This window comes from Falsirhodobacter sp. 1013 (assembly GCF_051195255.1).
Lineage (GTDB): Bacteria > Pseudomonadota > Alphaproteobacteria > Rhodobacterales > Rhodobacteraceae > Falsirhodobacter.
The window spans coordinates 1-57671 of the sequence record NZ_JBNJLK010000010.1 but is presented as its reverse complement, the minus strand read 5'-3'; the positions used below and the strand labels follow the sequence as shown (position 1 = coordinate 57671).

The following is a 57671-nucleotide window of genomic DNA, read 5'->3' as shown; positions in this document are numbered from 1 at the left end:
AGATGGTGCGCCAGCTTTCGGCGCAAAAGCATGGCGGGAAGAAGTCGAAGATCCTTTACCGCGAACGGGATTACCACGGCACCACCATCGCGACCCTCGCCGCCTGCGGCCAGCCCGAGCGCGCCGCCCTGTACGGCCCCTTGCCCGAGGGGTTTGTGGAGGTTCCGCATTGCCTCGAATACCGCAAGCAATGGGACGTGGCCGATTACGGCCGCCGCGCCGCCGACGCGATCGAGGAGGTGATCCTGCGCGAAGGCCCCGACACGATCGGCCTTCTGTGCCTTGAGCCCGTGACGGCGGGCGGCGGCGTCATCACCCCGCCCGAAGGCTATTGGGACCGCGTGCAGGAAATCTGCAAGCAATACGACATCCTGCTGCACATCGACGAGGTGGTCTGCGGGCTGGGCCGGACGGGCGAATGGTTCGGCTACCAGAACTACGGCGTGAAGCCCGATTTCGTGACGATGGCGAAGGGCGTGGCCTCGGGCTATGCCGCGATCTCCCTCACGGTCACGACCGAGGCCGTGTTCGACATGTTCAAGGACGACGCGGGCGATCCGCTGTCCTATTTCCGCGACATCTCCACCTTCGGGGGATGCGCGGCGGGGCCGGCGGCGGCCTTGGAAAACATGCGCATCATCGAGGATGAGGATCTGCTGGCCAACACCAAGGCCATGGGCGCGCGGCTGACCGCGAACCTGCGCGCGCTTCAGGAAAAGCACGCCGTCATCGGCGACGTGCGCGGCATCGGCCTGTTCCAGGGGGCGGAACTGGTGAAGGACCGCGCCACGAAAGAGCCGGTGGACGAGAAGCTGACCCAGCGGGTCGTGGCGGAATGCGCGGCCGAAGGCGTGATCATCGGCGTGACGAACCGTTCGCTGCCGGGGCTGAACAACACGCTCTGTCTCAGCCCCGCGCTGATCGTGACTGCGGCCGAGATCGACCAGATCACCGCCGCCATCGACATGGCCCTGACCCGCGTCTTCGGCTGAAAAACCACCCATCACGACAAAAGCCCCCGCAGCACCTGCGGGGGCTTTTGTCGTTTCCGCCCATGGTTTTGGCGCAAATGAATCTATGCGTCCGAAAAGTTTTTTTAATTGGACCCGGGCGCCGTCTGCCGCTTCGATGGGGGCAAGACAGGCCGAAGCCTGCGACCCTTCCAACAGCATGTCCGAGGTATCCATGAACGACACCCATCTTTCCCTGTCGCGTCGCGCGGTCCTTCTGGGCCTTGGGGCGGGGCTGTCCGCGCTGGCGCTGCCGCGTGGCCTGCGGGCGCAAACGGGGGGCACGCTGCGCTTTGGCCTGTCCACCTTCCCGCCCAGCCTGAGCCCGTTCGAGAACACCGGCGGGGCCGCCAACACCGTCAAGCTGACGATGTTCCGCGGCCTGATGGGCTATGACGGGGACGGCAACCTGGTGCCCGAGGTGGCCGAGAGGGTGGAATGGGAAGGCGACAAGGCGGTCCTCTTCAAGCTGCGCGGCAACGCCGTCTTCCACAACGGCGATCCGGTGACCTCGGCCGACGTGATCCATTCCCTGAACGAGATCACGAAGGAAGGCTCTTCGGCGTTCCTGAAGGCCGACCTTTCCGTCATCGAGGAAACGGAGGCGGTGGATGACAAGACCGTCCGCATCACGCTGAAGACGCCGAACGCGGTGTTCCTGCACCTTCTGGCCAGCTATTGCGCGCCCGTGATCTCGGCCCGCAGCACGCCCGAGGTGGTGATCGGCTGCGGCCCCTTCCGCCTGAAAGGTCAGGAAAAGGGGGTCTATGTGGAGGTGGCGCGGGCGGACCGCTTCTACGGCCCCGACCAGCCCGCCGTGGAGGCCATCCGCTTCGTCGCCTATGCCGACGAGAACCTCCGCTATTCGGCGCTGGAGGCGGGCGATGTGGACGTGATCGAATACCTCCCCTGGACCCAGTTCGAAACGGTGGAGGCGTCCGACAGCCTGGAGATTTCCACCAACACCGGCCCCTTCATGTTCCTGCTGTTCAACACCGCCAAGAAAGGACCCCTGCAGGACCCGCGCGTGCGGCGGGCCATCGGCTATGCCATCGAACGGCAGGACGTGGTGGACGCGGCCTTTGCCGGCCGCGGGGCGCCGCTGGTGGGGTTCCCCAACCCGCCGGGCTCCACCATCGCGCTGTCCGATCCCGCCGCCGAATACAGCTATGACATGGAAAAGGCGCAGGCTCTTCTGGCCGAGGCCGGCTATCCCGACGGGTTCGAATGCCGGCTTCTGGCCACCGCGACCTACGGGATGCATCAGGACACGGCGGCCGTGGTGCAGGCCTATCTTGCCATGATCGGCATCAACGTCACGCTGGACCTGCCCGACTGGGGCAGCCGCGTGACCATGGGCACGAACGGCCAATATGACATCGCGGTGCATGGCGCGTCCGGCACCTTCAACGATCCCGACGCCCTGTTCTCCATGCTTTATTCCGGCAACCCGTCCTATCTGCAATCCTACGGGTTCAAGAGCGAGCGGATCGACGGCCTGCTGCTGGAAGGCCGCGCCGAACCGGACATGGAAAAGCGCAAGGCGATCTACCAGCAGCTTTACACCGCCTATTACGAGGAAGCGCCCCAGATCCCGCTGAACTGGCGGACGCAGGCCTACGGGATGTCCGGGAAGGTGTCGGGCTTCCACACCCTGCCGGGCTTCCTCAGCGGGTCCAGCGCCTTCGTGCTGGACGGGGCGAAGCTGGGATAAGGACCCTCCGATGACCGCTTTCCTTTTGCGTCGCGTCGCGGGCGCGGCCGTGATGCTGCTTGTCGTGGGCACGATCATCTTCTCGCTCCTGATGCTCGTGCCCGGGGATCCGGCGGAACTGCTGCTGTCCACGGGGGGCGGCAGCGCGACGCCGGAGGCGATCGCCAACCTGCGCGCCACCATGGGTCTGGATGCGCCGGTGGGTGTCCAATACCTGACCTTCCTGTGGGACAGCCTGCGGCTGGATTTCGGCACATCGATCATCGACGGCTCCTCCATCGCGCAGAACATCGCGCTGCGCCTTCCCCGCACGCTGGAGATCATCGTGGCGGGCACCGTTCTGGCCCTGCTGGTGGCCATTCCGGCCGGCACGTCGGCGGGATTACGGGCGGGCGGGCGGTTCGACATCGCGGCCTCGGCGGTGAACGCGCTGCTGACCTCGGTCCCTGGTTTCGTGGTGGGAACGCTGTTCATCTATCTGTTCGCGCAGGTGCTGGGCTGGCTTCCGGCGGGCGGCTACGTCGCCTTTGCCGAAGATCCGGTGCAGCACCTGCGGATGCTGATCCTTCCGGCGGTGACCGTGGCCCTGCACTTGGCCACCATCGTGTTCCGCATGACGCGGGCCAGCGTGCTGGAAATGCGCGGCCATGACTGGGTGCGCACCGCGACGGCCAAGGGCCTGACCCGCCGGCTGGTGATCCGCCGCCACGTGCTGAAGAACGCCCTTGGCCCCGTCATCACCGTGGTGGGCATGCAGCTTGGCATCCTTCTGGGTTCCACCGTGCTGGTGGAGTTCGTGTACAACTGGCCGGGCCTGTCCGGCATGCTCGTCACGGCGGTGGAGCAGCGCGACTTTCCCACCGTGCGCGCCGTCATCCTGACGGTCGCCGCCATCTTCATCGCGATCAACCTGGCGATCGACCTGCTGTATTCGCTGCTTGACCCGAGGATACGCCTGCAATGACCGCCATTCCCAAAGGCGCCACCCGCGTGCGTCCCCGTTTTCCGCGCCGGATGATCCTGCCGACCGTGCTTCTGGCGGCCCTGATCGTCACGCCCTTCGCCGCACCGCTCATCACCGACGCGAACCCGATCCAGATCTCGGTCCGCGACCGCCTTGCGGCGCCAAGCTGGAAGCATTGGCTGGGACAGGACGAATTCGGCCGCGACCGTCTGGCGCGCGTGCTGCATGGCGGGCAGGTGTCGCTGACCGTGGCCTTCGTAGCCACCACCATCGCCTGCCTTGTGGGCACGCTGTTCGGGCTGATCGGCGCGTATTTCCGCGGCCCGTTCCAGTTCGTGACAACGCGGTTGTCGGACGTGGTGCTGTGTTTCCCGCCCATCCTTCTGGCGCTGCTGGTGGTCACGCTGTTCGGCCCCGGCACAGTGACGCTGGTGGCGGTGCTGTCGATCCTTTATTTCCCCGCCTTCGCCCGCATCTCGTTTTCCGAGGCGCTGCGCGTCTCCGCGCTGGATTTCGTGGAAGCGTCGCGCGCCCTCGGCACGCCTTCGCGCCGCATCGTGTTCGGAACGATCCTGCCCAACATCGCGGGCCCTGTATCCGTTCAGTATTCGCTGACGGCGGCGGCCGCGATCACCATCGAAAGCGGGCTGTCCTTTCTTGGCCTTGGCGTCGTGCCGCCCGCGCCCAGCTGGGGCCAGATGATCCGCGGGGCGCGGCAGTTCATGAACCAGGACCCGCTGGGCATCATCATCCCTTGCGTGGCCCTGACACTGACGATCTATGCCATCAACTTCTTCTGCGACCGTCTGCGCGACACGCTGGACCCGAAGGGGAATGGCGGCGGCAAGGACACGACCTCGGTCCCGACCAGCGACGGGCGGCCCATCGCGACCGCCGATGATGTCGTGGCGGAGGTGCGGGGCCTGCGTCTGGACATCCCGCGCCCCGGCCACTCCGTCCGCGTGATCGAGGATGTGAGCCTGACCCTGCGCGCGAACCAGTGCACGGCCCTGGTGGGGGAGTCGGGATCGGGCAAGTCGCTGTCGTCGCTGGCGCTGATGGGGCTGCTGCCGGGCGCGATCCGGCAGTCGGCCGGCACCCTGACCCTGCGCCGCAAATCCGGGGATATGGTCGATCTGGGCCGGCTGGGCGCGAAGGAGCTGGAGGACGTGCGCGGCAACGACATCGCCATGATCTTTCAGGAACCGATGACCAGCCTGAACCCCGTCCACAAGGTCGGCGCGCAGATGGTGGAGGCGATCTGCGCCCACCGCCCGATGCACGCGGCCGAGGCGAAGGCGCTGGCCCTCCGCCTGCTGGCCCGCGTCGGCATCAACGAACCCGACCGCCGCTTCGACGGCTACCCGCACGAGATGTCGGGCGGGATGCGCCAGCGCGTGATGATCGCGATGGCGCTGACCTGCGAACCGCGCCTGCTGATCGCGGACGAACCCACCACCGCGCTGGACGTGACCATACAGGCCGAGATCATCGAGCTGCTGCAAGGCCTGCGCCAGGACCAGGCCGACGGCCTCAGCCTGCTGTTCATCAGCCACAACCTTGGTGTCGTGGCCGAGATCGCCGACCGCGTGGCGGTGATGTATTCGGGACAGGTGGTGGAGGAGGGGCCGGCGAAGCAGATCCTGGAGGACCCGCACCACCCCTACACCCGCGCGCTTCTGGAAAGCATGCCTTCCTCGCACGAGGAGATGCATTCGGCGCGGGGCGACCGGCTGCACGCGGTGGACGGCACCCCGCCGCTGCCCGACCGCCGCCCCTCGGGCTGCGCGTTCCGCGACCGTTGCCCCATCGCCCTGGAAAGCTGCGCGCTGGACCGCCCGCCCTTGTTCGAAGGCCCCGACCGCCACGTGCGCTGCTTCCGCGCGCCCGAAGCCGAAAGGAAAGCGGCATGAACGCCCTGCTGGAGGTCCGGAACCTCAACAAGCATTATCCCGTGGGCCGGAAGGGCCTGTTCGGCAAGCACAGAATGCAGGTGCTGCGCGACGTGTCCCTGACCGTCCACCCGGGCGAGGTTCTGGGGCTGGTCGGCGAATCCGGATCCGGCAAGAGCACGATCGGCAAGGCGGTGCTGCGGCTGATCGACAGCGACAGCGCGGCGATGGTGTTCCAGGGCCACGACCTGACCACCCTTGCGCCGGAAAAGCTGCGCGCCCTGCGCAAGGACATGCAGATCATCTTCCAGGACCCGTATGCGAGCCTCGACCCGCGCAAGACGATCCGTGCCGCCCTGTCCGAGGCGCTGGACACCCACAAGCTGCACACCGGCGCCGCGCGCGAAGGCCGGCTGGTCGCCCTGATGGACATGGTGGGCCTGAACCCCGCCTTCCTCGACCGCCGGCCGCACGAATTTTCGGGCGGTCAGCGCCAGCGCATCGGCATCGCCCGGGCGCTGGCGGTGGAGCCGAAGTTCATCGTCTGCGACGAGGCCGTATCGGCGCTTGACGTTTCCATCCAGGCGCAGGTGCTGAACCTTCTGGCCGATCTGCGGGCGACGCAGGGCATCTCGCTTCTGTTCATCAGCCACGACCTGTCGGTGGTGCGCTTCATCTCGGACCGGGTGATGGTGCTGTATCTGGGCCGCGTGATGGAGGTGGGTCCGGCCGACGCCGTCCATTTCAACCCGCAGCACCCCTACACCGCCGCGCTGGTCTCGGCCGAACCGAGCCTGAAGCACGCCACCCGCCGCATCCGGCTGGAGGGGGAGATCCCTTCGCCGCTGTCCCCGCCTTCGGGCTGCGTGTTCCGATCGCGCTGCCCCTATGCGCTGCCCGCCTGTGCGGACGGCGTCCCCGACCTGCGGCCCGCCGGCACCGACCGCCTGAAGGCCTGCATCCGCGACGACATTCTGTAAGAGGACAACATGACCGACAAACTGAAGATGGCCGAACTGACGAGCGAGGAAGCCCGTCAGCACCTGAACGGCGACGCCGTGATCCTGCTGCCCATGGGCTCGCTGGAAGATCAGGGCACGCACGCGCCGATGGGCGACTATCTGGGCGCCGAATGCGTGGCGCTGGACATCGCCCGCGCCGCACGGGCCGAAGGCGTGCCGACCTTCGTGGCGCCGCCGATCCCGTTCGGCGGGTCGGATTATTTCGGCTCCTCGCATGGCGGCATCGCGATCAGCCAGCCCACGCTGACGGCGCTGCTGGACGACATCATGGCCAGCCTCGCGCGCCACGGGCTGACGAAGATCCTGATCATCAACGGCCATGGCGGCAACGTCCTCGCCATCAACGAGGTGACGCAGGCCTGGCGCAAGAAGAACGGGATGTTCGTTGCCTCCATGTATCTGTGGCAGATCAGCTACGAACTGCTGAAAGACATCCTGGGGCCGGAGCAGGCGGCGAAATCCTCAGGCCACGGGGGCGATCCGCTCACCTCCATCGGGTTGCACTATTACCCCGAGATCCTGCGCATGGACCTGAAGCAGGCCCCGCCGAAAGGCCGGCGCGTGATGGGGATGGAACTGGCGGGCATGGCCGCCGTCAAGTATGATGGGGCCCGCATCAGCGTCCCGATGGAGGCGATCGAGGCCGCCCCCCACGGCGTCTGGGGCGGCGATCCCGTCCACAGCTCGGCCGAGACCGGCAAGGCCTTGTCGGAACGGCTGGTGAAGATCGGCGCGGGCTTCATCCGCGACCACGTCTCGAAGGGTTTTGCCGGCTGACATGGCGGATTATGGCGGTTTCCTGACGGCGCTTCACGCCGCCGGTTTCGAGGGGGAGCTGAGCCGCGCCCCCTCGGACCGGATGGTTCTGGCGACGGACAACTCCATCTATCAAGTGCCGCCGGACGCGGTGGCCTTTCCGAAAGGGCAGGCCGATCTGGAACGGATCGCGGGCCTTCTGGCCGACTGGCCGGATGTGGTGATCCGTCCGCGCGGGGGCGGGACGGGCACCAACGGGCAATCGCTGGGGGAGGGGCTGGTCGTCGACTGTTCCCGCCACATGACCGCCATCCTCGACATCGACGTGGCGGGGCGGCGGGTGCGCGTGCAGCCCGGCGTCATCAAGGACCGGCTGAACGCGGCGCTGGCCCCGCACGGGCTGTTCTTCGCGCCGGAGCTCTCCACTTCCTCGCGTGCGACGATCGGGGGCATGATCTCCACCGACGCGTGCGGGCAGGGCAGTTGCGCCTATGGCAAGACCTCGGATCACGTGCTGGCCGTGACGGCCGTGCTGGCGGGAGGGGAGGTCGTGAACACCGACCGGCCGCATCCGCTGGCCGATCTGATGGCCAAGCTGGCCCATGACCACGCCGACCTGATCGCCGAGCGCTTTCCGAAGATGAACCGCAGCCTGACCGGCTACGACCTTGGGCATGTTCCCGAACGGGGCCTGCGTTCCGTCATCTGCGGGTCCGAAGGGACGCTGTGCCTGATCGCCGAGGCCACGCTGAACCTGCTGCCGATCCCGAAGATGGCGGCGCTGGTCAACATCTTCTATGACGATTTCCAGTCGGCGCTGCGCGACGCGCGGGTGCTGGCGCGCATGGGCGCCACCTCGGTCGAGACGGTGGACAGCCGGGTGCTGGCGCTGGCGCGGGCGGATGTCGTGTGGCACGACGTGGCGGCCTTCTTCCCCGACACCGGCGCACGCGGCGTCAACCTTGTGGAGTTCACGGCCGACACCGCCGAGGACCTTGCCACCGCCATGAACGCGCTGGCAGAGGAGTTGCGGGATCCCGGCAACGGGCGGCGCGGTCACAGCACCGCGCACGGCCCGGATGTCGAAAAGATCTGGGGGATGCGGAAGAAGTCCGTGGGCCTTCTGGGCCGCGCCGACGGCCCGAAACGCCCGCTGCCCTTCGTGGAGGATTGCGCCGTCCCGCCGGAAAACCTGGAGCCGTTCATCGCGGGCTTCCGCGCGATCCTCGATGCCGAGGGGCTGGATTACGGGATGTTCGGCCATGTCGACGCCGGCGTCCTGCATGTCCGCCCCGCGCTGGACCTGACCGATCCCGCGCAGGAACCGATGATCCGCAAGATCACCGAGGCGGTGGAGGCGCTGGCCCGCCGGCATGGCGGCCTGTTGTGGGGCGAACACGGCAAGGGCGTCCGGTCCGAATTCGTGCCGGCGGTCTTCGGCCCGCTGTATCCGGTGCTGCAACAGATCAAGCAGGCCTTCGATCCGCACAACCAGATGAACCCCGGCAAGATCGCGGGCCCTTCGCTGATGCGGATCGACGGCGTGCCGCTGCGGGGCCAGCACGACCGGCAGATCGACCGCTCCACCCGCGACGCCTATGCCCCCGCGCTGGCCTGCAACGGCAACGGCGCCTGTTTCGCGCAGAACGCGGCCGAGGTGATGTGCCCCTCCTACAAGGTGACGCTGGACCGGCGGCATTCGCCCAAGGGGCGGGCGGGCCTTGTGCGCGAATGGCTGCGGCAGGGCGGGCCGGACGGGCGCGCCGACCCCGTCTTCGAGGCCGAGGTGAAGGACGCGCTGGACGGCTGCCTGTCCTGCCGCGCCTGTTCGCGCGCCTGCCCCGTGCAGGTGGACGTCCCTTCGTTCCGGGCGAAGTTCATGGAGGCGTGGCACCGCCGCCACCGCCGCCCGCTGCGCGACCACGCGCTGGCCCTGCTGGAACCGACGCTGCCGCTCGCCGCCCGCCTGCGCCCCCTGTTCAACGCTAGCCTGCCCGCGATGCGCACGATCGGCCTGCACCACCTGCCGCGCCTGCCCCAGGGCGCGCTGGACCTGCCCGTGGTGGGACACACGTTGCCCGATCCGGAGCGGACCGTGATCATCGTGCCCGACGCCTTCACGCGGTATTTCGAGCCTGCACTGGTGGCGGACCTTGCTTGCGTGATCCGCGCTGTTGGGAAGGAGCCTTGGTTGGCGCCTTACCGCCCCTCGGGCAAACCGTTGCACGTGATGGGGCGCCGGCACGCCTTCCACCGCGCCGCGGAACGGCAGGCGGACGTGCTGGAGCGCTTGCACGCGGCGGGGCTGACGCTGGTCGGGATCGAGCCTGCGGTGACGCTGACCTATGCCGACGAATACCGCGAAGCGGCCCGCGCCATTCCGGTGCTGCTGCCGCAGGACTGGCTGGCCACGGTGATCGACCGGCTTCCGGAACAACCACCGCAAGGCGCCGCGCGCCTGCTGGTCCATTGCACGGAACAAACGATGCGGCCCGATGCGTCCGAACTCTGGGCCCGCATCTTCGCCCGCATCGGCGTCGCGCTGGACCGTCCCCGGACGGGCTGCTGCGGCATGGCCGGCACCTGGGGCCATGAGGTGCGCAACGCCGACACCTCGGCCCGGATCTTCGCGCAAAGCTGGGCAGGGCAAGTGCGGGCGGAGGTTCCGGTTCTGGCCACCGGCTTTTCCTGCCGCTGTCAGGCGCAGGCGCAGGCCGGCGTCACCCTGCGCCACCCGCTGAGCCTTCTGGCCGAACGGCTTCAGGTGTCCACGAAGGTGACATAGCGCGGATGGGCGGCCGCCCATTCCGCCGCCGCCGCCCGCGCCAGCCCGAAGATCTGCTGCGTCTGCTGCTTGCGCGCGCGGTTGACATAAACGCAGCGCGTGTCCAACGGCGCCAAGGGCACGGTCATTGGCACCTCCACCACCATGCCGGTGGCAATCTCCCGCTCCATCGCCGCCAGGGGAATGGCGGACACACCGAAGCCCGCCCGCACCATGTCGCAGATCGTGCCCAGCGAATTGCCGGTGTGGCGGGCGTTGGGACGGCGGCGCGTTTCCTCCACCATGTCGGCCACCGGGCGGAAGAGGGGTGAGGTGTGGGGATAGAGAATCAACGGCAGGCCCCGCATCTCGTCCGGCGTCAGGGGGCGCTGCACCTGGCCCACCACGTCCGGCCGCCCGACCCACCCCACCTTGTAGAGGACCGAGAAGCTGTCGGGGATCTGCGGCAATCCCGCCTCGCCCGTGACGAAGGCCATGTCCAGCGCGCCGCTGCGGACCTGCTGGCGCAGTTCGACATTGGCGGCCGAATGGAAGTCCACCAACCCGATATCAGGATCGGCCATCACCTTCCGGCGCAAGGTCACACCCCAGGTCCGGGTGACCATTCCGACCGTCCCGATCGTATAACGTCTTTTTTGCTTAATCTTCAGGCGCGATGTCAAAGCTTCGGACAGATTGAGAAACGTCTCCGCGTATTCGGCCACCTCGTGCCCTTGGTCCGTCAGGGTGAATTCCGACGCGCTGCGGTCCAGAAGGGGAACGCCCAGGCTTTCCTCCAGCCCCGATATGCGTGCCGAAACAGCGGGTTGAGTCAGCCCGATATGATCCGCCACCTTCTGGTAGCTTTTCAGGCGGGTCAGCCAATAGAAGGCCTCCATCTGTTTCAGGTTCATGCGCCATCCGCCCCCGTGCCATCCTCCCGCATCATAAATTTCTTCTATGGGCGTGACCAGATTTTTTGCTTTGCGCCGCGCGCGCATCGCCGTTTTCATGATCCCGACACGTTTCCAGAGGACCCCGATGACCGTCGCGATCTACCTTCCCGCCGAAAGCAAGACCGAAGACTGGTGCCGCATGATGGGCGATCTGATGCCCGACTGGACCTTCCATTCCATGCGCAACGTCCCCGACCCCGAGGCGGTGACCTATTGCGTTGTGTGGCGCCCGCAGACCGGGGACATGAAGGCCTTCCCGAACCTGAAGGCCATCGTGTCCATCGGCGCCGGGATCGACCACGTCCTGGACGACGAGGAGCTGCCGGACGTGCCGATCATCCGCACCGTCGGGACCGACCTGACGCAGCGCATGAAGGAATACGTGGCGCTGCACGTGCTGCGCCATCACCGCGCCATGCCCGCCCTTCAGGCGTCGCAGGCCCGGGGCGAATGGAAGCCGATCGTGGTGCCCCCCGCGCCGCAGCGGCGCGTGGGCGTCATGGGCCTTGGCAACCTCGGCGCCGAGGCGGCGCGCCTTTTGTCCGTCATCGGCTTCGACGTGGTCGGCTGGTCGCGGTCCCCGAAAGAGATCGAGGGCGTGCGCACCTTTTCGGGCAGCGCGGGCTTCGGTGAATTTCTGGACGGGACCGAGATCCTAGTGAACCTGCTGCCCCTGACCGAGGCCACGCGTGGCATCCTGAACGCCGACACCTTCAACCGGCTGAAACGCGGCGCCGCAGTCATCAACGCCGCCCGCGGGCCCCACATGGTCGACGAGGATCTTCTGGAAGCGCTCGCCTCCGGCCAGATCGCCGCCGCCACGCTGGACGTCTTCCATGTGGAGCCGCTGCCCTCCGACCACCCGTTCTGGTCCCATCCGCAGATCACCGTCACGCCGCATGTCGCCTCGCTGATCGACGCGCCCACGGGCAGCCGGATCATCGCCCGCAACCTGCGCACCTTCGAGGAAACGGGCACCGTCGCCGATCTGGCCGACGCGCGCCGCGGTTATTGAACACAGGGGAAGACACAGATGAAAACGCTTCTTTCGGCCGTGGCCGCGACGGCCCTTCTGACGGGCGCCGCCGCCGCGCAGGACCTGACGGGGGAGATCACCCTTGGCGGCTATACCGGCGTGTTCGAGGATGAATACAAGAAGGCCGTGGTGGACCCCTTCGTGGCCGCCCATCCCGGCGTGACGGTGAACTACACCTCCGACCGCGCCTCCTCGGGGCTGCTGGGGCAGGCGCGGGCGCAAAAGGGCGACCCGCAGATGGATGTCGTCTTCATGGACGTGACCACCGCGCTGATCGGCAACAAGGAAGGTCTGTTCGCGCCGCTGACGGTGGAGGATGTCCCCAACCTTGCCGATCTGGTGCCGCAAGCCACCGTACAGGAGGGATATGGCCCCGCCGCGACCTTCGATCACGCGGTCATCACCTACAACACCGAAGCGGTGACCGAGGCCCCGACCTCGCTGGAAGTGCTGTGGGACCCGAAATACGCGGGCAAGATCGCGGCCACCTCCATGCCCTCGATCCTTGGCACCGGGCTGATGGTCATGACCTCGGCGATGCTGGGCGAGGATTACACGAAGTCCGTCGACCAGTCGGTGGAAAAGCTGGCCGAACTGGCCCCCGCCGTGCAGACCTTCGATCCCAAGCCCGACAGCTACACCCTCGTGATGAACGGGACGGTGGATCTGGCGACGGGCTGGAACGCCCGCGCCCAGTATTACGCCGACGCGTCGAACGGCACGCTGGCGGCGATAACACCGAAGGAGGGCACGATCCTTCAGATCAACACGATCAACCTTGTCGAAGGCTCGAAGAACCCGGAGCTGGCCAAGGCCTTCATCAACTATGCCCTGTCGCCCGAGGCGCAGGCCCGTTTCACCGAGGCGATGTTCTACTCCCCCACCAACAGCAAGGCGCAGCCGAGCGAGGCGGCGCAGGCCCGCACTGTCTTTGGCCAGCTGGACAGCACGCTGCCGCTGGACTGGGCCTGGGTCGCGACGCAGAACGACCGCTGGAACGCCATGTGGAAGCGCCGCATCATCACCGCCGGCAACTGACCGCCATGACCGTCCAATCCCCCATCGCCGCGGACCCCCACATCCGCATCGACGCGCTGACCTTCGACTATGGCGGCGCAAAGCCCGCGGTGGACGATCTGTCCTTCGACATCCGGAAGGGAGAGTTCATCGGCGTCCTCGGCCCCTCCGGCTGCGGCAAATCCACGACGCTGCGGATGTTCGCGGGCCTTCTGGCCCCCACGGGGGGCAGCATCACCATCGGCGGGCGCGACATCTCGCACGCGCCGCCATGGGAACGCAACCTCGGCCTCGTGTTCCAGTCCTATGCGCTGTTTCCGCACATGACGGTGGCCGAAAACGTGGCCTTCGGGCTGAAGCTGCGCAAGATCGGGCGGGAGGAAACGCGCGCCCGCGTGGCGGAGGCGCTGCGCGCGGTCCGGCTGGAGGAATATGGCGACCGCCGCCCCGCCGCCCTGTCCGGCGGACAGCAACAACGCGTGGCCATCGCCCGCGCCATCGTGATCGAGCCCGAGATCCTGCTGCTGGACGAGCCCCTCTCGAACCTCGACGCCCGCCTGCGCGACGAGATGCGGTTCGAACTGCGCGACATCCAGACCCGCACCGGCATCACCACCCTGTTCGTCACCCATGACCAGCAGGAGGCACTGACCATGTGCGACCGGATCGTCGTGATGAATGGCGGGCGGCTGGAACAGATCGGCACCCCGGCGGAAATCTACGACCGCCCCGCCTCGCCCTTCGTGGCGAACTTCATCGGGCGTGCCAACACGCTGAAGGCGCGGGTCGCGGGCGGGACCATCGCGATCGACGGCCAGCCGCTGCCGATGCCCGACGTCCTGCCGGAAGGCGCGGGGGAGGCGCTGGCCGTCATCCGCCCCCATTGCGTGCGCCTGCGGGCCGAGGGGCCGCTGAAGGCCCGCGTCCTGCGCCGCGTCTTCGTCGGCTCCATGATCGAGACGGAGCTGGAACTGGCGGGCGGTCAGCGCATGATCGCCGACATCCGCCCGGGGGATCCCGATGACGCGCTGGCCCATGTAGGCCACACGGTCGCGCTGGACTGGCGCGGGTCGGACATGCGGGTGTTCGTGCCATGAACGCGTTCACCACCCCCGGAACCGGATCGCGGATGACGCCGTGGATCCTGCTGGCCCCTGTCCTCGCGGTGCTGGCGGTGACCTTCATCGCCCCGATCCTCTGGCTGTTCCGCATGTCGCTGAACATCTCGGACTACGGCGCCATCGTGAAGGCGGTCAGCCCGGCCACCTACCTCGCGATCCTGGGGGACAGCTATTACCTTGACCTGCTGGGCCGCACGCTGAAACTGTCGGTCACCTGTTCGGTGCTGGCGCTGCTGCTGGCCTATCCGGTGGCGCTGTATCTGCGCAATGTCAGCCCGCGCTGGCGGACGGTGCTGACCGTGCTGGCGGCTTCGCCCCTTCTGGTGTCGGCAGTGGTGCGGTCGTTCGGCTGGATGGTGATGCTGGGCAATGGCGGGCTGGTGAACACGATCCTGCTGAAGCTGGGCGTGATTTCCGACCCGGTGGCGCTGGTCAACAACTACACCGGCGTCGTCATCGGCCTGACCGAGGCGATCATGCCCTTCATGTTCCTGACCATCACCGCCGGCCTCGGCCGCCTCGACCCCCGCCTGGACGAGGCCGCGATGTCGCTGGGCGCCAAACCGCACGAGGTGTTCCTGAAGGTGACGCTGCCGCTGTCGGTGCCCGCACTGGTGGCGGCGCTGACGATCGGCTTCGTGCTCTCCATCTCCTCCTACATCACGCCGTCGCTGCTGGGGGGCGGGCGCGTCTTCCTTCTGGCGACCGAGGTCTATGATCTGGCGCTGATGACGCTGGACTGGCCCACCGCCGCGGCCTTGGCCTTCCTGATGCTGGGCCTGTTCATCGTGGCGATGGTGGTGACGGGCCTTCTTCTCCGGTTCCTGACGAAGGTGCGCGCATGACCAAGGTTCTCACTATCCTCGCCCGCGCATGGGTGTTCGCCGTCTTCGCGGCCATCTTCCTGCCGCTGCTGCTGATCGTCGTCATCTCGTTCAGCGGCGACGCCTACCTGTCCTTCCCGCCCACGTCGTGGAGCCTGCGCTGGTACGCCGAGGTGCTGTCGAACGCGGGCTTCATGGAAGGGCTGCGCAACAGCGCCATCATCGCGGCGGTGGTCGCGTTCCTCAGCCTCGCGCTTGGGCTTCCGGCGGCCTATGCGCTGGTGCGGCTGGACTTCCCCGGCCGCCGCGCGATCCAGAGCCTGATCCTCGCCCCGCTGGTGCTGCCGTCGATGATGCTGGGCCTTGGCATCCTGATGGTGTTCACCCCGGCGGGGTTGGTCGCGACCTTTCCGGGGCTGGTGCTGGCGCATCTGGTGATGACGCTGCCCTTTTCCGTCCGCATCCTGCAGACCAGCCTGTCGAACCTTGGCACCGATGTGGAACAGGCGGCGATGACGCTGGGAGCGACGCCGGTGCAGACCTTCCTGCAGATCACCCTGCCGCGCCTCGTGCCGGGGATCGTCGCCTCCTCGGCCATCGCGGCGATCATGTCCTTCGATGAAATCGTGCTGTCGCTGTTCCTGGTCGGCCCGCGCCTGACCACGCTGCCCGTCGCCATCTACCGCTATGTGGAGGATCGGACCGACCCGATGGTGGCGGTGCTGGCGGTGCTGCTGATCGTCGTCTCCCTGTCGATGGTGCTGCTGATCGAGCGGACCGTCGGATTTACCAAAGCCTTCGGAAAATAAGGAAAAGGCCATGAGCTACAAGATCAACCCGATGCCGGACCAGATCCCGCAGGCCGATCTGGACCTGCTGGCCCAGTGCGAAACCGCCACCGTCGGCCATTGGCGCCAGTTCGGCTTCCTGCACCGCCAGATCCAGCCGCTGATCCCCGGACGCCGCATCGTGGGCACCGCCGTGACCATCGCCATCCCGGGCGCGGACTCCACCCTGCTGCATCATTTGCTGAGCTTGATCCGCCCCGGCGATTTCGTCTTCGTGGACCGCCTGCACGACGACCGCTACGCCTGCTGGGGCGGCGGCGTGACCGTGGGGGCCAAGGCCGCGGGCGCCGTGGGCGCCGTGGTCGACGGCCCCTGCACGGATCTGGAGGAGATCATCGCCTCCGACTTCCCGATGTGGTGCAAGGGCATCTCTCCCATCACGACGCGCAGCTATGACATCGGCGGCGCGATCAACATCCCCGTGTCCTGCGGCAACACCGTCGTGATGCCCGGCGACGCGGTTCTGGCCGACGAATCCGGCGTTCTGGTCCTCCCGCGGGACGAGGTGGCGTCCGAAGCGCAAAAGGCCATCGACATCCAGATCCGTGGCAAAGCGCGCGAGGCGCAGGTGCGCCAAGGTCAGGCCAAACTGGGCGACCTGTCGGGCGCCACGGCCAAGGTTCTGGCCAAGCTGGCCTGACACCGCTACCACCGTCCGGCCCGCCGGCCGGACCCGCTTCAAGGATAACGTTGATGACCTTGCCCTTCACCTGCGACAAGACCCCCGCCAGCGGATCAGGCGGGATGGTCGTGACGAACCATCCCTTGGGATCGGCCGCGGGGGCGGAGATGCTGGCCGCCGGCGGCAACGCGGTCGACGCGGCCGTCGCGGCATTGCTGACCCTGACCGTGGTGGAGCCCATGATGGTCGGGATTGCCGGGGGCGGACTGTCCCATGTGCGCATGGCGGATGGCACGAACGTGGTGTTCGACGCGCTGTCCCTGGCGGGCGCGGCGATGCACCCTGAGATCTACGCGCCCGTGTCGGACGAACCCGCGCGCTACATGGATGCGGAAGGGCGGCGGAACATGGTCGGGGCCTCCGCCGTCGCGGTGCCGGGCAACCTGAAGGGGTGGTGCGACATGCACGCCCGCTTTGGCAGGTTGCCCTTTGCCGATCTGGTGGAACCCGCAATCCGCGCCGCCGCGCGCGGGTTCACCGTCACGCATTACCTGGCCGGTGCGATCCACGAGTTCCGGGACGACCTGCTGGCCGATCCCGCGATGGCCGCCCTCGTGGCCCCCGGCGGCCACGTGCTGCAACCGGGCGACCGGATGGTCATGGCAGATTACGCCGAAAGCCTGCGCCTGATCCAGCGCGAGGGGGCGGCCGCCCTGCATGGCGGCGCCCTTGGGCAGGCGCTGGTCGAACGGATGGCGACCGGTGGCGCGGATGCCGGCTACCTGACGCTGGACGATCTGCGCAATTATCGGGTGGAGGAGCGGGCGCCCCTGACGGGGACCTATCGCGGATACGAGGTGATCGGCCCGCCGCCGCCCGCATCGTCCGGCGTGCACATCCCGCAGATGCTGAACCTGCTGGAACGGTTCGATGTGAAGGGAATGGGCTTCGGCACCCCCGAAAGCCTGCACCTGATGGCCGAGGTGATCCGCCTTGCCTTCATTGACCGTCGCGCGTTCTCGGGCGACCCCGCCTTTGTCGATGTTCCGGTGGACCGGCTGATGTCGAAGGCCTACGCCGCCGAATGTGCGGCCAGGATCGGGCAGCCCACGGCGCTGACCCCCTTCGGCCGCGAAAGCGCCGACACCACGCATATCACGATCGCGGACAAGGACGGCAACATCGTCACCGCCACCCACACGATCAACGGGCTGTTCGGCGCGCGCTTCGTGGTGCCGGGAACGGGGATCATCCCCAACAACTACATGTCCAACTTCGACCCGCGTCCGGGCAAGGCGCTGTCGGTGGTGCCGGGCAAGCGGGTGCCCACGTCCATGGCGCCGATGATCGTCACGAAGGACGGCCAGCCGGTCTGGGCGCTTGGGATGCCCGGCGGGTTGCGGATCTTCCCCTCGATCCTGCAGGGCATCGTCAACCTGATCGACCATGGGATGACCGTCCAGCAGGCCGTGGAAGCCCCGCGCCTGTGGACTCAAGGTCAGGAAGTGGAGATCGAACGCGCCTTCGCCCCACAAACCGCCGCCCTTGAAGCCTTCGGCCACAAGGTGAAGGTCATGCCCCATATCGGGGGCGGCATGAACGCGATCGCCTTCGGTCCCGTAATGACGGGCGCGGCCTGCTGGCGGGCGGATGGCACGGTCATGGCGGTTGGCGGGGGCCTCGCGAAACCGGGCGTCCGGTTCTGGCCGGACCGCGCGCCCGAAACGCCGCCCACGGCGGAATAACACCCTTACGACCTGAAGTTGCACAGAAACTGCACCAAGGCGCCCAAGGATGCATCCTTCGGGCGCTTTGTCCTGTTCGGACCACAACTCCCGCGCCTTCGGCATGACGCCCCGCTTTACAGCGGGCGACCCCGCATTCCAGCCTGAAGGAAAGGCCGTTCCGACAGGCATGAACCCCCGGGATCTGCGCCAAAAACAAAAACATCTGACAGGAGGAAGAAGCAACATGACATTCCGTGGTCTTGCCCTTGGTGCGACGGTTCTGGCGCTTGGCCTTGGTCCGGCGGCGGCGCGCGATCTGACGGTGGTCGGCTGGGGCGGCGCGGGTCAGGCGGCGCAGGCCGACATCCTGTTCGGGCCCTTCACCGAAAAGACGGGCCATACGCTTCAACAGGAAAGCTGGGGCGGGGGCTACGGGATCATCAAGGCCAAGGTGGACACCGGCGACATCAACTGGGACGTCGTGCAGGTGGAGGCGGACGAGCTGGAGCTGGGCTGCACCGACGGCATCTACGAACCGCTGGACTGGGACGCCATAGGCACCCGCGACCAGTTCGCCGAAGGCGGTGCCTCCGATTGCGGCGCGGGAACGCTGACCTGGGCCTTCGCCCTCAGCTGGGACGGGGACAAACTGGACGGCACGCCCACAAGCTGGGCCGACATGTGGGACACGGAGCGTTTCCCCGGCAAGCGGGGCTTGCGCAAGGGGGCCAAGGGCTCGCTTGAAATCGCGCTGATGGCCGACGGCGTCCCGGCCGCCGAGGTGTACGAGGTGCTGGCCACCCCCGAAGGCGTCGACCGCGCCTTCGCCAAGCTGGACGAGATCAAGTCCGACGTCGTCTGGTGGGAATCGGGCGCGCAGGTGCTGCAGCTTCTGGGCGCGGGGGAGGTCGTGATGACCGCCGCCTATGACGGGCGGCTGAAGATGGCCGCGCGGGATGAAAAGCGCAACTTCCAGCTGACCTTCAACGAGGCGCTTTACGCCACCGACAGCTGGGTCATCCTGAAGGGCACCCCCATGAAGGACGAGGCGATGCAGCTTGTGTCCTTCATGAGCCAGCCGGAAAACCTGTCGAAGATGCCGGCCGTGCTGCCCTACGGCGTCCCGAACACCGCCGCGATGGAGATGCTGACGCCCGAGGCCGCCTCCGAACTGCTGACCGCGCCCGAGAACTTTGGATCGGCCCTCGCCATCGACACCTGGTTCTGGGTCGACAACATCGAGGCACTGTCGGCCCGCTTCAACGCCTGGCTGGCGCAATCCTGAACGGAGGCCGGAATGGCGCCCGCACCCTTCATCCGCTGCGATGGCATCGCCAAGTCGTTCGGGACGACCCGCGTGATCGACGGCCTTGCGCTCGACATCTTCAAGGGGGAATTCGTGAGCCTGCTCGGCCCCTCCGGCTCGGGCAAGACGACGCTTCTGACCATGATCGCCGGGTTCGAACGCCCGACCGAGGGCGGGATCTGGCTGGACGGCTACCGCATCGACGATCTGGCCCCGCACAAGCGTGACATGGGCGTGGTCTTCCAGAACTACGCGCTGTTCCCGCACATGACCGTGGCGCAGAACGTGGGCTTTCCGCTGCGGATGCGGCGGGTGGGGCGGGCCGATGCGCAAGCCCGCGTCACCCGCGCGCTGGAGATGGTGGAGCTGGCCGCGATGGCGGACCGCCGCCCGTCGCAACTGTCCGGCGGGCAGCAGCAGCGGGTGGCGCTGGCCCGCGCGCTGGTCTTCGAACCCCGCGTCGTGCTGATGGACGAACCGCTGGGCGCGCTGGACAAGCGGTTGCGCGAACAGATGCAGCTGGACATCCGCGACCTGCACCGCCGCCTTGGCCTGACCATCGTCTTCGTGACCCATGACCAGTCCGAGGCGCTGACCATGTCCGACCGCATCGCCGTCTTCAACAAGGGCCGGATCGAACAGATCGACACCCCCGCCGCCGTCTATGACCGCCCCGCCACCCGCTTCGTCGCCGAATTCGTGGGCGAGACGAACATGCTCGCGGGCCGCGTGGCCGAGGCGGGACCGGACGGCGCGACCGTGGATCTGGCCGGCGGCCTGCGCATCCGCGTTCGCCAGCCGCTGGAACAGGGGTGCGCCGTGTCGGTCTGCCTGCGCCCCGAGCGCCTGCATCTGGGCCGCGCGGGCGCGAACGTGATGGACTGCCGCGTGACCGATCGCGTCTACATGGGCGATCACCTGCGCGTGGCTCTGGACGGGGCGGCGGGCCCCATCGTCGCGCGCCTGCCGCGCAGCGCCGACAACGTCCGGGAAGGGGAGCCGGTCACCGCCTCCTTCGCGCCGGAGGATTGCTGGGTGCTGGCCGCATGATCCGACGACGCCTGCCGGGCCTGCGCGCTGCGGCCCTTGTCCTGCCGCTGGTCGCCTTTCTGGGCGTGTTCTTCCTGTGGCCGATGATCAGCATCTTCACCACCGCCGTATCGGACCGCGAGGTGTCCAGCGCCTTTCCCGAACTGGGCCGCGTGATCGGCGACTGGGACGGGCAGGCGCCGACGGAGGCCATGCAGCAGGCGCTGGCGGCCGACATCCGCGCGACCCCGCAGGACCGGATGGGCGACGCGGTGCGGCGGCTGAACAGCCAGACCTCCGGATTCCGGTCGCTGTTCGGGCGCACGCAGCAGGCGGTGGCGCGCGGCACGGGGCCGGTCGATCTGGTGGCGCTGGACGACCGCTGGGCCCAGCCGGTGTACTGGGAGACGATCCGGTCGGCCCTGCCGCCCTATACCGGCCGCTTCCTTCTGGCGGCGCTGGACCTTCAGCAGGGACCGGACGGGATAACGGGTTTGCCCGCCGGCCAGTCCGTCCATGTGCAGATCTTCCTGCGGACGTTGGGCATCTCGGCGCTGGTGACGGGGCTGTGTGCGCTGATCGGGCTGCCCTTCGCCATGCTGATGCTGGCGACGTCGGGCTGGGTGCGCAACGTGCTGATGGCCTCGGTCCTCCTGCCCATGTGGACCTCGGTGCTGGTGCGCTGCACGGCCTGGCTCATCATCCTGCAGAATGACGGGATCCTCAGCCGAATCCTGCAGACGCTCGGCGGGATGCGAGAGGCGCTGCCCCTGCTGTTCACCCGCACCGGCGTGGTGATCGCGATGACGCATGTCATGCTGCCCTTCATGATCCTGTCCATCTACAGCGTGCTGATCGCCATGCCGAAGAACCTGATGCCGGCGGCGGCGTCGATGGGGGCACACCCGATCGCGGCCTTCCGCACGGTGCTTTTGCCGCTGGCCATGCCGGGCATCGTGTCGGGCGGGCTGCTGGTCTTCATGACCTCGCTCGGCTTCTACATCCTGCCGGCGCTGCTGGGGGGCGGGAATGACCAGCTCATCAGTTCCTTCGTGGCGGAATACGCGATCCGGCAGGCGAACTGGCCGCTGGCCAGCGCGCTTGGCCTTGTGCTGCTGATCGTGACGGTGGTGATCTTCGCCCTGTACCAGCGTTTGTCCACCCAACTGGCGAGGGCGTAGATGGGCGCGATCAAATTCCTCTGGGGCACACTCTGTGTCCTGTTCCTGATGGGGCCGCTGATCGTCATCCTGCCCATCGCCTTCAACGCGGGCGGTTTCGTCTCCTTCCCGATCGAGGGGTGGTCCCTGCGCTGGTTCGTGGTCCTGTTCGGCGATCCGGGCTGGCGGCTGTCGATCTGGAACAGCCTGATCGTGGGCCTTGCCTCCTCGGCGCTGGCGACGGTGCTGGGAACGCTGGCGGCCCTGGGGCTGCGGGGGCGGGTCGGGGCGCCGGTGGCGCTGGCGCGGATGGTGTTCCTGCTGCCGATGGCGACACCCGCCGTGGTTCTGGGGGTCGGGATGCAGCTGATCTATGCCCGGCTGGGGCTGGGCAGCACCTATGCCGGGCTGATCATCGGCCACGCCGTCCTGTCGATCCCGTTCACCGTGCTGTCGGTCACGGCGGCGCTGGCCAGCGTGGACGGCGGCGTGGAACGTGCCGCCGCCAGCCTTGGCGCGCCGCCGCCCGCCGTCCTGTGGCTGGTGACGCTGCCGATGGCGCTGCCGGGGATCGTGACGGGCTTCGTCTTCGCCTTCGCCAATTCGCTGGACGAGGTGGTGCTGACCATCTTCCTCGCCGGTCCGAACCAGCGGACGCTGGCCCGCCAGATGTTCCTGCAACTGCGCGACAACCTGTCCCCCGCCATCGCCGCCGCGGCCTTCACCTTCATCGTCGCCACGATCTGCATCGGCATCACGGGGCTGTGGCTGCAGCATTGCCGCAAGCGGATGATGGCCTGAGGGATCAGTCCCCGGCCGCGCTCCGAACCTCGGCCAACGCGTCCTCCAGCGGGCGACCTTCGTGATAGCCGGCCAGCGATGCTGGGCGCTCCACGCCGGGTTGCAGGCGGGAACAGGGCTCCGGCGCGCCCAGCACCGTGCGCACGGGGATGCGCTCGGCATAGATGGGCAGGTCGTAATCCTCCTCCTCGTCGACGACGCCCTTGGCGCGGATCTTGGCCGAGGCGCGTTCGATGTCCATCGCGATGACGCCGGTGGCCTTGATCTCCTGCCCCGTGCTGGGACGCAGGCCGGCGGTCCGGTCGGCGAAGAGCAGGTCCACCGCATCCACCAGCGCTTCCGCCCTCTCTGCGGGATCGGTCACAGGGCGGGCGCGGCCGAAGGCCATGACGGACCGGTAATCGGCCGAATGGTTGAAGCCGCAGCGCGCCAGCACAAGGCTGTCCAGATGCGTCACCGTCAGGCAGACGGGGTGCCCTTCGGCCTGGTTGCGCAGCATCCGGCTGGCGCTGCTGCCGTGCCAATACAGCGTGCTGTTCTTGCGCCAGAACAGGGTGGGCGTGCAGAAGGGCTGCCCGTCGATGACATAGGACACGTGGCACAGGGCCGCCGCGTCCAGCAGCCGGTGAACCGTCTCATGGTCGTAGAAGCCGCGGTCATGCCGGCGTTTCATACGGTTGGTCCCGTCGACGGGATAGGTGGCGGCCATGACGGATCTCCTTGAAGGTGTGACTGCCATCGGGATAAAAGCAGAAAGTGGTTGAGGATAGGTCCACATCATGACGAAAAATCCGACCAATGTCTGGCCTGTGGATCTTCCGCTGCAACTGGACCGGGGCGCAGGGTCGCAGGTGTTGCGGATCTATCTGGCGCTGCGCGACAGCATCCTTTCGGGGCGACTTCCGCCGCAATCCCGCCTGCCCGCCAGCCGCGCGCTGGCGGGTCAGCTTGGCGTGCGCCGCAACGCCGTGGTCGCCGCCTATGAACGCCTTCTGGCGGACGAGCTGGTGGAGGCGCGGACGGGGGCGGGCACCTTCGTCGCCCCTTCCGTTCCCGTGGGCGTCGTACGGCCGCCGACGGAACCGACCGTTGAAACAACGGCCGCGCCCACGATCTTCGCCCTGGGCCGGACCCATGCCGAACCGCAGATCCGTGACGACCTGCGCCGCGCGGTGGCCCGCCACCTGCGCCATTTCGACGACGCCCATCTTGCCTATGGCGATCCGCGCGGCAGCCGGGCCTTGCGCGAACAGATCGCGGCGCATCTGGCGGTCAATCGCGGCATCCTGTGCGATCCGGATCACGTGGTGGTGGTCAGCGGCATGCAGCAGGGGCTGCGGCTGGCCCTCGGCACCGTGGTCGCCCCCGGCCACAGCGTGTGGATGGAGGATCCCGGCTATCCCGCCGCCCGCCAGGCGATCGAGGGGGCGGGCGCCCGCGCCGTGCCCGTGCCCGTGCCGGTGGATGGGGGCGGGCTGGACGTGGCGGAAGGTGTGCGCCGCGCGGGTGCGGCGCAGGCGGCCTATGTCACACCCTCGCACCAGTTTCCCACCGGCGTGGTGATGTCCATGGCCCGGCGGGTGGAGCTGCTGGCCTGGGCGGAACGAACGGGCGCGTGGATTCTGGAAGACGATTACGACAGCGAGTTCCGTTACGCCGGACCGCCCCTTACCGCCCTGGCGGGTTTGGACCGGGCGCGCCGCGTGATCTATTTCGGGACCTTTTCCAAGGTGCTGTTTCCGGGGCTGCGGCTGGGATACGTGGTGCTGCCGCCGGATCTGCTGGAACCGACGCTTGCGGCGCGGCAGGCGATGGACCGCTTTCCCCCGACGCTGCTGGAAGGGGCGGTGGCGGACCTGATGGCGCGGGGCGACCTGTCCGCCCATATTCGCCGCGTGCGGACCCGCTATCGCCACGCGCGGGACCTGCTGGCGGCCACGCTGCAGGGCCATGCCGAAGGCCGGCTTCAGGTGACCGTCCCCGAACAAGGGCTTCACCTCGTGGCACGGCTGATCGGCAACCCTCCCCCCGGAACCGCCGCCCGCCTGCAGGACATGGCGCGGATCGGCGGGCGCCTTCTGTCCGAAACGCGGATAAAGCCGCAGGCCGAGGACGGCTTCGTTCTGGGTTTTTCCGGGCACGATCTGGCCGAGGTGAAGGCCGGCGCCCTCCGCCTCTGCGCGGCCTTGGCGGAAGGCGGGGCCGCCGACGTCACCCCCCCTCGATCATGATGGAGGCCATCATGCTGCGGACGCCCGCATGGATCACGTCCCGGTGGTTCCGCTCATGCCACAAGAGGTTGATCTGGTACCCGGCCGAAGGTACGGACTTCGGCACGAAGGTCGCCAGCCCGTAGCGGTCGGCCAGATGCTTCGCCGCCCGCGCGGGCAGCATCAGGATCGCGTTCGTGCCCAGCAGAAGCTGCGCGGCCGTGTGGATGTCCGGAACGGTCAGCGTTTCGCGGGCGGGGGGGCGCAGGGCCTCCAGCCCGTCATGCACGTCGCCAAAGCCCGTCTGTGTGTTGGACCCGATCCGGATGGACAGATAACGCCCAAGATCGGAATAGGAGGGCGATCCCGCGGCCGCCGGATGCTGCAGATGGCACAGGCCCAGCACGGGTGCAGGGGGCAAAGCCCGTCGGAAGAAGCCGGGGGGCGCGTCGGCCATGTTGCCAAGGATCAGGTCGATCTTGCCCGATTCCAGTTGCGGCAGCGCGTTGGACAGGCGCGTCAGCGGCAGGAAGACGGTGCCCGGCGCCACCTCGCGGAAATAGTTCACCAGATGACCCGACAGCAGCAGCGCCTGATGGTCCGGCATCGCCAGAATGAACCGTTCCGGCGCCAGCGGGGTGCGGTCCAGGATGCCGTCGATGTCGCTCAGGGCGGAGGTGACCTTGGGAAACAGCGCCTCCGCCAGCGGGGTGCGGTCGAAGGCGCGGTTGGCCTTCACCAGCAGCTCATCGTCATAGATGCTGCGCAGCCGGGTCAGCGCGCGGCTCGCCGCCGGCTGGCTGAGCCGCACGTCCTGACCCGCATGGGTGATGTTGCGCCGCCGCAGCAAGGCCGCCAGCACCACCAGCAGGTTCAGGTCGAACTCTCCCAGATCCTGCGCTTCGCCGATGTCGTCGATCCGCAGATCGGACAGGTTGTCGAGTCTTCGGTGTTCAACCATGGGAGGGTGCGCTTTCGCTGGCCGCCGACAACGTGTCGCTGGCAAAGGCGCCCAACCGGTCCAGCAGCGACAGGTGGGACAAGGGCAGGTCCCGTTCCATCCAGGTGATGCGGAAGCCATGGGGGGGCAGGTCGACCGGCGGCGGAAGCGCCTGAAGATCCACCGTGCGCCGCAGCCAGATGCCAAGGCTGCGCGGCACGGTCAGCGCCACGCGTCCCTGCGCCGCCAGAAGGGAGGCGGCCATCACGTCCGGCACGTCCACCAGCCGCGCCGGAGCCCGCTGCAGCGCTTCGGTGACCTGCGGAAAGGGATCGCCATCGATGCGGGCATGGGCCATGTCGGCATCCATCTCCTCGGCCGGGGCCACAAGGGTCACGAACGCCTCGCTGTGGACCAGACGGCTGGCCATGCCCTCCCGCTCGGCCAGGGCCGGGCCAAGGATGAATTCGGCCGCGCGCGTTTCCAGCTGGTCCAGCGCGTCCTGCGGCAGCGCGTGCGTGCCTATTCGCAGCGGCGTGTTGCCCTGCGGCCGCTGGTGCATCAGCCCCGGCATCAGGAGGGGGGAGAAGTATTCGCTGACCGACAGGGCGACGCGGGATTCCGCCTGCCGCAGGTGGCAGGCTTCCCGCACCTGCGCCATGGCGGCGGGCAGCCGCCGCGCCAGATGGGCGCCCCGCGTGGTCAGTTGCAGGCCGGCCGATCCGCGCACCAGCAGGTCGTCGTCCAGAAGGTCGCGCAGCCGCGCCAGCGCGCGGCTCATCGCGGGCTGGGTCTGGCCGATCTTGCGGGCCGCCAGCGTCACGTTCTGGTGAAGCAGCAGGGCTTCCAGCGCGATCAGCAGGTTCAGGTCGACCCCCGCAAGGCGGATCTCCACGCCCGGGCCTTCGGCATCCTGACCCTCGGACCTGGGCGACAGGTAGGATTGAGGGACATAATTCATTCTGGAACCTCGTCTTCGATCGTTGCTGCCATCCGGCCTCCTCACGGACGGCAACACCACGCATACCGGATTTTTGCGTAGCTTATCAGACAGTTTAGGGCTGCGCCCCCGGAAGTGTGGTTTTGCCCGTCCCATGGCCGGCACCGGGACAAGATGCCCTGTTCGCCGGCGAAGTCGAATTGCCCCGATGCCCCGGCGGTGGATCGGGGGAAGGCGGGGCGGCCATGCCATTTTGTCATGCGCCCATGTCGCCGCGCCCAGATTACAGGCTGCCGGGCCCCGTGCCAATCATGATCCAGCGCAGGAGGCCACCGCCCCCTGGGAAGAAACGAAAGGGGCGTTCGCATGTCATGGGACAACCGGGTCGCCTGGACCGAGGGCCTTTTCCTTTGCCCCGAGCATCTGCAGCAGGCGGATCGGCACAACGAGAAGTTCGCCCGCCAGATCATGGCCTCGCGCCACGGATACGGCTGGGGCTTCACGCAGCTGACCCTGAACACCGAGATGCTGGCACAGGGCCGCATCGGCATCATCGGGGCCGCGGGCATCCTCGATGACGGCACGCCCTTTTCCATCCCCGACGACGCCGACGCGCCACCCCCCTATGCGCCGCCGCGCCATCTGCGCGACGAACGGATCCACCTGTGCCTGCCCCTGCGCCAACCGGGGATGAGCGAGGTGGAGCATCACCCCGCCCCCGACCTTCCGGCCCGCTTTGCCATTGCCGAAAAGGCGCTGGTCGACACGGTCAGCGGCGAAAAGGACCCCGCGCGGATCGAGGTGATGCGCCTGCGCTTCCGCATCCTGCCCGAAAGCGCGGACCGCGCGGGCTTCACCTCGATCCCCGTGGCGCGGGTGGTGGAGGTGCGGAACGACGGCCAGATCCTGCTGGACGCGGACCATGTGCCGCCCGTGCTGGATTGCGCGGCCGCCCGCCCCCTGGCCGACCACATCGCCGAGGTGGCGGGCCTTCTGCACCACCGGGGGGAGGCGCTGTCGGGCCGGCTGACCGAATCCGGATCGCGCGGCGTGGCCGAGATGAGCGATTTCCTCCTCCTCCAGCTGATCAACCGGACCGAGCCGCTGTTCCGCCATCTGGGCCAGACCCCGCGCCTGCATCCCGAGGCGGCCTTCGCGACGCTTCTGCAACTGGCCGGCGAACTTGGCACCTTTTCCCGCGCCAACAAGCGCTTTGCCGAGATGCCGGCCTATGACCACGACGATCTGGCCGGCTGCTTCCGCCCGCTGATCGTGCTGATCCGCGCCGCGCTGAACGCGGTGCTGGCGCCCACGGCCCTGCGCATCCCGCTGCGCCAGTTCAAGTATGGCGTCCACATGGCCGAGGTGGCGGATCGGGGCCTGTTCACCGCCGCCAGCTTCGTGCTGGTGGTGCGGGCCGCCACGCCGCCCGAACGCCTGCGCCGCGACTTCCCCGCGCAGGTGAAGGTCGGCCCCGCCGAACGCATCCGCGAGTTGGTGAACGTGGCCCTTCCAGGCGTGGGGCTGGAGCCGCTGGCCCTGACCCCGCGCGAGATTCCCTTCGCGCCGCAGACGGTCTGCTTCCAGCTGGACCAGAACAGCGCCTACTGGAAGGACATGCGCGGTTCGGGCGGGCTGGCGCTGCATGTTCCGGGCGATTTCCCTGATCTTGACATGGCCCTGTGGGCGATCCCCCGGGCGGAAGGAGGCGCGTGATGGGACTGCTGCTGGCCATCGAGGGGGAAGGCCCCCTGCCGCCGAACCTGCGCCCCGACGGAACGATCGTGGTGGAGGATCGCCTGACGCTGGGCAGCGCGCCCGACAACGGCCTTGTGCTGGACAGCGCCGCCCCGGTGCATTGCCTGATCTTCGACGATCGCGGCACCTATCAGGTTCTGGACCACAGCCAGGGCGGCACGGTGATGAACGACGCCGCCGAACCCCTGCAGGGCGGGGGGCCGGTGCCGCTGGACATCGGGGACAGCCTTCTTCTGGGCGGCTGGCGCCTGACCGTGCTGGGCCATTCCCGCCCGGCCGAGGAGGCGCCCCCCGAGGAGCCGGAGCCGCATTTCTTGGAACGGGTGCTGATGGTCGAGGAGGACGCCGACTATGCCATCCGGCGCGGCGACACGACCCCGCCCTGGGATGACGGCGACGGCGATCTGTTCCCCGTCGAACAGGGCGCGTCCCAGTTCGACCACCGCGACCCGATCCACGACGCCTACACCCCCGCACGCGCCGGGACCGAGGCGATCCCCGATGACTGGGACCTCTTTGCCGATATCGGCCTTCCCGCGCCAGTTCCGCAAGCCGCCCCGCAGCCCTCACCGCAACGCGACCCGCTTCCCCCAAGGCCCGCGCCCGCCGCCGAGGCGGGGCTGGCCGCCGCCTTCTGCCGGGGGGCGGGGCTGGACCTGGCCGACCTGCCCCCGGGGCAGGAGGCGCCGACGCTGGAACTCGCCGGCGAACTTCTGGCGACAGCGCTGGCCGGTCTGCACCTGCTGTTGCAGAACGGGACCGAGGGGCGCCGTGCGGGAACCGAACTGACGAACCCCCTCAGCCTGCCCGGCACCTCGCGCGACATGTTGCGGCTGTTGCTGCGCGGCCCGCTTCCGAACCTTCTGCCCGGCGACATGGCGATCACCCGCGCCTGTTCCGACATCGCCGCGCAGGTGGAGGATCTGCGCGACCGCCTGCGCCGCGTGTCCGGCATCGCGACCGAGATGCTGGCCCCGCAGGCGATCGCCGAGGCCGTGGAACCCGCCTCCGTGACCCAGAAGCTGCGCCGGATGCGGGGCGGGCCGGACCCCTTCCGCCGCGCCTTCGAACAACGCCACCGCGAAGCCTCGCTCAGCATCCGGATGCTGGCGGGCGACGACGAACACCCGCCCGAGGTTCCGGCACATGGCTGACATCGCGATCGACCTTCCGCGCGCGCGCGGGCCCGTCCCCATGGCCAACCTGCCGAACGCGCCCCGGCCCGCGCCGCTCCTCCCTTCGGGCGTGGTGTGGGCCGCCTCGTCCTCGGGCCGCCGCTCCCCCCTCGTGATCGCGGCGGGGCCGGTGCTGGAGCTTTGCGCCGAGATGAAGGCCGGCCGGCAGGTGCGGCAGGCCGAACAGGTCCACCGCGAGGCCTTCCGCGCCATCCGCCAGTTCGAAACCCGCGCGGCCACGCTGGGCCTTGCGCCAAAGGCGATGAAGGCCAGCAAATACGTGCTGTGCGCCACTCTGGACGACATCGCGATGAACTCCACCTGGGGCAGCCGTTCGGTCTGGACCTCGCGCTCCCTTGTCGGGGCGCATTTCAGCGAAACCTGGGGCGGCGACCGCGTCTTCGACCTGCTGGACCAGATGCGCTCCGACGCGCGCGGCAACGTGGAGCTGCTGGAGCTGATCTATTGCTGCCTCAGCCTCGGGTTCGAAGGGCGCTACCGCATCTCGGCCCGCGGGGCGGGAGAGATGCAGATCCTGCGCGAGGATCTGTACCGCCTGATCCGCAGCGTGCGCGGCCCGGTTGAAACGGATCTGGCCGTGCGGTGGAAGGGCGTGGACGTGCCGTCGGATGCCGGACGGCTGCGCGTGCCGCTGCTGGCGACGGCGCTGGCGGCGGCGGGCCTGCTTCTGGCGCTGCTCGCGCTCTTGTGGCTGCTGTTCAACCCGTCCTTGCAGAAGGTGTGGGATCTGGCCGGTGCCATCCCCCCCGCCGGCCCCGTGACGCTGAAGCGCGACCCCGTGACCGCGCTGGTCCTGCTGCCCGCCGACCGTTTGCGCGGTTTCCTGGAGCCGGAGATCCGCGAAGGTCTCGTGACCGTCAGCGAGGATGACAACAGCATCAAGGTCACCATCCGGGGCGACGGCATGTTCGATTCCGCCGCCGCCGAACCCCGCCCGGCGTTCCTGCCCCTTCTTCAACGCATCGGGCGGGCGCTGGACGCGGAAACCGGTGCCGTCACGATCGAAGGGCATACGGATTCCCAAGCCATCCGTTCCCCGGAATTCCCGTCGAACGACGCCCTGTCGCTGGCGCGGGCCGAAGCGGTGCGCGCCGTGATCGGCGGGCAGATGGGCGATCCAAACCGGCTTGGGGTCGAAGGGCGCGGGGCCGCCGCCCCCATGGCCACCAACGACACCCCCGAGGGACGCGCCCTGAACCGCCGCACCGAAGTCATCCTGTTCAAGGAGGCACGCTGAGATGAAGCTGAAAACCCTTCTGGGCCGCCGCAAGACGTGGATCGTGCTGGTGCCCGTCCTGTCGGTGGGTCTGCTTCTGGCCATGATCTTCGGCGATCCGTTCGGCAACACCGCGCTGGACCGCTACAAGGGCGTGGTGATGGGGGTGCTGGTGCTGCCGGTGATCGGCATCCTTTACAGCTATGTCCAAATGATGATCGACGAACAGGTGCGCCGCCGCGTGCAGAACCTCGTGGGCGAGGGGGCGGAGGATGCGCCCCGAACCCCCGGCGCCAGCCCGGCCGAGGTGGAGGAGGAGGTCGCCACCATCGGCACCAACCTGAAGGAGGCGCTGGCCACCCTGCGCAAGCGCCGCTTCGCCCCGCGCGGGCGGCGGCTGTACCAGTTGCCGTGGTATGCTGTGATCGGCCCGCCGGGCTCGGGCAAGACGACGGCGATCCTGAATTCCGGTCTGCGCTTTCCCCTGGCCGCCCGCCACGGCAGCGCCCCCTTGCGCGGCATCGGCGGCACGCGCCACTGCGACTGGTGGTTCACCGACAAGGCGGTGCTGATCGACACGGCGGGCCGCTATGCCCTTCAGGACGATCCGGGCGGGCCGGAACGCGGCGCGTGGCTGGGCTTCCTGCGGCTGCTGCGCAAGCACCGGCGGCGGGAACCGATCAACGGCATCCTCGTGGTGATCGGGGTGGACCTGCTGACGGGGGCGGCCGGCGTGCGCCGCGACCACGCCACCCGGATCCGCGAACGCATCGCCGAACTTTACGACGAACTGGGCACCCGCATTCCCGTCTATGTCGTGATCTCCAAGCTGGATCTGGTGGATGGTTTCGTGGAGTTCTTCGCGCCTTTGGGCCGTGAAGGGCGGGACGCCGTCTGGGGCGTGACCTTCGATCTGCCAAAGCCGGGGGAGGATGGACGCCTGTCCAACCCCTGCGACGCCTTCGCGACCGAGTTCGACGCGCTGGTGGACCGGGTGGACGGCCAGCTGGTGGACCGGCTGCACCAGGAAACGGACGGCCGCAGCCGGGGGACGATCTTCGGCTTCCCGCAGCGCGTCGCCAGCCTGCGCGACGTGCTGACCGACTTCATGAACGAGGCGTTCGTGCCCGACAGCTACGCCGATCCGGCCCTGCTGCGCGGCGTCTACCTTGTCAGCGGCACGCAGGCCGCGCTGGCACCCGTGGGCGCGGAGGCCGCGACGCAAAGCTTCTTCCTTCACCGCCTGTTCGGAGAGGTGGTGTTCCACGAGGCGGGGCTGGTCGGGATCGATCCGGCCCGCCTGCGCCGCCGCCGCAAGGGGCTGGCTTTCGGCCACGCCGTGGTGGCGGTGGTGGCCTTGGGCCTCGGCTCGGCCATCCTGTGGGGGTATCTGCGCAACACCGCCACCGCGACGGAACTGTCGCGCACCTTCCAGGCCGTGTCCGCCAAGGCGACGGCCCTGGCCCCGGCCGAGGTGTCGGAACCGGCCCTTCCCGACATCGTGCCGCTTCTGGACCAGCTGGACGCCGCCCGGGCGCAGGCCATGGCCGACCGCTGGGGCCAGCCCGTCTATGACCGCGCCGACCGTTTGGCGGGCGCGGCGACGGGCGCCTACGACCACGCCCTTCAGCGCCTTCTTCTTCCCCGTCTCGTGCTCGCGGCGGAACAGGCGCTGGCGCGGGATTCAGACGATGCCCCCGCGCTCTATCACGACCTGAAGGTTTACCTGATGCTGGGCGGCCGCGGCCCCCTGCAGCCCGAGGTCATCACGGAATGGAGCCATCAGGAAGCGCTGGCCACCCTGCCGGGGGATGAGAACGCCCCCCTGCGCGACGCCTTGGCCCGCCATGTGGCGACGCTGGTCGTCACGCCCTTTGCGCCCTTCGCGCTGGACGACGCGCAGGTGGAAGGGGCGCGCGCGGCACTGACCGAACGCTCGGCGGCGGCGCGGGTGCTTCAGGACATCCTGCAATCCGCCGAAGCGCAGGATCTGCCCCCGTGGCGCCTGATCGACAATGCGGGACCGGACGCCGGGCTTGTGTTCAGCGACCGGCGCGGAGAGATCGAGGGCACCCGCGTACCCGGCATCTTCACCGCCGCCGGCTTCCACACCGTCTTCCTGCCCCGCCTGGACCCCGTGGCGCAGGCCGAGGCGCGCGATCTTTGGGTGCTGGAGGATCAGCCAGACACCCCCGCGCCGCAGATGGCCGCGCGTCTGGCCGCCGACGCGACGGGCCTTTACCTGCGCGAAGCGTCATTGGCCTGGGACGAGACGCTGGCCGCCATCACCCTGCGCCCGCTTCGGACGCTGGGCGACGCGTTGCGGGTGATGAACGCGCTGTCGGCCTCCACCTCGCCCATGCGGCTCCTCCTGGCGTCGGTCGTGGCGCAGACGGCCTTCGACCGCGCCCCGCCGCTGGCCGAGGGGCAGGAGGATCCGGTCGCGGGCCATCCCATGGCACTGGACGCGCGCGACCGCGCCGCCGACTTCGCGCGCGAACATTTCCACGACATCCGCGCCCTGATCGAGGTGCCGGGCAACAGCCAGCAGAACGCGGTGCCGCCGGTGGATCAGGTGATCGCGGATCTTCAGCTTCTGTATCGCCAGTTGCGTGATGTCAGCGCCAGCAACCTGAACGGCCCGCTGGACGACACCGCCGAGGCGATGCTGGTGCTGCGCCAGGTCACCGTCAGCGCCGAACGCCTACCCGAACCGGTGCAAAGCTGGATTTCGGACATCAGCACCACCTCGGTCAACCAGTCGGCGCAATCGGCGCACGAGATGCTGAACCGCCGCTGGCAGGAAGGGCCGGCCGCCCTGTGCCGTCAGGTGACCGAAGGCCGCTACCCCTTCGCCGGCGGCGCGCGGCGCGAGGCCGACCTTGCAAGGTTCGGGGAGCTGTTCGGCCCGGACGGCGCGCTGGAACAATTCACGAAAACGAACCTCGACAACATCGTGGACCGGACGGGAACGGGCTGGACGTGGCGCGACGTCGACGGCATCGCGGACCTTGATCCCAAGGCCCTGGCCGAGATGGAGCAAGCCGCCCGCATCCGGTCCGTCATGTTCGCGGGTAACGGGCAGCGCCCCTCCTTCGGGGTCCAGGTCACCCTGACGGAGGTGACGCCCGCCCGCTCCACCGTGCGCGTGATGCTGAACGGGCAGAACGCCGAACTGGATGCGGCGGCCACGCGGTCGGTCCGGATGCAATGGCCGGGGGCCAGCGGCGGGGGGCAGACCTCCGTCAGCTTTCCGCAGTTCATGAACAACCGCGAACCGGGGATCGCCGCGCAGGGCGACTGGGCGATCTATCGCCTGATCGACCGCGCCAACCGCCGCACCAATCCGCGCGACGGGGCGTTGCAGGCGCGGTTCGCCATCGCCGACCGCACGGTGAACCTGGTGATCCAGTCCGACACGATCCTGAACCCGCTGGACCGGCGCCTTTTGTCCGGCTTCCGCTGCCCCGAGTCGTTCTGATGGCCGCGCTTCCCGAAGGTCGCCTTTGCGTGTTCGGCAAGATCCCCGGCCGGGCCGACTTCCTTCATCGCGGCCTGTCCCCGACCTTGCGCCGCGCCTGGGACGACTGGGTGGAGGACGGGCTGGCCGCGGTCCGCCGCATCTACGGTGGGGGATGGAGGGAGCGGCTGTCCGTGCCGATCTGGCGGATCTGGCTGCCGGCGGAACTGGCGCCCGGCGCGCCCGGCCTGATCGGCGTGATGCTGTGCGGAACGGACGCCGTCGGACGCCCCTATCCCCTGCTGCTGGGGGTGGAGCTTCCGCACCCCCCCGACCCGCTGCCCCTGATGGCCGGGTCCGCCCGTTGGTTCGCGGCGGTGGAGGCGCTTGGCCTTGATGCGCTGGACCCTGCCTTTGACCCGCAGGAACTGGACCGCCGGGTTCTTCCCCGCTGGCACGCCGCCGATCTTCCGGCCGTTTCGGCGGGTCCCGCCGATCTGGCGGGTCTGGCCGTGCCCTTGCCCATGGCCTCGGCCGCCGCCGCGACGGCGCAGCGCCTGTGCGGCGATCAGGCGGCGCGGCTTTGCCTGTTCTGGACGGCCGGATCGGGACGCATCCCGCCCCTTCTGGCCGTCATGCCCGCCCTTTTGCCCGAACGCCTGTTTCCCGCGCTGATGGACGGCCAGTGGCGTAGCCATGGCTGGCCGACCGGCGCCGAACCGGCCCCCGCCGGGGGCTGGGATCGAGACGCGTGACGCCTCCTCACCTTCAACCTTGATCGAAAGGACCACCCGATGCCCAAGCACACCCCCGCCATCGCGAAAAACATGCTGTCCCGGATGAAGAAGACCGCGAAGATCCGCAAGACGAAGCCCGGCTGGATGTCCGCCTTCGCCACCGGCACGGTGGAAGGGGGCAAATTCTCGGCCGTCTGCGCGCTGAAGCCTGCCAAGGCGCAGTCGGATCTGCGCAACTATGGCATCACCACACCCAAGGCCGACCAGTTGAAGGACCAGACCGCCGGGTTCGTGTGGTTCGAGGACGGGGCCCTGTGGCTGTCCATGCAGAAGGGATCCTATGCCAACGCCCGCAAGGCGCTTCTTGGGTATTTCAAAGACTTCAAGGCCGGCGCCCCGCAGATCCGAGAAGGGGAGGAGCTGAGCGCCGATCGCATCGCCGCGCTGGAGGCGGAGGATGACGACGCCCTGACCCTGCTGGCCGACACCGGCGAGGAAGAGGACGAAGCCGCCGAAGACGACATCGCCCCGCCCGCCGCCGAAGACGCCCCGCCGGCCACCCCCGAGGAGGCCTCCGAGCCCACCGCACCCCGGCTGAGCGAGGAACATGCAAAGGCGGTAAAGGACAGCACCACCAAGGCCGCCACGGTCCTGCAAGCCGCTCTGGCCCGCGTCGCGAAGGAGAAGATGCCGGACACCGCCGAGATGGCCAGCAAGATGGAGGAACGGCTGGCGGCGCGCCTCGCCGACCTGCCCGAAGAGTTGCGTCCGGCCCTTCTGGAAACGGCGCCCAGCCGGATGCTGATGGAAGCCTCCCGCGCGGGCGTTCTGGGCTGGTTCGGGCGGGACGACATTTCCGATGTGCTGGACCTTTATGAACCCTCGCACCCTGTGGGGGAGGCGGAGGTCGCCAATCATTTCATCGACCTCGGCTCCCACGTGCTGGCGCAGGCGGGGCGCAGCGTGAACGTGTCGCGCAAGCTGGTGGAGGTGCGGGTGGACGGGCTGTACAAGAGCACCGATCCCGCCGCGGCAAGGTTCACGGCGCTGGAACGCTTGTCCAAGGTGCTGCTGCCGGTGATGGGCGACGCGGACCGGCTGGAGCAGACCTTTGGCGTGAAGGGGCCGAAGGGCCTTCGCGACATTCCCGCCGCCGAACTGGCACTGGGGGAGGTGCAAGGCGCGCTGTTCACCGCGCTGACGCAGATCGAGGCGTGCCGCGCCGCCCATGAAACGGGGCTTCAGGCCGAAGGGTCCGCGATGACCGCGAAGGATGCGGCGTTCTTCGACGATCTTGCGGACGGGCTGACGGAACGGACCAACGCCTTCCTCGATGCGGCGCAGGAGCTGGTGAAGCGCGGCGATGCCGAGGCGCTGGCCCGGGAGGTCGCCGGTCTGGCGGGTCATGTCGGAAACGCCTTTGCGGGCACCGACACCTGCGCGGCCGATCACGCCCCGACCGACATCCGCCGCCTTTACGCGCAGGCCTTGCGCGGGATCGCGGCACCGCGGATGCAGGCGGCCTGAGACGGCTGCCCGCGCGGCGCCCGGCCGCGCGGGCAGCCTGCCTTACTGGTCCAGCGTCAGGTGGCCCGTCGCGGTCCCGATGCAGGTGAGGACGTAGCCTTCCGCAATCTCGTCGCTGCCCAGCAGGCCCTGTTCGGGCATGTTGGCCTTTCCCCTGGTGCAGCGCATCCGGCAGGCCCCGCAGATCCCAGACCGGCAGGAATGCTCCAGCCGGATGCCGGCGGTTTCGGCCGCTTCAAGGATCGTCTGGCCGCTGCGGACGGCGAAACTGTCGCCGCCTTCCAGCGTGACGGTAGCCGCCGGTGCGTCCGGAACGGCGGGCGGCAGCGCCACGGGGGCGGGCGCCGCCGTGATGCGCGGCTGCGGCGGCGCGGGTGTCGGCGCGGGGGCGGGCACGGCGCCGCCGAAGCTTTCCTCGTGATACCGCTCGGCCGGATGGCCCATCTCGGCCAGGGTCTGCTTCACGGCGGCCATGTAGCCGGCGGGCCCGCAGGTGAACACCTCCCGCTCCGCGAAGTCGGGGGCGAGGGAGCGCAGCAGCTCCGGCCCGAACCGGCCGGTCATGCCGTTCCAGATCTGGCCGGGCGGGACGGCGGCGGGCACGACAGCCATCCGCACGGTGGCGGCGCTGCGGCTGGCCAGATGCAGCAGCTCCTGATGGAAGATCACGTCCTGCGGGGTGCGGACGTTGTTGATGAAGACGACATCCGCCTCGGTCCCCGTGTCGACGATCCAGCGCAGCATCGACATCACGGGCGTGACCCCGCTGCCGCCCGACAGGAACAGCAGCTTCTGCGCGGGATGGTCCACACAGGTGAAATGGCCGGCGGGACCCAGGATGTCGAACTCGAACCCTTCGACCATGTTGTCGTACAGCCAGTTGGAGATCCAGCCCTTCGGCACCCGCTTCACCGTGATGGAGAGGGTGTAGGGCCGCGAGGGGGAGGAGGAGATCGTGTAGCTGCGCCGCAGCAGGCGCCCCTCCACCGGCAGTTCCAGCGTGACGAACTGGCCCGGCTTGAACTGGAACAGGGTGCGGGGTTCGGACACGAAGGTGTAGGTCTTGGCGTCATGGGTTTCGGGCGTGATCGCGATGCAGCGCACGCGGGTCCGGCCGCCGGCCCATCCGGCCTCGCCCAGCGTCAGGGCGGCGGCGGGCCAGGCCGAGGGGGCAACGGGCGCGGGCGGGGGTGCGGGCCGTGCGGCGGGAAGGGGAGCGCGGACGGGCGGCGCCTCCGGATCGTCCCCTTCGATGAGGGCGCGCAACTCCTCGCGGGCGCGGGCGCGGGTTTCAGGCTCGGCCCCCGTCAGGCCGGTGCCGCGTTCCAGCCGTTGCAGGAAGACCGCGAGCGACCGGCGCAGCGCCCCCATCCGTTCAGGGCCAAGGTCCTGCTCCGCCTCGGCCAGCGCATGGGCAAGGGCGTCGATGTCGCGTTCGTTCTGGCCTTCGGCATAGGCGGTCCAGCGGCGGGAATAGTCGCGGGCCAGCTCGGCGGCGGCCTCGGTCAGATCCTCGCTGTCGGACCAGCGGCGGTCCTTCAGAAGGGACTGGAAACGCCGCACGTCCTGCGGCGACACGTCACGGTCCACATCGGCGACATACACGAAGACCGAGAACAGCAGGTCAGCCAGGGCCTGCGACGCGCTTTCGGTCGTGGGGTGTGGGAAAGGCATGTTCATGGGAACTCCATTGGCGGGATTGGGCGGTCACAAGGTGTCGAAGGCGGGTTCCAGCCGTTCGGCGGCGGAACGGGGGCCGGCCGGAACCGCGCGCGGCGGGGGCGGCGCGGCGGCGTCCACCTCGGCCGCCTGCGGCAGATGCACGAGGATGGCGAACCCGCCCGACACTTCGGGCAGAAGGGGGGCGTCGGGGGTGGCAAGGGCCGCGGGCACGATGTCGCCCTGCCCGAAGACCGCCGGATCGAACCGCATCGCCGTTGGGTCGAACAGGCGGATGCTGCCGGAATGGATCAGGAAGGCCGACGGCCGCCCCTGCGACAGGATCCGCGCATGGGCCCCGTGGCGCCGCACGGTTGAGGCCGTGGCCAAAGCGGCGAGCCTTTCCAGCGGCAGGCGGCGCAGCGCGGCGTTGCCCCCCAGCATGGCCAGCCGCATCACAGGCTCGATCCCCATGCGGTCGCCGCCCATGGCGTCGGATTCCCATGTCAGTTCGATCATGGGGGCGTCCGCGCCGAACCCGATCCGCACGCCGCTGTCCAAGGGAGGAGTCTCATCCTCCACCGCGCGGCCGTTCACGAAGATGTCGGCCACGTCCAGACGCTGAAGGCGGATCGCTCCGTCATCCAGCCGCAGAACCGCGTGATAGGCGCTGGCTTCGGGCACCACGATGTCGTTGTCGAAGCTCGATCCGATGGACAGGCGGGTGCGGCCCGCGGTGACGAGATCCTCGGTCTTCGTGTCAAGGCGCAGGCGCAGGCGCAGTTCGGGCGCGCCGGCGGCGTCGGGCGCAATGTCGGCCAGCCGGTCCACGACGCTGCGCAACAGCGGGTCGCGCGGGGGGGTGGTGGCGTTCAGCAGGTTCTCGGCCACCTGCTGCGCGGCGGGGCGGTCCACCAGCGCAAGCGCGGCAAGGGCAAGTGCCGCGGTCAGCGGATCATCGTCCACGGCCAGTTGTTCCAGGTTGGCGGCGGCGTCCAGACCGGCCAGCAGCACCTGGCGGGAGGCGGGGCGCGTTCCCTCGGCCCCCGCACCCTTCAGGATGGACAGGATCTCCGGCTCCATCGCGGCGTGCCACGGTTGGTCGCCGGGTCCGCGCGCCTCCAGCCGGGCAAGGATGCTTTTGCCGGTCACGGCGCGAAGGGCGCGGGCATGCTCCTCTGCGATGGGGCTGTTTCCGAAGATGCGCAAAAGCCGCAGCGCGCTGTCGCACAGGTCGCTTTCCCGCTGGCCCAGCCGGTCGGCCAGAAGTTCGACCAGCGCCGCACCCAGGGGATCGCGGATGTCGGCGGTGGCCAGCGCGAACTGGAAGCCCCGTTCGGCGATCAGCTTGTCCAGCGCGGCTTGCAGCATCCGCCCCAGGGCGCCATCGGGTTCGGCCAGATGCGCCAAGGCCGACAGGTGGCCGCGTTCGTCGATCTGAAGGCTGTCGCGCAGGATGCGGGTCATCTGCTGGAATTCGGGATCGGCCAGGTTTTCGTCCATCGACCGCCCCGACGCCACGCGCGAGGCGACGAGGTTGCCCAGCATGTCGCGGTAGGTGTCCCAGGATTCGCGCCGCTCCTCCTCGGTCACGGGGGCGCGGCTGGCCTCGAAGGCCTGCGTGACGCCCAGCTCTTCGACGATGCGGGTGTGCTCCTCCTCGGTCAGGTCCATCTGGACCCGTAGTTCGTCCAGCATCTTCAGGGTGCCGGCGCTGGCCGTGCCGCCTTCGCTGACGGCCTGTCCCAGCACGTTGCGATAGGCCGACACCCGTTCTTCGTGCGAGACGACGGGAAGGACCTTCGACAGAACGAACACCTCGTCGGGCTTCAGGTCGTCGATGCTGCGCCCGCCCAGCACGCGGCTGATGTCGATCCGCATCCGGCGCAGCTGGTCCAGAAGGCGCGACGACATGCTTTCGCGTTCGTATCGGTCGGGGGTGCGGGCCAGCACCTGCCGCAGCCACAGCGTCGTCAGCGCGATGATCAGAAGGTCCACCACCCGCACGCCCGCCGTGGGCAGCAACGACAGGTTGGGGCGCCCCCCAAACAGATAGAAGGTGTTGATCGACGCCCAGGCACTGACGCTGAGGCAATGGTTCATCACGATGGCTTCGGTGTAACCACGCTGGCCGCGGCGGAAGCGGCGATAAAGGGCCTCCAGCCCCCGGCCCAGGGCCAAGGTCGTGGCACAGGCCAGCGCCAGCGTCAGGGGGGCGGCGACCAGCTTCGGAATGGCCAGCGCCTCGCCGGACAGGTAGACGCCCGGCCCCAGAATGCGGTCGCGCAGGTTCGCTTCATGCGTCCACACGCCCGAGAAGTAGTAGCGCCAGCTTCCGGAATACACGTAATAGTAACCGTAGAACCCGATGATGAGCCCCAGGAACATGTAGTAGGTGTTGCGACGGTGCGGATTTTCGATCCCCTGCCAGTAGGAGCGTTCGAGGTCGATGTCGCCGCAATTGACCGTGCAGCCCACGCAGCCGCTGCGGTCGCCCTGCGGCGTCGGCTTGCGGCACATGGACTGGGGCAGGGCGGGGCGCGTCAGGTGCGGCGCGCTTTCCAGAAGGCCGCGCGGTTCGGTGTAAATCTTCTGCACGATGTTGGCGGGGCAGAAATAGTTGCACCATGTCTTGCCGCCCCACAGCACGCCCGTCAGCATGGCCGCCCCGATCACCGCCAGCAGCGCCCCCGCCAGCGCATAGCGGTCGGAGTTGATGAGGAGAAGCCGCGCCGTGATCCCGGCGAACAGCAGGCCGAACTGCACGTACCACGCGTGGCGCGCCAGCCAGCTGTCGCGTTCCACCAGCGCCACCACGCGGTCCAGCGTGCCCGTGCGCCGATCAAGCCGCGCGCGGCCGCGGGTCAGGCCCAGATAGCCGGGGATCTGGGACGCGAAGGACAAGGGGCAGATGCGGCGCCACGCCTCGTGCCCGAAGACCATCAGGAACAGGGGCAGGATCGGCACGATCATCGTCCAGAAGATCCGCGCGCCCATCGGATAGGGGTCCGAGGTGACGCTTACGCCCTGCACCGGCACCGCCTCGTGCCCGACGCGGAAGGGGCTGCCCGCATTCGTCGCCTCCGTCAGCGCGGCCGAGAACGGGTCCCACAGAAGCGATCCGATCAGGATCAGCCAGCCGGCCAGCAGCAGTCCGCGGACCGTCAGCATGTTGCGTTCAGGCAGGTTTGCGAACATGGATCAACTCGTGCGATAGGGGTCGGAGGAACCTTATCGCCGGCGCGCCTTGACGCGATACGCGGCGCCTTGGCATGTGCCCATGACGAGAACGCATGAGGCGCGGCCGCCGCCATCGGATATGCAGGGGACGATACGGCTCCGCCCCCTTCCTGTGCCGGGGACGGCGGAACCTCTGGAAAGGATGCGACACCGTCATGACCGACGAAATTCCGATCCGCCAGGCAGGGCGGGGCCGCCGGAAGGCCGGTCGCCTGCCGCTGCTGGCGCTGGCGATCCTGTGGGCGGCGGAGGCCGTCCACGCCCAGGACGCGCCCCTGCCGGACGAACCGATCACGCCCGTGCCCCTGGACATCATCACGGACCCTGCACGCGTGTCGCTGGGCCAGCGGCTGTTTTCGGACACGCGGCTGTCGGGGGGCAACGACAGGTCCTGTTCCAGCTGCCACATGATCACGCGGGGCGGGGCGGATGGCTTGCGGCTGTCCACCGGGCCGCAGAACCGCATCCCGCCGACGAACACGCCCACGATCCTGAACGTCTCGCTCAGCGCGCTGCTGAACTGGGACGGGCGCAACCGCAGCGTGAAGACGCAGCTGCGCGACGTGGTGACGAACCCCCACATCATGGACGGCGACTGGCCCACGGTGCTGTCGCGCCTGCAGGCCGACAGGGCGCTGGTGACAGAGTTCCGGGGCAGCTATCCCGACGGCATCACGCAGGCCAACGTGATCGACGCGCTGGCGGAATACGAACGCTCACTCGTGACGCCGAACGCGCCCTTCGACCGTTACCTGCGCGGCGAGGCGGACGCCCTGACTCCGCAGGCCAAGGCTGGGTACGAACTGTTCAAGTTCTATGGCTGCGTGTCATGCCACCAGGGCGTGAACGTGGGCGGCAACATGCTGCAGGCCTTCGGGATCTTCGGCTCTCCGGCGGCGGCCGAAGGCGGGCCGGACACGCCGGGTGCCGCGAAGGACACCGGCATCTTCCCGTCGGAGCCGGTGTTCCGTGTGCCAAGCCTGCGCAACGTGGCCGAAACGGCGCCCTATTTCCACAACGGCTCGGTCCAAACATTGCCGGAAGCGATCGACATCATGGCCAACTATCAGCTTGGCCGGTCGATCACACCCGACGACATCGCGCAGATCGAGGCGTTCCTGACGTCCTTGACCGGTGAATATCAAGGCATCCCGCTGGGGGATTATCAACGATGACACAGATCACGACCGCGCCCCGGGGCGCCCTGTTCACACGCGACACCGCGCAGGAATTCCTGGCCTCCAACCGGGCCTGGGCCATCTGCGCGGGTGCCATCACGGTTCTGGCGCTGGCCATGGCAGGGGTGCTGTGGCACATGCGCCCCACGTCCGAGGATCTTCCGCAGTTCCGCGGCCGGTTCGAGGCGCTGCGCCAGATCGAAAAGCAGTGGGACCTTGACCTTCTGGCGCTGGAGCTGGGCATCGCGCCCAACTACGACGCCGTGGCGCGCGGCACGAACGTCCTGCTGGACGAACTGGACCGCGTCGGCGCGACCCTGCCGGGCCAGCCCGAACTGGCCGGCCTTGCGCCGCAGTTTGAAAGCTACGCCGACACAGTGCGCGAGAAGATACGCCTGGGCGACCAGATCAAGGCCAGCTACGCGATGCTGCGCAATTCGGCCAGCGTGCTGCCGGCGGGGATCCAGGCCTTCTTCGACGCGCCCGACGTGTATCAGCCGGCCGGCGACGGCATCCGCCCGTCCGAGGAGCTGACGCGGGCCGTCATCTCCATGGCCAGCTTCGTCATCAGCCCGACCGACGTCCTGGCCCGCACGGTGGAGGAGGATCTGGCCCGGATGCGCGCCCTGGCCGCGGGGCAGGGGCCCGTCCTGGCCGACGCGGTCGAAAGCCTTGCCGCGCAGGCCGAGGTCGTGGTGCGGGAACGGCGTCGCGGGAACGACCTGATGCTGGCCGTGACCGCCCTTCCGGCCGATGACGCCGCCACGTCCATCCAGGCCGCCATCGTGGAGGCGGAGGCCGGTGCGGTCAACGCCCGCCAAAGGCTTCAGGCGGTGGCCATCGGGCTGGGCGTGCTTCTGGCGCTGCTGATCGGTCTTCTGGTCTTCACCCTGCGCCGCCGCTTCGTGAAGCTGGATCAGGACAACGTCCTTTTGCAGCAGGAAAAGCAGGACGCGCAGGAACAGGTGCTGCAATCGGCCAAGCTGTCGGCCATCGGCCAGATGGTCGCGGGCATCACGCACGAGATCAACACCCCCTTGTCCTATGTCCGCACCGTGTTCGAACTGGTCAAGGAACGGGTGATGTCCGACCGCATGATCGAGGCGCTGGCCGCCGTGGACGCCACCGACGACGACACCGAGGAAGACGCCCATTACCGGCAGGAGGAGCTGATCCTGATGCTGAACGACGGGTTGCACGGCATCGACGAGATCACGACCCTGGTGCGCACGATGAAGAACTTCAGCCGGTTCGACCGGGGCCATGCCGAGAAGTTCTCGGTCGTGGACGGGCTGGAAAGCGCGCTTCTGATCGCGCGGTCGCAGTTGAAATACGTGGCCGACATCGAACGCGACTTCGACACGGTGCCCGACATCATCGCCGCCCCATCGCAGATCCGGCAGGTGTTCCTGAACCTGATCAACAACGCGGTGGACGCGATGGCGACGACGGGGCGCCGGGGCCGGCTGGTGCTGCGCACGCGGCTGACCGCCTCCGACACCGTGCGGGTGGAGATCAGCGACAACGGTCCGGGCATCCCCGACGACGTGCTGCCCAAGATCTTCGATCCGTTCTTCACGACAAAGCCCGTGGGCGACGGCACCGGAATGGGATTGTCCATCTGTTATCGCATCATCGAAAACCATGGTGGCACCATCGCCGTCAGCACGGCGCCCGGAAAGGGCACGGCCTTCACGATCACCCTGCCGCGCCACATCGCGGCGCATGACAGCACCCCGGTCCGCACCGGCGGACACACCCTCCCGGCATGAGGCCGCGCCGCAGCTGCGGCCACGCAAGAAAGGAAGACCACCATGAGCCAGAAGCCGGTGCTGCTTTTCGTCGATGACGAGCAACGGATCGTGAAGCTGCTGAAGATCATGTTCCGCGGCGAATACGAGGTTCACACCGCGCTGAGCGGTCAGGACGCGCTTGCCATCATGGAAACCGTGCAGGTGGACGTGATCGCCAGCGACCAGCGCATGCCCAACATGACGGGGATCGAACTGCTGGCGCAGGTCCGCGAACAGTATTCCAGCACGGTGCGCATCCTGCTGACCGGCTACAGCGACCTGGTGGCCATCATCGGCGCCGTGAACGAGGGGGAGGTGTTCCGCTTCCTCAGCAAGCCCTGGGACCAGACCGAGCTGCGCGCCGTCATCGCCGAGGCGGTGGAGGTCGCGCAAAGCGCCCGCCGCGTGGCAGGCGCCCTGCCGCCGCTGTGGCAGGGCGACGTGTCCGCCGATCCCGCCGGGCAGGGGACGGCGCGGTTCAACATCGGGTCCGAACTGCTGGCCATCGACGGCGTGGACAGCGACCGCCAAAGCATGGTGGAGATGTTCACCCGCGACTACAACGTGCGGGCCGTTCCCGATGTCCGCGCCGCGTTGGAGATCCTGAAGCAGGAACAGATCGGCGTGATCGTGATCAACGCCGAACTGGACGGCGTGGACGTGGCCCATTTCCTGTCCGAGGTGGAAAGCTACGATCCCGCCGTCACGGTGGTGGCCACGACCTCGGACCCCAACAGCGACATGATCATCCGCCTGATCAACAAGGGCCGGATCTACCGCTTCGCGATCAAGCCGCTCAGCCTCAACCTGTTCCGTCTGGCGGTGAACACCGCGATGCGCGAACACCACCGCCGGCTGGCGGATCCGCGCGTGGTGCGCCAGCGGATGCAGCGCACGGCCGAACCCGAGACCACCTTCTTCGACAGCTTCGTCGAAGGGCTGAGCCGCTTCACCCAGGTCGGCTGAACCCGCCCGCCACCGCGACCTGCACCGCCCGTGTTCCGCAAGGAGTCGCGGGCGGTTTGCATTGGGGGCTCCCTGCGTATCATGCAAATTTGCCATGGGCCCATGCGCGCCGTGACAGGATGACGACACGGCATGGGACCATGAGCATTGCGCATGCCGCGAAACGCGACCGCCCCCGTAATGTCCGAATTGCAGGGGCGATGTGGCCCCTTCGATAAGGGTTCGACGATGCTGGACACGGGCGACATGGCCACGGTTCTTCCCATCTCGCAGGGGGAGCCCTGCGGCGAGGCGCTGGACTACGACCTCGATTTCCTGGACCTGGAGATCATGGCCCGCGGCCGTCCCGAACGGCAGGCGGGGGATGCCACCTCTCCGGCGGAACAGCCGGACTGGCAGGCGGTGGAGGAGCTGGCCACCCGGCTGGCCGATCGCAGCCACGACATCCGGCTGGAAATCATCCTGGCCCGCGCGGCCCTGAACCTGACCGGTGAAACCGGGGCGTTGGCGCAGCGGCTGCGCCGGCTGGCAGCTCTGATCGACGGCTTCTGGACGCATCTGCACCCCTGCCCCGAGGAAGGGGACGATGATCTGACCGTGCGCACCAACGCGCTGGCGGATCTGGCTGATCCGGACGGGCTTCTGGCCGATCTGCGCGCGCTGACGCTGGCCAGTTCGCGCCGGATGGGGACCTATTCCCTGCGCGACTGGACCGCCGCCCGCCATGATGACGAAGGGGAGGCGCAGAAGATCGTCGCCGCACTGGCCGAAATGGACCCCGCCATCCACGAAGCCGCCGCCGCCCACCTGCGCGCCGGGCTTGAAGCACTCTCCGCCGTGGAAACAGCGCTGCGCAACCACGTCCCCGCGTCCGAGGCGCCGAAGCTGGCCCCGCTCGCCTCGGTCCTGACGCAGATGCTGGACATGCTGTCCCCCTATCTGGCGCAGGCCGAGCCGGAGGTTGCGGCGGATCCCGCGCCCGACGCGCCGAAGGCCGCACCCTCGGGCGGGCCGCGCAACCGCGACGACATCGTCGTGATGCTGGACCGGATCTGCGCCTGGTACCGGCTGAACGAACCCGCCAGCCCCATTCCCGCCCTGCTGGAGCGCGCCCGCGCGCTGGTGGCAAAGGATTTCCTCGCCCTCTTGCAGGAGCTTGCTCCCGACGGGGCCGCGCAGTTCCGCCATCTTGCGGGGCTGAAGACCACGCGCCCGGACGAATGACCGGCGCGTCCCGACCCACCTTTCAGGAGGCCATCCATGGCAAAATCCAGCAGTCAGAAGTTCATCGGACGCAATCGCGCCCCGCGCGTGCAGATCGAATACGACGTCGAGACCTACGGTTCGGAAAAGAAGGTCCAGCTTCCCTTCGTCATGGGGGTGATGTCGGATCTGGCGGGCAGGTCGAACGACCTTCTGCCCGATCTTGAAACCCGCGAGATGTTCGACATCGACGTGGACAATTTCGACGCCCGCATGAAGGCGCTGAAGCCGCGCGTGGTGATGCAGGTCCCGAACCGCCTGACCGGCGAGGGCACGCTGCCCGTGGACCTGACGTTCGAGCGGATGGAGGACTTTTCCCCCGCCGCCGTCGCCCGCAACGTCGAAAGCCTGGCGCGGCTGCTGGACGCCCGCAGCCAGCTTGCGAACCTCCTGACCTACATGGACGGCAAGACCTCGGCCGAAGGGCTGGTGGGCTGCCTTCTGGCCGATCCGGAGCTGCTGAAGGTCCTGGCCGCCGATTCCCCCGTCACCGCCATCGAGGATGGCACCCACCCCAAGCACGGAGAGTGAGGACATGAGCCCCACCGACACCACGCTCGCCCCGCCGCCGGTGCAGCTTGCGGCCCTGCCAACCGAGGCGAACGCCCTTCAGGCGCTGGTCCATCAGGAGTTCCGCTCCCGCTCTGAGGAGACGCGCGCCTCGGTCGAACAGGCGGTCCGCACGCTGGCCCGCGCCGCCCTGCAGGACGACGGCCTGATCCGGGACGAGGTGATTCCGACGATCGAGGCGATGATCGCCGCGATCGACGCCAAGATGACCGCCCAGATCAACGAGATCGTCCACCACGAGGAGTTCCAGCAGATGGAATCGGCGTGGCAGGGCCTCAACCACCTCGTCTACAACACCGAAAGCGACGAGACGCTGAAGATCCGCGTCCTGCCCACCACGAAGAAGGAACTGTCGCGCACGCTGCGCAAGTTCAAGGGCGTCGCCTGGGACCAGAGCCCGATCTTCAAGAAGCTGTACGAAGAGGAATACGGCCAGCTGGGCGGAGAGCCCTATGGCGCCCTGATCGGCGATTTCTATTTCGACCACAGCCCGGTGGATGTCGAGCTTCTGGGCAACATCAGCCGCGTGGCCGCCGCCGCGCACGCGCCCTTCATCGCCGCCGCCTCGCCGCGTCTTCTGCACATGGACGACTGGCAGGAGGTGGCGAACCCCCGCGACATCGCCAAACTGTTCCTGACGCCCGAACATGCTGCCTGGAACGCCCTGCGCGAAACCGAGGATTCCCGCTATGTCGCGCTGACGATGCCGCGCTTCCTGGGCCGTCTGCCTTACGGCGCGCGCACCAACCCGGTGGAGGAGTTCGACTTCGAGGAGGAAACGGACGGCGGCGACACCTCGCGCTATCTGTGGTGCAACGCGGCCTATGCGATGGGCGTGAACATCACCCGGTCGTTCAAGCTGTACGGCTGGCTGTCGCGCATCCGGGGGGTGGAATCCGGCGGTCTTGTGGAAAACCTGCCGGTGCACGTCTTCCCCAGCGACGATGGCGGGATGGACTTCAAGTGCCCCACCGAAACCGCCATCAGCGACCGGCGCGAGATGGAGCTGTCGAAGGCGGGCCTTCTGCCGCTTCTGCACCGCAAGAACACCGAATACGGCGTCTTCATCGGCGCGCAGACGCTGAACAAGCCCACCGTCTACGAAGACCCGAACGCCACCGCCAATGCCGAGCTGAGCGCGCGGCTGCCCTACATCTTCGCGTCCAGCCGGTTCGCGCATTACCTGAAATGCATGGTCCGCGACAAGATCGGCAGCTTCAAGGAGCGGCACGAGGTCGAGGAGTGGCTGAACAACTGGATCCAGCAATACGTCCACCCTTCGCCCACGCTGGCGAGCGAGGAAAGCAAGGCCGAGAAGCCCCTGTCCGCCGGGCATGTCGTGGTGGAGGACGTGGAGGACAATCCCGGCTTCTATCGTGCGCGCTTCTTCCTGCGCCCGCATTACCAGCTGGAAGGGCTGACGGTGTCGCTGCGCCTCGTGTCGCGGCTGCCTTCGGTCGGCAACGAATAACCCAACCAAACGACGGAGCAAGTCATGGCACATGATGCCTATCTGGTCTTCACCAAAGGGGTGCAAGGCGTGTGGCCGAAAGGCGAATCCAAGGTCGGCGACGACGAAGGCGCGATCATGCTGACGGACCAGTGGGGGTTCGCGCTGGAAAACAAGCTGAACATCGGGCCCCAGACCATGGGCGCGGGCGCCGGCAAGGCGGAATTCGAAGCCTTCACGATCAAGAAGCAGATCGACAAGGCGTCCTCGCACCTGCTGGAAGCCTGCGGCCGCGTTTGCCACTTCAACGACGTGAAGCTGAAGCTGCGCAAGTCCACCGGGTCCGGCACCGGCAAGATGAACAACTACCTGACCTGGACCTTCCAGATGCTGGCGGTGGAAAAGGTGGAATGGACCTATGGCGATCCCGCGCCCGAGGAAACGGTCACCTTCAAGTTCGGCGTCTGCAAGATCGAATACAAGATGCAGGACGATCAGGGCAACCTGACCCAGGCCGGCCAAGGCATCTGGAACCAGGTGGACAACAACAACACCGAAAAGATCGCCTCTCGCTGAACGGTCCTTCGGGGCGGCGGGCGATCCGCCGTCCCAACCTTGGCAGGTCTGGAATCCCATGTCACACATCTCCGACGGCCCCCGGCTGCGCCCGTCGCTGCTGGACTGCTTCCTCGACACCGAAGGCCGCGCCACCTCGGTCTCGGCGGGCGAGCTGAAGCGCGCGCTCGTGCGCGACATCTCCACCCTGCTGAACGCCAACGGGCTGGAGCAGACGGTGGACCTGTCGGCCTATCCCCACGTGGCCGCCAGCACGCTGAACTACGGCAGTCCCGCGCTGGACGGCCAGCACCGCGAGGGTCTGGATCTTTACCGCGTGCAGGAAGGCGTCGCCCGCAGCCTGCACCGGTTCGAACCGCGGCTGATGCCCGACACGCTGCGCGTCACCGGGGCCGACGATCCGGGGCAGGGCGCCATCGTCCTGCGCATCGAGGGGGAGATCCGCGCCGATCCCGCCCCCCTGCGCGTCGTGATGCGGACCGAGGTGGAGGCCGACACCCCCGCCATCCGCGTGGTCGAATGCCGGGACGAGGGCTTCGCATGACCCCCGACCTTCTGCGCCTTTACAACGAGGAGCTGGCCTATCTGCGCGAGATGGGGGACGAGTTCGCCGCCGCCTATCCCAAGGTCGCGGGCCGTCTGGGGCTGGAAGCGGGCGAGGCGTCGGACCCCCATGTGGAACGCCTGCTGGAAGGCGTGGCCTTTCTGTCCGCCCGCGTGCAGGCCAAGCTGCGCGCCCGCTTTCCCGATTTCACCCAGGGGCTGCTGGACATCGTTTATCCGCACTTCACCTCTCCCATCCCGTCGATGGTGATCGCGGGCTTCACCCCCGACGCCGATGCGGGCCGGATGGAGAAGGGCCACCTGATCCCGCGCGGCACCCGGCTGGTCACGCCCGTGGTGCCCGGCACGATCACCGCCTGCGAATTCCGCACCGCCCATGACGTGCATCTTTGGCCGGTCGAGGTGCGATCGGTCGACTACATCCACACGCCCGACCGCGTGTCCTCGTTGCAACTGGGCGGGCGGGGGGCGCAGGCGGTGATCCGGCTGCGCCTAGGCACGACCAACGGGATGGCCCTGCAAAAGCTGGCGTTGCGGACGCTGGCGCTGCATTTCCCGTCGGACGGTGGAACGGGCGGCGCGCTGTTGCAGCAGGTGCTGGCCGATTGCACGGGCGTCGTGCTGCGCCCGATGGAACGGCCCTGTCCGTGGCAGGAACGCCTTCCCCCCTCGGCCCTGCGGCACGTTTTCGACGCGCCGGAGCATGCGCTGCTGCCGCCGGTGCCGCAATCCTTCAGCGGCTATCGCCTGCTTCAGGAATATTTCGCGCTGCCCGACCGGACGCTGTTCGTGGAACTGACGGGCCTCGCCGACGCCATCGCCGCCAGCGACACGGCCGAGATCGAGATCCTGCTGACCCTGCGCCGCAGCCACCCGCGCCTGGAACGCCAATTGCGGCGGGAAAACGTGCGCCTGTTCGCCACCCCGGCGGTGAACCTGTTCGAAAAGACTGCCGACCGCATCCGCATCGACGGCACGCAGCACGAATTTCACATCGTCCCCGACCGCGTCCGCCCCCTGGACATGGAGCTGCACTCCGTCCTTGGCGTGCAGGGCGAACTCACCTCGGGCGATCGGATGCCGTTCCGCGCGCTTTACGCCCTGCACGACGCGCGGGACGGGGAGGCGGCGGGCTATTACACCCTGCGGCGCGAAACCCGCGTGCTGTCGCAGCGCGCGCGGCAATACGGGACCCGCACCAGCCATGTCGGGACCGAAGGGTTCCTGACCATCACGGACCCGGCCGCCCCGCCGTTCCGCACCGATCTGCAGCAATTGTCGGTGCGCTGCCTGTGCACCAACCGCGACCTGCCCCTGATGCTGCCCTGCGGCGAAGGGGAAACGGACTTCTCGCTGGACATCGCCGCCCCCGTCACGGCCATCCGCTGCCTGACCCTGCCCACGCGCCCCGGGCCCGCCCCGGCGGAAGGCGATATCGCGTGGAAGCTGATCAGCCACCTCTCGCTCAACTACCTGTCGATCACGGACGGGGTCGAAGGGGCAAGCGCCCTGCGCGAGTTGCTGACGCTCTACGCCCCCGCCGAGCGTTCGGAACTGGCGCACCAGATCGCCGGGGTGGAACGGGTGGCCACCGCCCCCGCCATCCGCCGCATCCCGGGAGCGGGCCTGTCGGCGGTCGCGCGCGGCGTCGAAGTGACCCTGCATGTGGAGGAGGCGGCCTTTGCCGGCATCGGCAGCTTCCCCCTCGCCTCCGTGCTGGCGCGGTTCTTTGCGCAGCACGCCACCCTCAACAGCTTTGCCGAAACGGTGCTGCGCAGCGGGTCAGAGGGCGAAGTGGCGCGCTGGCCTGCGGTGCCCGGCCGCGTGACGGTGCTGTGATGGGGATCGCGGCGCCCGAACGGGACGACTTCTTTCTGCTGCTGCGCAAGCACGAGGCGGAGGGTGCCGGCCCGCGCCTTGGCGAATCCGCCCGCCCGGCCGAGGATGGCGTGCGGATCGGGCAGGAGGCGACCTTCGGCTTCGCCCCCCGGCCCGTGGCCAGCGCCACCCGCCCCGACGGGGACGAGGTGCTGCGCCTGCGCACCTTTTTCTTCGGCCTGTTCGGCCCCAACGGCCCGCTGCCCCTGAACATGACGGAACTGGCCCATGCGCGCGGCCTGAACCGCGACCGGGGCTTTGCCGATTTCGCCGACGCCCTTCAGCACCGGATGGCGACGCTGTTCTATCGCGCCTGGGCGGAAGGGGAGCCTGTGCTGGGCCTGGACCGCGCGGGTCCCGACCGGTTCGGCCGCCACCTGGGCGCGCTGGCGGGTTATGGCATGGCCTCGCTGGAAGAACGGGACGCCATGCCCGACCTTCTGAAGCGCCATTTCACCGGGCGGCTGGCCGACAACACCCGCAGCCCCGAAGGGTTGTGCGCGATCCTGTCGTCCTTCTTCGAAGCGCCCGTCGCGATCGAGGAATTCGTGCCAAGCCGCGCCCTTCTTCCCGTGGAGGCGCGTTGCCGCCTGGGCGGAGGCGCGGGAAACGCGGCGCTTGGCCAGACCGCGTCGGCGGGGCGGGAGGTGCGGGTTCATCACCACCTGTTCCGCGTCGTGTTCGGCCCCATGACGCTGGCCGCCTATGAACGGTTCCTGCCCGGCGGCCCCGCCCTGCACCGGCTGGACCCGATCCTGCGCAACTATGTGGGCGAGGCGCTGGAATGGGAGCTGAACCTTGTTCTGGCCGCGCCGGAAGTGCCCCCCCTGCGTCTGGGACGGCAGGGGCGGCTGGGCTTCACCAGCTGGCTGGGCCGGCGCCGCACGGACGCACCGGCCCGCGACCTGACCCTTGGCCGCGCCTCCCGCGGGCGGCCCGGCCCCGACAACATCACCCGACAAGGAGAGAACGATGGCACCGAGTAGCCGCAGAAGCATGGACAGCCTCACCAGCCAGCAGTCGCAACACGATCCGAACGCCGGGATCGAGATGGCGATCCTGGCGCCGCCCGCCGCCGACGCGTGGGAGGCGCAGGAACGCGAGCTGCTGGAGCGCTTCGGCTTCCCGGCCCCCCAAGCCCCGGCCGCGCCCGCTCCCCCCGCGCCGACTCCTCATGCCGCCGCGGTCCCGGCGCCCGCTCCCCCCGCCCCCGCGCCGGCCGCGCGGACGACCGCGCCCCTTGCCCGGCCACTCGGGGTGAGCGTGGCCGCGGACCGGGGCGTCGGCCTGACCCAATATGTCGCGCAGCACTTCAACGGCTCCGAAGCGCATCCCTCCTATCGGCAGAAAGAGGATGTCGACCTGGCCCACCGCCCCAAGCAGATGGCCGCCGACGCGCTGGACGCCATGAAGCCGCACGACCTGTCGGCCTATCCCCGCGCCAAGGGGAACATCATCATCCTGTCGAACGCCAAGCAGGCCGAGAGCCCGGATACGCCGCTGGCCTTCTCCATCCCCCTTCAGCGCGAAGGGCGCCAGATCTTCGTGGAGTTCAAGCCCGACCTCGGCGCCATGACGCGCGGCACCGTCGCCGTGGAAGGCAGCGACCGGGAAGAGGAGGTGGAGTTCGACTTCGTGCGCGAACAGTGGACCACGCCCGCGCAGAACGCGTCCAGCTTTGCCACGATGAACGTCATCATCCAAAGCCAGTTCCAGAACATGATGTCCGAAGATGACGTGGAGGCCATGTCCAGCGACAGCGTCGCCATGCAGATGCGCCAGATCGTCCGCGTGGCCGAACGCAGTGTCGCCCAGTTCCACCGGGGCGAGATCAGCTATGCCGATCTCCTGAAGGAACTGAACGCGCGGGAGGCGGATCTTTACAAGTTCGCCTCGGACAAGAAGTCGCGGGACAAATCCAGACGGCGTCAATACCTTCTGGCGCTCATGACGGCCTCGGTCGGGCTTGGGTCTTTGATTTTCCTTGTCTACCGCTTCACGGCGAACGCGCCCAGCAGCCCGCCCGCGCCGCAGGGCTGACCGTCGGGCGGGCCGGTTCCGGGCCCGCCGCTCCCCTTTCGCACAGGATCGCGCCATGGCCCTTGCCAGACCCCCGTCGGTCGACACGATGCCCCTTCGGGCCAACCGCTTTGCCGCCATCACCACCGCCCCGTTTCCGCTGCGCGACGTAACGCTGCGCTGGCTGAAGGGGACGGAACGGCTGGGGGAGCCGTTCCGCTACCGCGTCAAGTTCATCTCCAAGGAGCCGATCCGCGATTTCGGCCGCCTTCCGGGGGAGCCGATGACCGTGGGGATGCTGCTGGCCGACCGGCGCAGCGTCCGCCACTTCAACGGCATCGTGACGGCCTTCGAATACGTGGGGATCGAGGACACGCGCCGCCTGAACTACGAGGTGGAGCTGGGCCCCTGGATCGCCCTTCTGGGCCTGCGCCGCAACAGCCGCATCTTTCACGACAAGACCAGCGTCGAAATCCTGCGCACGATCTTTGCCGAACATCGCGGGACGTTCCGTGTGAAGGTGCGCGGCGCGCTGCCCCGCCGCCCCGTCTGCGTCCAGTATGACGAAACCGACCTCGATTTCGTGTCGCGCCTGATGGAGCAGGACGGCCTTTACTATTTCTTCGAACACACCGCGACCGATCACGTCCTGATCCTGGCCGACGATCCCGCCGATCACGATCCCTGCAAGCCCGAGGTGGTGCCGACGCAGCTGAACCTCCGCCGCTTCCGCTACAAGGAGGACATGATCTGGCAATGGCGGGAACGGGCCTCGTTGACGCCGGGGCGCGTGTCGCTGATGGATTACGACCATGAAAAGCCCAAAGCCGCGCTGACCGCGCTGGAGCCTGTGCCCGAGGCCGCGATGGGCGACGTGCGCGGCACCACGACGCGCCTGATGAATGGCGGGGCCGGATCGCTTTTCGGGGCGAAATCGACCGCGCGCACCGCGCCGCGCAGCAGCCAGACGCGCGAGGTCTTCCGCTTTCCGGGCCGCTTCGTGTCGCAAAAGGACGCCGCCTTCTATGCTCGACGCGAGGCGGAGGCCATCGCCAGCCGCGCCTATCGGGTGGAGGTGGAGGGAAGCCTGCGCCAGGTGACCACCGGCTGCCGCTTCCGCGCCGAAAACCCCTATGACCAGCCCGACATGGCCCAGATCGCCACGCCCACGCAAAGCTGGCTGGCCATCGGCATGACGTTCGAGATCACGGGCGAGGTGGGCGAGCATGTGGAAACCGCCGATCCCGACGACAACACCGTCTTCGTCTTCAAGACCGTGGTGGAGGCCCAGGCCGCAGCCACCCCGTTCCGCCCCGCGATCCGCACCCCCTGGCCGCGCATCACCGGCCCCCAGACCGCCGAGGTGGAGGGGCCGGCCGGATCGCAGGTGGCCACCGACAAGCTGGGCCGGGTCCGCGTGCGCTTTCGCTGGGACCGGGACAACGCGATGCCCGCCTCGGGCTGGATACGTGTGGCGCAGCCCTGGGCCGGCAAGGGGTTCGGCGGGCTGGTCACGCCGCGCGTGGGGCAGGAGGTGCTGGTTCATTTCCACGACGGCAATCCCGACTGGCCCATCATCACCGGCGCCGTCTACAACATGACGAACCTGCCGGCCGAAAGCCTGCCGGCCAAGGGCACCCGATCCTCGTTCCGGACGCAAAGCGTGCCGTCGAAGGGGGCGCAGACCTACAACGAGTTCCGGTTCGAGGACGCCGCCGGGTCCGAGGAGGTGCTTTTGCGGGCCGAACGCGACTACAACCTGAAGGTGGGCGACACGCACCGCATCAACGTGGGCACCCGCTTCGTGCTTCAGGCCAGCGCCGCCCCCACGGGGACCGGCGGCAGCTTTCTTGAGGTGGAGGGCGACACGATCCGGCTGGTGACGCGCGGCCCTTCCGGCGCGCAGGGGATCGAGATTTCGCCGGCCGGTGTCCTGATCCTTGGCAACACCGTCGCGCTGTCCTCGCGCATGGGGCCGGTCACGGCCAGCCCCGCGATCCTGCCCTTGCCGCAGCCGTCGCCCGTCCTGGCGAAATCCATCGGCACGCTTCCGGTGCTGCGGGACGCGCGCATCACGGAATGACCGTCGGGGTCTTCTACTTGATGATGATGCGCGTCAGCTGCCAGGTGGAGCGGGAATAGTAGGTCTGCGACTGGTATCCGGGCCAGCTGTCATAAGGATAGATGATGAAGATCGGGCCCTTGTCCCGCACCTCCATATCCACCCCGTTCAGCTTCAGCGCCAGGATGACGCTGCGGTCGCGCGTGTCGGAAACGGGAATGTCCGACTGGTAGCTGTCCAGCGCCACGGTGGTGATCGTTTCCCCATATGCCCCCACCTCGCGCAGCAACTCCTCGAACGGGACGCCCGAGAAGGTCATCACCCCTTCGCGCCACGGGGTGCTGGTGGTCACGTCCACAAGGCCCAGGGCTTCCAGCATCCCCCGGTCGAACTGGGCGGTGTTGCCGACATTCGTGTGCTCGATCCGGCCGGACACGGTCAGGATCACGTCGCCGGTCGGGGCGGACAATTCGCAGGCGCCCGCCGTCAGGACGCTGGCGAACAGGAAGGCGGCCGTGTTCAGGGGGGACAGGCATGAGGCTGACATCCGGCTTCGATCACTCCGCTTCTGCTGTGCATTCCGCGTCGCCTGCGACACGAGCCTTGCGATTTCAACCCCGGGGCGGTCTGCAAGTCGTCTGCCCTCTATATAAGGCCGGAGAGTATGAAATCGGTTTCAGATGCACAATTGCCCGATTGAGAAGTTCGTGAATCGAAGCTGTCAGGCGGAGGACAGGCGCCATGGAGCAAGGGGCAGCGCTGATCCCGCCGCCCCCCGTTTTCGTCCTGCCGTTACGTGGCCGACCTCAGGTCACGCATTCGACGCCCGCCCGCTTGTGGCCCGCGCGTAGTAGATCGCCGCCGTCACTACCGGCCCGATCACCCAGCCGATGTCCAGCCCGCCAGGCGCTTCGGCCATGGGGCCGGTGTAGAGGCCACTGGCCAGAAGCGGGATCTGCACCACGATGCCGGCCACATAGGCGATGACCGCGTTCTTCTGGAACAGGCCATAGATTCCGCCATCCGCCTTGAAGAAGGACTCGATATCGTATTTGCCCTTCTTGAGGGCGTAGAAATCGATGATGTTGATTGTGGCCTAGGGTCATGATGCATGATTTGCGTTTTGCTGCGTGATTCACGGCTCCGAAAGCGGAGCGGTGACATGAGCGATCTTTTCTGGCTGAGCGACGTGCAGATGGCACGTCTGGAGCCCTTCTTTCCGAAGCCGCACGGCAAACCCCGGGTGGATGACAAGCGCGTGAGGAGCGGGATTATCATCAACCGCAATGGGTTGCGCTGGCGAGACGCCCCGAGAGCCCAGGGCCCGCACCAGACGCTCGACAGCCGCTGGAAGCGATGGAGCGAGAAAGGCGTCTGCGCACGGATGATGACGGGCCTGGCGGCTGAACACCGCGAGAGCAAGACCCTAATGATCGACGCAACGTATCTGAAGACACATCGCACCGCGACCAGCATGGCCGTGAAAAAAGGGGCGCGGGCGCCTGATCGGTCGCAGCAAGGGTGGGATGAACACCAAGCTGCATGCCATCTGCGACAGCCAGGGGCGGCCGATCGACCTGTTCGTCACCGCCGGCCAGAAACGGCGACTACAACGGCGCACGGGCGCTCCTCGGCGGCCTGTCGAAGGTCGACTGGCTGCTCGGGGACCGCGGCTATGACGCCGAGTGGTTCCGGGAAGCGTTGCAGGACAAAGGGATACGCGCCTGCATCCCCGGACGAAAGCAACGCAAGACACCCGTCAGATACGACAAGCGCCGATACAAACGCCGCAACCGCATCGAGATCATGTTCGGCAGGCTCAAGGACGGGAGGCGCGTCGCAACCCGCTATGACCGCTGTCCAGAAGTCTTCCTCTCAGCCATCGCCCTCGCCGCAACCG

The 57671-nt window shown here is 68.3% G+C and carries 45 protein-coding genes and 1 pseudogene (1 of these 46 running past the window's edge); 38 read left to right on the top strand and 8 right to left on the bottom strand.

The window, feature by feature from the left end:
• The 7 genes from ACSHZY_RS13695 to ACSHZY_RS13665 all read left to right on the top strand — a co-directional run.
• A protein-coding gene (locus ACSHZY_RS13695; RefSeq protein ID WP_435170015.1) for an aspartate aminotransferase family protein crosses the window boundary here: on the top strand, window positions 1-992 show its 3' portion. Its footprint begins 382 nt before the window's first position; 992 of the gene's 1374 nt are visible here — the last part of the coding sequence; the start codon falls outside the window, past its left edge; its stop codon occupies window positions 990-992.
• 193 nt (window positions 993-1185) lie between these two features.
• A complete protein-coding gene (locus ACSHZY_RS13690; protein ID WP_435170013.1) occupies window positions 1186-2724 on the top strand; it encodes an ABC transporter substrate-binding protein in 1539 nt (512 codons plus the stop codon).
• A 10-nt stretch (window positions 2725-2734) separates the two neighbouring features.
• On the top strand, window positions 2735-3688 hold the full coding sequence (locus tag ACSHZY_RS13685; RefSeq protein ID WP_435170011.1) for an ABC transporter permease: 954 nt from the start codon (window positions 2735-2737) through the stop codon (window positions 3686-3688).
• On the top strand, window positions 3685-5601 hold the full coding sequence (locus ACSHZY_RS13680) for a dipeptide/oligopeptide/nickel ABC transporter permease/ATP-binding protein (RefSeq protein ID WP_435170009.1): 1917 nt from the start codon (window positions 3685-3687) through the stop codon (window positions 5599-5601). The genes ACSHZY_RS13685 and ACSHZY_RS13680 overlap by 4 nt, the downstream gene beginning before the upstream one ends.
• Window positions 5598-6560: an ABC transporter ATP-binding protein gene (locus ACSHZY_RS13675; protein ID WP_435170008.1), complete on the top strand. Its 963-nt coding sequence runs from the start codon at window positions 5598-5600 to the stop codon at window positions 6558-6560. Before ACSHZY_RS13680 ends, ACSHZY_RS13675 begins: the two co-directional genes overlap by 4 nt.
• A 9-nt stretch (window positions 6561-6569) precedes the next feature.
• A complete protein-coding gene (locus ACSHZY_RS13670) occupies window positions 6570-7379 on the top strand; it encodes a creatininase family protein (RefSeq protein WP_435170006.1) in 810 nt (269 codons plus the stop codon).
• A 1-nt stretch (window position 7380) separates the two neighbouring features.
• Window positions 7381-10143, top strand: coding sequence for an FAD-binding and (Fe-S)-binding domain-containing protein (locus ACSHZY_RS13665; protein WP_435170004.1), 2763 nt, complete (start codon window positions 7381-7383; stop codon window positions 10141-10143).
• Here ACSHZY_RS13665 and ACSHZY_RS13660 read toward each other — a convergent pair.
• A complete protein-coding gene (locus ACSHZY_RS13660; protein ID WP_435170003.1) occupies window positions 10119-11036 on the bottom strand; it encodes a LysR family transcriptional regulator in 918 nt (305 codons plus the stop codon). The two genes, ACSHZY_RS13665 and ACSHZY_RS13660, sit on opposite strands and share 25 nt — an antisense overlap.
• Window positions 11037-11163: 127 nt before the next feature.
• Here ACSHZY_RS13660 and ACSHZY_RS13655 point away from each other — a divergent pair, with 127 nt between their 5' ends.
• The 11 genes from ACSHZY_RS13655 to ACSHZY_RS13605 all read left to right on the top strand — a co-directional run bounded on the left by ACSHZY_RS13655 (window position 11164) and on the right by ACSHZY_RS13605 (window position 22569).
• Window positions 11164-12093: a 2-hydroxyacid dehydrogenase gene (locus ACSHZY_RS13655; protein ID WP_435170001.1), complete on the top strand. Its 930-nt coding sequence runs from the start codon at window positions 11164-11166 to the stop codon at window positions 12091-12093.
• Between the two features lie 18 nt (window positions 12094-12111).
• On the top strand, window positions 12112-13152 hold the full coding sequence (locus ACSHZY_RS13650) for an ABC transporter substrate-binding protein (RefSeq protein WP_435170000.1): 1041 nt from the start codon (window positions 12112-12114) through the stop codon (window positions 13150-13152).
• 5 nt (window positions 13153-13157) lie between these two features.
• Window positions 13158-14228: an ABC transporter ATP-binding protein gene (locus ACSHZY_RS13645; RefSeq protein WP_435169998.1), complete on the top strand. Its 1071-nt coding sequence runs from the start codon at window positions 13158-13160 to the stop codon at window positions 14226-14228.
• Entirely contained in the window at window positions 14225-15097 is an 873-nt protein-coding gene (locus tag ACSHZY_RS13640; protein WP_435169996.1) for an ABC transporter permease, read from the top strand. Before ACSHZY_RS13645 ends, ACSHZY_RS13640 begins: the two co-directional genes overlap by 4 nt.
• Complete coding sequence (locus ACSHZY_RS13635; protein ID WP_435169995.1) at window positions 15094-15885, top strand: ABC transporter permease; 792 nt, start codon at window positions 15094-15096, stop codon at window positions 15883-15885. Before ACSHZY_RS13640 ends, ACSHZY_RS13635 begins: the two co-directional genes overlap by 4 nt.
• A gap of 10 nt (window positions 15886-15895) precedes the next feature.
• Complete coding sequence (locus tag ACSHZY_RS13630; protein WP_435169993.1) at window positions 15896-16564, top strand: RraA family protein; 669 nt, start codon at window positions 15896-15898, stop codon at window positions 16562-16564.
• Between the two features lie 53 nt (window positions 16565-16617).
• On the top strand, window positions 16618-18291 hold the full coding sequence (gene ggt, locus ACSHZY_RS13625; RefSeq protein ID WP_435169992.1) for a gamma-glutamyltransferase: 1674 nt from the start codon (window positions 16618-16620) through the stop codon (window positions 18289-18291).
• Between the two features lie 226 nt (window positions 18292-18517).
• Entirely contained in the window at window positions 18518-19558 is a 1041-nt protein-coding gene (locus ACSHZY_RS13620) for a polyamine ABC transporter substrate-binding protein (RefSeq protein ID WP_435169989.1), read from the top strand.
• Between the two features lie 12 nt (window positions 19559-19570).
• Window positions 19571-20629 (top strand): ABC transporter ATP-binding protein, encoded by a 1059-nt coding sequence (locus tag ACSHZY_RS13615; protein ID WP_435169987.1) that lies wholly within the window; start codon window positions 19571-19573, stop codon window positions 20627-20629.
• Entirely contained in the window at window positions 20626-21789 is a 1164-nt protein-coding gene (locus ACSHZY_RS13610) for an ABC transporter permease (protein WP_435169985.1), read from the top strand. The genes ACSHZY_RS13615 and ACSHZY_RS13610 overlap by 4 nt, the downstream gene beginning before the upstream one ends.
• Window positions 21790-22569, top strand: coding sequence for an ABC transporter permease (locus ACSHZY_RS13605; RefSeq protein WP_435169983.1), 780 nt, complete (start codon window positions 21790-21792; stop codon window positions 22567-22569).
• 4 nt (window positions 22570-22573) lie between these two features.
• On the opposite strand, the gene ACSHZY_RS13600 is transcribed toward ACSHZY_RS13605, so the two are convergent.
• Complete coding sequence (locus tag ACSHZY_RS13600; protein WP_435169980.1) at window positions 22574-23278, bottom strand: pyridoxamine 5'-phosphate oxidase family protein; 705 nt, start codon at window positions 23276-23278, stop codon at window positions 22574-22576.
• Window positions 23279-23348: 70 nt separating this feature from the next.
• Between ACSHZY_RS13600 and ACSHZY_RS13595 the strand changes: the two genes are divergently transcribed.
• The gene (locus tag ACSHZY_RS13595; protein ID WP_435169977.1) at window positions 23349-24800 is read left to right on the top strand and encodes a PLP-dependent aminotransferase family protein; all 1452 of its coding nucleotides are present in this window, start codon (window positions 23349-23351) and stop codon (window positions 24798-24800) included.
• Here the strand turns inward: ACSHZY_RS13595 and ACSHZY_RS13590 are convergent.
• Entirely contained in the window at window positions 24781-25740 is a 960-nt protein-coding gene (locus ACSHZY_RS13590) for a LysR substrate-binding domain-containing protein (protein WP_435169976.1), read from the bottom strand. The two genes, ACSHZY_RS13595 and ACSHZY_RS13590, sit on opposite strands and share 20 nt — an antisense overlap.
• Window positions 25733-26680, bottom strand: a complete 948-nt coding sequence (locus tag ACSHZY_RS13585; protein ID WP_435169973.1) for a LysR family transcriptional regulator — start codon at window positions 26678-26680, stop codon at window positions 25733-25735. Before ACSHZY_RS13585 ends, ACSHZY_RS13590 begins: the two co-directional genes overlap by 8 nt.
• Window positions 26681-27025: 345 nt before the next feature.
• Between ACSHZY_RS13585 and tssK the strand changes: the two genes are divergently transcribed.
• The 6 genes from tssK to ACSHZY_RS13555 are packed head-to-tail and all read left to right on the top strand — an operon-like array spanning window position 27026 to window position 36553.
• On the top strand, window positions 27026-28375 hold the full coding sequence (tssK, locus tag ACSHZY_RS13580; protein WP_435169971.1) for a type VI secretion system baseplate subunit TssK: 1350 nt from the start codon (window positions 27026-27028) through the stop codon (window positions 28373-28375).
• Entirely contained in the window at window positions 28375-29571 is a 1197-nt protein-coding gene (locus ACSHZY_RS13575) for a type VI secretion system-associated FHA domain protein (protein WP_435169970.1), read from the top strand. Before tssK ends, ACSHZY_RS13575 begins: the two co-directional genes overlap by 1 nt.
• Window positions 29564-30850: a type VI secretion system protein TssL, long form gene (tssL, locus tag ACSHZY_RS13570; protein WP_435169967.1), complete on the top strand. Its 1287-nt coding sequence runs from the start codon at window positions 29564-29566 to the stop codon at window positions 30848-30850. Before ACSHZY_RS13575 ends, tssL begins: the two co-directional genes overlap by 8 nt.
• Window position 30851: 1 nt before the next feature.
• On the top strand, window positions 30852-34310 hold the full coding sequence (tssM, locus tag ACSHZY_RS13565) for a type VI secretion system membrane subunit TssM (RefSeq protein WP_435169965.1): 3459 nt from the start codon (window positions 30852-30854) through the stop codon (window positions 34308-34310).
• Window positions 34310-35044, top strand: a complete 735-nt coding sequence (gene tagF / locus ACSHZY_RS13560; protein ID WP_435169962.1) for a type VI secretion system-associated protein TagF — start codon at window positions 34310-34312, stop codon at window positions 35042-35044. Before tssM ends, tagF begins: the two co-directional genes overlap by 1 nt.
• Window positions 35045-35083: 39 nt before the next feature.
• On the top strand, window positions 35084-36553 hold the full coding sequence (locus ACSHZY_RS13555) for a hypothetical protein (RefSeq protein WP_435169959.1): 1470 nt from the start codon (window positions 35084-35086) through the stop codon (window positions 36551-36553).
• Between the two features lie 42 nt (window positions 36554-36595).
• On the opposite strand, the gene ACSHZY_RS13550 is transcribed toward ACSHZY_RS13555, so the two are convergent.
• Window positions 36596-38233: a 2Fe-2S iron-sulfur cluster-binding protein gene (locus ACSHZY_RS13550; protein WP_435169957.1), complete on the bottom strand. Its 1638-nt coding sequence runs from the start codon at window positions 38231-38233 to the stop codon at window positions 36596-36598.
• Window positions 38234-38260: 27 nt separating this feature from the next.
• On the bottom strand, window positions 38261-41410 hold the full coding sequence (locus ACSHZY_RS13545; protein WP_435169956.1) for an FHA domain-containing protein: 3150 nt from the start codon (window positions 41408-41410) through the stop codon (window positions 38261-38263).
• A gap of 197 nt (window positions 41411-41607) precedes the next feature.
• On the opposite strand from ACSHZY_RS13545, the gene ACSHZY_RS13540 reads away from it, so the two are divergent.
• The 12 genes from ACSHZY_RS13540 (at window position 41608) to ACSHZY_RS13485 (ending at window position 55792) form a co-directional block, all read left to right on the top strand.
• Window positions 41608-42627 (top strand): cytochrome-c peroxidase, encoded by a 1020-nt coding sequence (locus ACSHZY_RS13540; protein WP_435169954.1) that lies wholly within the window; start codon window positions 41608-41610, stop codon window positions 42625-42627.
• Window positions 42624-44402 carry an ATP-binding protein gene (locus tag ACSHZY_RS13535; protein WP_435169951.1) on the top strand — a complete coding sequence of 593 codons (1779 nt, stop codon included), beginning with the start codon at window positions 42624-42626 and terminating at the stop codon, window positions 44400-44402. Before ACSHZY_RS13540 ends, ACSHZY_RS13535 begins: the two co-directional genes overlap by 4 nt.
• Window positions 44403-44444: 42 nt before the next feature.
• Window positions 44445-45389, top strand: a complete 945-nt coding sequence (locus ACSHZY_RS13530; protein WP_435169949.1) for a response regulator — start codon at window positions 44445-44447, stop codon at window positions 45387-45389.
• A gap of 228 nt (window positions 45390-45617) precedes the next feature.
• A complete protein-coding gene (tssA, locus tag ACSHZY_RS13525; RefSeq protein WP_435169946.1) occupies window positions 45618-46613 on the top strand; it encodes a type VI secretion system protein TssA in 996 nt (331 codons plus the stop codon).
• A gap of 36 nt (window positions 46614-46649) precedes the next feature.
• The gene (gene tssB, locus ACSHZY_RS13520; protein WP_435169944.1) at window positions 46650-47183 is read left to right on the top strand and encodes a type VI secretion system contractile sheath small subunit; all 534 of its coding nucleotides are present in this window, start codon (window positions 46650-46652) and stop codon (window positions 47181-47183) included.
• Between the two features lie 4 nt (window positions 47184-47187).
• The gene (gene tssC / locus ACSHZY_RS13515; RefSeq protein ID WP_435169941.1) at window positions 47188-48693 is read left to right on the top strand and encodes a type VI secretion system contractile sheath large subunit; all 1506 of its coding nucleotides are present in this window, start codon (window positions 47188-47190) and stop codon (window positions 48691-48693) included.
• A gap of 24 nt (window positions 48694-48717) precedes the next feature.
• Window positions 48718-49248 carry an Hcp family type VI secretion system effector gene (locus ACSHZY_RS13510; RefSeq protein ID WP_435169940.1) on the top strand — a complete coding sequence of 177 codons (531 nt, stop codon included), beginning with the start codon at window positions 48718-48720 and terminating at the stop codon, window positions 49246-49248.
• A gap of 58 nt (window positions 49249-49306) precedes the next feature.
• The gene (locus ACSHZY_RS13505; protein ID WP_435169938.1) at window positions 49307-49792 is read left to right on the top strand and encodes a type VI secretion system baseplate subunit TssE; all 486 of its coding nucleotides are present in this window, start codon (window positions 49307-49309) and stop codon (window positions 49790-49792) included.
• On the top strand, window positions 49789-51651 hold the full coding sequence (gene tssF, locus ACSHZY_RS13500; protein WP_435169936.1) for a type VI secretion system baseplate subunit TssF: 1863 nt from the start codon (window positions 49789-49791) through the stop codon (window positions 51649-51651). Before ACSHZY_RS13505 ends, tssF begins: the two co-directional genes overlap by 4 nt.
• Window positions 51651-52676, top strand: coding sequence for a type VI secretion system baseplate subunit TssG (gene tssG / locus ACSHZY_RS13495; protein ID WP_435169934.1), 1026 nt, complete (start codon window positions 51651-51653; stop codon window positions 52674-52676). Before tssF ends, tssG begins: the two co-directional genes overlap by 1 nt.
• Window positions 52677-52686: 10 nt before the next feature.
• Window positions 52687-53730, top strand: coding sequence for a hypothetical protein (locus ACSHZY_RS13490; RefSeq protein WP_435169932.1), 1044 nt, complete (start codon window positions 52687-52689; stop codon window positions 53728-53730).
• A 55-nt stretch (window positions 53731-53785) separates the two neighbouring features.
• Window positions 53786-55792 (top strand): type VI secretion system Vgr family protein, encoded by a 2007-nt coding sequence (locus ACSHZY_RS13485; RefSeq protein ID WP_435169930.1) that lies wholly within the window; start codon window positions 53786-53788, stop codon window positions 55790-55792.
• Between the two features lie 13 nt (window positions 55793-55805).
• Here ACSHZY_RS13485 and ACSHZY_RS13480 read toward each other — a convergent pair whose 3' ends face one another.
• Both ACSHZY_RS13480 and ACSHZY_RS13475 read right to left on the bottom strand, forming a co-directional pair.
• Complete coding sequence (locus ACSHZY_RS13480; RefSeq protein WP_435169928.1) at window positions 55806-56318, bottom strand: molybdopterin-dependent oxidoreductase; 513 nt, start codon at window positions 56316-56318, stop codon at window positions 55806-55808.
• 264 nt (window positions 56319-56582) lie between these two features.
• Window positions 56583-56852, bottom strand: a complete 270-nt coding sequence (locus ACSHZY_RS13475; protein WP_435170153.1) for a hypothetical protein — start codon at window positions 56850-56852, stop codon at window positions 56583-56585.
• Between the two features lie 81 nt (window positions 56853-56933).
• Here ACSHZY_RS13475 and ACSHZY_RS13470 point away from each other — a divergent pair.
• Window positions 56934-57671: pseudogene (locus tag ACSHZY_RS13470) on the top strand (IS5 family transposase); the annotation flags it as partial.

Coding starts and splice junctions, on each gene's coding strand:
- ACSHZY_RS13690 (WP_435170013.1), top strand. CDS start 1,186: ATGAACGACACCCATCTTTCCCTGTCGCGTCGCGCGGTCCTTCTGGGC.
- ACSHZY_RS13685 (WP_435170011.1), top strand. CDS start 2,735: ATGACCGCTTTCCTTTTGCGTCGCGTCGCGGGCGCGGCCGTGATGCTG.
- ACSHZY_RS13680 (WP_435170009.1), top strand. CDS start 3,685: ATGACCGCCATTCCCAAAGGCGCCACCCGCGTGCGTCCCCGTTTTCCG.
- ACSHZY_RS13675 (WP_435170008.1), top strand. CDS start 5,598: ATGAACGCCCTGCTGGAGGTCCGGAACCTCAACAAGCATTATCCCGTG.
- ACSHZY_RS13670 (WP_435170006.1), top strand. CDS start 6,570: ATGACCGACAAACTGAAGATGGCCGAACTGACGAGCGAGGAAGCCCGT.
- ACSHZY_RS13665 (WP_435170004.1), top strand. CDS start 7,381: ATGGCGGATTATGGCGGTTTCCTGACGGCGCTTCACGCCGCCGGTTTC.
- ACSHZY_RS13660 (WP_435170003.1), bottom strand. CDS start 11,036: ATGAACCTGAAACAGATGGAGGCCTTCTATTGGCTGACCCGCCTGAAA.
- ACSHZY_RS13655 (WP_435170001.1), top strand. CDS start 11,164: ATGACCGTCGCGATCTACCTTCCCGCCGAAAGCAAGACCGAAGACTGG.
- ACSHZY_RS13650 (WP_435170000.1), top strand. CDS start 12,112: ATGAAAACGCTTCTTTCGGCCGTGGCCGCGACGGCCCTTCTGACGGGC.
- ACSHZY_RS13645 (WP_435169998.1), top strand. CDS start 13,158: ATGACCGTCCAATCCCCCATCGCCGCGGACCCCCACATCCGCATCGAC.
- ACSHZY_RS13640 (WP_435169996.1), top strand. CDS start 14,225: ATGAACGCGTTCACCACCCCCGGAACCGGATCGCGGATGACGCCGTGG.
- ACSHZY_RS13635 (WP_435169995.1), top strand. CDS start 15,094: ATGACCAAGGTTCTCACTATCCTCGCCCGCGCATGGGTGTTCGCCGTC.
- ACSHZY_RS13630 (WP_435169993.1), top strand. CDS start 15,896: ATGAGCTACAAGATCAACCCGATGCCGGACCAGATCCCGCAGGCCGAT.
- ggt (WP_435169992.1), top strand. CDS start 16,618: ATGACCTTGCCCTTCACCTGCGACAAGACCCCCGCCAGCGGATCAGGC.
- ACSHZY_RS13620 (WP_435169989.1), top strand. CDS start 18,518: ATGACATTCCGTGGTCTTGCCCTTGGTGCGACGGTTCTGGCGCTTGGC.
- ACSHZY_RS13615 (WP_435169987.1), top strand. CDS start 19,571: ATGGCGCCCGCACCCTTCATCCGCTGCGATGGCATCGCCAAGTCGTTC.
- ACSHZY_RS13610 (WP_435169985.1), top strand. CDS start 20,626: ATGATCCGACGACGCCTGCCGGGCCTGCGCGCTGCGGCCCTTGTCCTG.
- ACSHZY_RS13605 (WP_435169983.1), top strand. CDS start 21,790: ATGGGCGCGATCAAATTCCTCTGGGGCACACTCTGTGTCCTGTTCCTG.
- ACSHZY_RS13600 (WP_435169980.1), bottom strand. CDS start 23,278: ATGGCCGCCACCTATCCCGTCGACGGGACCAACCGTATGAAACGCCGG.
- ACSHZY_RS13595 (WP_435169977.1), top strand. CDS start 23,349: ATGACGAAAAATCCGACCAATGTCTGGCCTGTGGATCTTCCGCTGCAA.
- ACSHZY_RS13590 (WP_435169976.1), bottom strand. CDS start 25,740: ATGGTTGAACACCGAAGACTCGACAACCTGTCCGATCTGCGGATCGAC.
- ACSHZY_RS13585 (WP_435169973.1), bottom strand. CDS start 26,680: ATGAATTATGTCCCTCAATCCTACCTGTCGCCCAGGTCCGAGGGTCAG.
- tssK (WP_435169971.1), top strand. CDS start 27,026: ATGTCATGGGACAACCGGGTCGCCTGGACCGAGGGCCTTTTCCTTTGC.
- ACSHZY_RS13575 (WP_435169970.1), top strand. CDS start 28,375: ATGGGACTGCTGCTGGCCATCGAGGGGGAAGGCCCCCTGCCGCCGAAC.
- tssL (WP_435169967.1), top strand. CDS start 29,564: ATGGCTGACATCGCGATCGACCTTCCGCGCGCGCGCGGGCCCGTCCCC.
- tssM (WP_435169965.1), top strand. CDS start 30,852: ATGAAGCTGAAAACCCTTCTGGGCCGCCGCAAGACGTGGATCGTGCTG.
- tagF (WP_435169962.1), top strand. CDS start 34,310: ATGGCCGCGCTTCCCGAAGGTCGCCTTTGCGTGTTCGGCAAGATCCCC.
- ACSHZY_RS13555 (WP_435169959.1), top strand. CDS start 35,084: ATGCCCAAGCACACCCCCGCCATCGCGAAAAACATGCTGTCCCGGATG.
- ACSHZY_RS13550 (WP_435169957.1), bottom strand. CDS start 38,233: ATGAACATGCCTTTCCCACACCCCACGACCGAAAGCGCGTCGCAGGCC.
- ACSHZY_RS13545 (WP_435169956.1), bottom strand. CDS start 41,410: ATGTTCGCAAACCTGCCTGAACGCAACATGCTGACGGTCCGCGGACTG.
- ACSHZY_RS13540 (WP_435169954.1), top strand. CDS start 41,608: ATGACCGACGAAATTCCGATCCGCCAGGCAGGGCGGGGCCGCCGGAAG.
- ACSHZY_RS13535 (WP_435169951.1), top strand. CDS start 42,624: ATGACACAGATCACGACCGCGCCCCGGGGCGCCCTGTTCACACGCGAC.
- ACSHZY_RS13530 (WP_435169949.1), top strand. CDS start 44,445: ATGAGCCAGAAGCCGGTGCTGCTTTTCGTCGATGACGAGCAACGGATC.
- tssA (WP_435169946.1), top strand. CDS start 45,618: ATGCTGGACACGGGCGACATGGCCACGGTTCTTCCCATCTCGCAGGGG.
- tssB (WP_435169944.1), top strand. CDS start 46,650: ATGGCAAAATCCAGCAGTCAGAAGTTCATCGGACGCAATCGCGCCCCG.
- tssC (WP_435169941.1), top strand. CDS start 47,188: ATGAGCCCCACCGACACCACGCTCGCCCCGCCGCCGGTGCAGCTTGCG.
- ACSHZY_RS13510 (WP_435169940.1), top strand. CDS start 48,718: ATGGCACATGATGCCTATCTGGTCTTCACCAAAGGGGTGCAAGGCGTG.
- ACSHZY_RS13505 (WP_435169938.1), top strand. CDS start 49,307: ATGTCACACATCTCCGACGGCCCCCGGCTGCGCCCGTCGCTGCTGGAC.
- tssF (WP_435169936.1), top strand. CDS start 49,789: ATGACCCCCGACCTTCTGCGCCTTTACAACGAGGAGCTGGCCTATCTG.
- tssG (WP_435169934.1), top strand. CDS start 51,651: ATGGGGATCGCGGCGCCCGAACGGGACGACTTCTTTCTGCTGCTGCGC.
- ACSHZY_RS13490 (WP_435169932.1), top strand. CDS start 52,687: ATGGACAGCCTCACCAGCCAGCAGTCGCAACACGATCCGAACGCCGGG.
- ACSHZY_RS13485 (WP_435169930.1), top strand. CDS start 53,786: ATGGCCCTTGCCAGACCCCCGTCGGTCGACACGATGCCCCTTCGGGCC.
- ACSHZY_RS13480 (WP_435169928.1), bottom strand. CDS start 56,318: ATGTCAGCCTCATGCCTGTCCCCCCTGAACACGGCCGCCTTCCTGTTC.